Source organism: Kribbella sp. NPDC006257 (assembly GCF_040613535.1).
Classification (GTDB): Bacteria; Actinomycetota; Actinomycetes; order Propionibacteriales; family Kribbellaceae; genus Kribbella.
Genome location: NZ_JBEXSJ010000053.1, coordinates 1 through 51,256, shown reverse-complemented (window position 1 = coordinate 51,256; position 51,256 = coordinate 1). Strand labels below are relative to the sequence as shown.

At 67.1% G+C, this 51,256-nt stretch carries 46 protein-coding genes; 20 read left to right on the top strand and 26 right to left on the bottom strand.

The genetic code is table 11. From position 1 onward, the window contains the following. From ABZ004_RS38140 to ABZ004_RS38130, 3 genes are all read right to left on the bottom strand, one after another. The coding region (locus ABZ004_RS38140) for a DUF2264 domain-containing protein (protein ID WP_355686821.1) at positions 1–1,619 on the bottom strand (1,619 nt) is incomplete at its 3' end. Then, positions 1,616–3,451, bottom strand: a complete 1,836-nt coding sequence (locus ABZ004_RS38135) for a heparinase II/III family protein (RefSeq protein WP_355686819.1) — start codon at positions 3,449–3,451, stop codon at positions 1,616–1,618. The genes ABZ004_RS38140 and ABZ004_RS38135, both read right to left, overlap by 4 nt. Next, on the bottom strand, positions 3,448–4,470 hold the full coding sequence (locus ABZ004_RS38130; RefSeq protein ID WP_355686817.1) for a LacI family DNA-binding transcriptional regulator: 1,023 nt from the start codon (positions 4,468–4,470) through the stop codon (positions 3,448–3,450). The genes ABZ004_RS38135 and ABZ004_RS38130 overlap by 4 nt, the downstream gene beginning before the upstream one ends. Positions 4,471–4,585: 115 nt before the next feature. Here ABZ004_RS38130 and ABZ004_RS38125 point away from each other — a divergent pair, with 115 nt between their 5' ends. Genes ABZ004_RS38125 through ABZ004_RS38105 form a run of 5 tightly spaced genes read left to right on the top strand, consistent with a single transcriptional unit; the run spans position 4,586 to position 10,931 of the window. After that, positions 4,586–5,512 (top strand): sugar ABC transporter permease, encoded by a 927-nt coding sequence (locus tag ABZ004_RS38125; RefSeq protein WP_355686815.1) that lies wholly within the window; start codon positions 4,586–4,588, stop codon positions 5,510–5,512. Next, positions 5,509–6,354, top strand: a complete 846-nt coding sequence (locus ABZ004_RS38120) for a carbohydrate ABC transporter permease (RefSeq protein WP_355686813.1) — start codon at positions 5,509–5,511, stop codon at positions 6,352–6,354. Before ABZ004_RS38125 ends, ABZ004_RS38120 begins: the two co-directional genes overlap by 4 nt. A gap of 23 nt (positions 6,355–6,377) precedes the next feature. Further along, on the top strand, positions 6,378–7,799 hold the full coding sequence (locus ABZ004_RS38115; protein WP_355686811.1) for a ricin-type beta-trefoil lectin domain protein: 1,422 nt from the start codon (positions 6,378–6,380) through the stop codon (positions 7,797–7,799). Positions 7,800–7,810: 11 nt separating this feature from the next. Further along, positions 7,811–9,160: an extracellular solute-binding protein gene (locus ABZ004_RS38110; protein WP_355686809.1), complete on the top strand. Its 1,350-nt coding sequence runs from the start codon at positions 7,811–7,813 to the stop codon at positions 9,158–9,160. Between the two features lie 28 nt (positions 9,161–9,188). After that, complete coding sequence (locus ABZ004_RS38105) at positions 9,189–10,931, top strand: beta-galactosidase family protein (RefSeq protein ID WP_355686807.1); 1,743 nt, start codon at positions 9,189–9,191, stop codon at positions 10,929–10,931. A 41-nt stretch (positions 10,932–10,972) separates the two neighbouring features. Here ABZ004_RS38105 and ABZ004_RS38100 read toward each other — a convergent pair whose 3' ends face one another. Further along, positions 10,973–13,810, bottom strand: coding sequence for a family 43 glycosylhydrolase (locus ABZ004_RS38100; protein WP_355686805.1), 2,838 nt, complete (start codon positions 13,808–13,810; stop codon positions 10,973–10,975). A 286-nt stretch (positions 13,811–14,096) separates the two neighbouring features. Here ABZ004_RS38100 and ABZ004_RS38095 point away from each other — a divergent pair, with 286 nt between their 5' ends. From ABZ004_RS38095 to ABZ004_RS38070, 6 genes are all read left to right on the top strand, one after another. Next, the gene (locus ABZ004_RS38095; protein WP_355686803.1) at positions 14,097–14,738 is read left to right on the top strand and encodes an extracellular solute-binding protein; all 642 of its coding nucleotides are present in this window, start codon (positions 14,097–14,099) and stop codon (positions 14,736–14,738) included. Continuing rightward, positions 14,701–15,375 (top strand): extracellular solute-binding protein, encoded by a 675-nt coding sequence (locus ABZ004_RS38090; RefSeq protein WP_355686822.1) that lies wholly within the window; start codon positions 14,701–14,703, stop codon positions 15,373–15,375. The genes ABZ004_RS38095 and ABZ004_RS38090 overlap by 38 nt, the downstream gene beginning before the upstream one ends. A 4-nt stretch (positions 15,376–15,379) precedes the next feature. Beyond that, a complete protein-coding gene (locus tag ABZ004_RS38085; protein WP_355686801.1) occupies positions 15,380–16,273 on the top strand; it encodes a sugar ABC transporter permease in 894 nt (297 codons plus the stop codon). Between the two features lies 1 nt (position 16,274). After that, positions 16,275–17,111: a carbohydrate ABC transporter permease gene (locus ABZ004_RS38080; protein ID WP_355686799.1), complete on the top strand. Its 837-nt coding sequence runs from the start codon at positions 16,275–16,277 to the stop codon at positions 17,109–17,111. 126 nt (positions 17,112–17,237) lie between these two features. Continuing rightward, positions 17,238–17,705, top strand: coding sequence for a lamin tail domain-containing protein (locus ABZ004_RS38075; protein WP_355686797.1), 468 nt, complete (start codon positions 17,238–17,240; stop codon positions 17,703–17,705). A 64-nt stretch (positions 17,706–17,769) separates the two neighbouring features. Further along, entirely contained in the window at positions 17,770–18,510 is a 741-nt protein-coding gene (locus ABZ004_RS38070) for a sulfite exporter TauE/SafE family protein (protein WP_355686795.1), read from the top strand. Here the strand turns inward: ABZ004_RS38070 and ABZ004_RS38065 are convergent. The 8 genes from ABZ004_RS38065 to ABZ004_RS38030 form a co-directional block, all read right to left on the bottom strand. Then, a complete protein-coding gene (locus tag ABZ004_RS38065) occupies positions 18,499–19,425 on the bottom strand; it encodes an N-acetylmuramoyl-L-alanine amidase (protein WP_355686793.1) in 927 nt (308 codons plus the stop codon). The two genes, ABZ004_RS38070 and ABZ004_RS38065, sit on opposite strands and share 12 nt — an antisense overlap. A gap of 146 nt (positions 19,426–19,571) precedes the next feature. Next, a complete protein-coding gene (locus ABZ004_RS38060; RefSeq protein WP_355686791.1) occupies positions 19,572–21,899 on the bottom strand; it encodes a discoidin domain-containing protein in 2,328 nt (775 codons plus the stop codon). Between the two features lie 136 nt (positions 21,900–22,035). Continuing rightward, the gene (locus tag ABZ004_RS38055) at positions 22,036–23,097 is read right to left on the bottom strand and encodes an LLM class flavin-dependent oxidoreductase (RefSeq protein WP_355686789.1); all 1,062 of its coding nucleotides are present in this window, start codon (positions 23,095–23,097) and stop codon (positions 22,036–22,038) included. Between the two features lie 62 nt (positions 23,098–23,159). Next, on the bottom strand, positions 23,160–23,519 hold the full coding sequence (locus ABZ004_RS38050) for a YciI family protein (RefSeq protein ID WP_355686788.1): 360 nt from the start codon (positions 23,517–23,519) through the stop codon (positions 23,160–23,162). Between the two features lie 122 nt (positions 23,520–23,641). Beyond that, positions 23,642–24,499, bottom strand: a complete 858-nt coding sequence (locus ABZ004_RS38045) for a carbohydrate ABC transporter permease (protein WP_355686786.1) — start codon at positions 24,497–24,499, stop codon at positions 23,642–23,644. Next, on the bottom strand, positions 24,496–25,449 hold the full coding sequence (locus tag ABZ004_RS38040) for a sugar ABC transporter permease (protein WP_355686784.1): 954 nt from the start codon (positions 25,447–25,449) through the stop codon (positions 24,496–24,498). Before ABZ004_RS38040 ends, ABZ004_RS38045 begins: the two co-directional genes overlap by 4 nt. Before the next feature lie 2 nt (positions 25,450–25,451). Continuing rightward, complete coding sequence (locus ABZ004_RS38035) at positions 25,452–26,726, bottom strand: sugar ABC transporter substrate-binding protein (RefSeq protein WP_355686783.1); 1,275 nt, start codon at positions 26,724–26,726, stop codon at positions 25,452–25,454. A 42-nt stretch (positions 26,727–26,768) separates the two neighbouring features. Then, the gene (locus ABZ004_RS38030; protein ID WP_355686781.1) at positions 26,769–28,661 is read right to left on the bottom strand and encodes a beta-L-arabinofuranosidase domain-containing protein; all 1,893 of its coding nucleotides are present in this window, start codon (positions 28,659–28,661) and stop codon (positions 26,769–26,771) included. A gap of 187 nt (positions 28,662–28,848) precedes the next feature. Here ABZ004_RS38030 and ABZ004_RS38025 point away from each other — a divergent pair, with 187 nt between their 5' ends. From ABZ004_RS38025 to ABZ004_RS38015, 3 genes are all read left to right on the top strand, one after another. Beyond that, entirely contained in the window at positions 28,849–29,868 is a 1,020-nt protein-coding gene (locus ABZ004_RS38025) for a LacI family DNA-binding transcriptional regulator (protein ID WP_355686779.1), read from the top strand. Positions 29,869–30,039: 171 nt separating this feature from the next. Continuing rightward, positions 30,040–32,277: an RICIN domain-containing protein gene (locus ABZ004_RS38020; RefSeq protein WP_355686777.1), complete on the top strand. Its 2,238-nt coding sequence runs from the start codon at positions 30,040–30,042 to the stop codon at positions 32,275–32,277. 226 nt (positions 32,278–32,503) lie between these two features. After that, positions 32,504–32,812 carry a pyrophosphatase gene (locus ABZ004_RS38015; RefSeq protein WP_355686776.1) on the top strand — a complete coding sequence of 103 codons (309 nt, stop codon included), beginning with the start codon at positions 32,504–32,506 and terminating at the stop codon, positions 32,810–32,812. On the opposite strand, the gene ABZ004_RS38010 is transcribed toward ABZ004_RS38015, so the two are convergent. The 5 genes from ABZ004_RS38010 to ABZ004_RS37990 all read right to left on the bottom strand — a co-directional run bounded on the left by ABZ004_RS38010 (position 32,809) and on the right by ABZ004_RS37990 (position 36,584). Beyond that, positions 32,809–33,363, bottom strand: a complete 555-nt coding sequence (locus ABZ004_RS38010; RefSeq protein WP_355686775.1) for a hypothetical protein — start codon at positions 33,361–33,363, stop codon at positions 32,809–32,811. The genes ABZ004_RS38015 and ABZ004_RS38010 overlap by 4 nt on opposite strands. Beyond that, a complete protein-coding gene (locus tag ABZ004_RS38005) occupies positions 33,360–33,701 on the bottom strand; it encodes a PadR family transcriptional regulator (protein WP_355686773.1) in 342 nt (113 codons plus the stop codon). The genes ABZ004_RS38010 and ABZ004_RS38005 overlap by 4 nt, the downstream gene beginning before the upstream one ends. Positions 33,702–33,775: 74 nt before the next feature. Further along, the gene (locus ABZ004_RS38000) at positions 33,776–35,308 is read right to left on the bottom strand and encodes a DUF6297 family protein (RefSeq protein WP_355686771.1); all 1,533 of its coding nucleotides are present in this window, start codon (positions 35,306–35,308) and stop codon (positions 33,776–33,778) included. Further along, the gene (ccmA, locus tag ABZ004_RS37995; protein ID WP_355686769.1) at positions 35,305–35,946 is read right to left on the bottom strand and encodes a heme ABC exporter ATP-binding protein CcmA; all 642 of its coding nucleotides are present in this window, start codon (positions 35,944–35,946) and stop codon (positions 35,305–35,307) included. The genes ABZ004_RS38000 and ccmA overlap by 4 nt, the downstream gene beginning before the upstream one ends. Next, complete coding sequence (locus tag ABZ004_RS37990; protein WP_355686767.1) at positions 35,943–36,584, bottom strand: class I SAM-dependent methyltransferase; 642 nt, start codon at positions 36,582–36,584, stop codon at positions 35,943–35,945. The genes ccmA and ABZ004_RS37990 overlap by 4 nt, the downstream gene beginning before the upstream one ends. Before the next feature lie 96 nt (positions 36,585–36,680). Here ABZ004_RS37990 and ABZ004_RS37985 point away from each other — a divergent pair, with 96 nt between their 5' ends. Beyond that, positions 36,681–37,661 (top strand): carbohydrate kinase family protein, encoded by a 981-nt coding sequence (locus ABZ004_RS37985; RefSeq protein WP_355686765.1) that lies wholly within the window; start codon positions 36,681–36,683, stop codon positions 37,659–37,661. Positions 37,662–37,664: 3 nt separating this feature from the next. On the opposite strand, the gene ABZ004_RS37980 is transcribed toward ABZ004_RS37985, so the two are convergent. Continuing rightward, positions 37,665–38,117, bottom strand: coding sequence for an ester cyclase (locus ABZ004_RS37980; protein WP_355686763.1), 453 nt, complete (start codon positions 38,115–38,117; stop codon positions 37,665–37,667). A gap of 82 nt (positions 38,118–38,199) precedes the next feature. Here ABZ004_RS37980 and ABZ004_RS37975 point away from each other — a divergent pair, with 82 nt between their 5' ends. Genes ABZ004_RS37975 through ABZ004_RS37960 form a run of 4 tightly spaced genes read left to right on the top strand, consistent with a single transcriptional unit; the run spans position 38,200 to position 41,120 of the window. Beyond that, positions 38,200–38,796, top strand: a complete 597-nt coding sequence (locus ABZ004_RS37975; protein ID WP_355686762.1) for a helix-turn-helix domain-containing protein — start codon at positions 38,200–38,202, stop codon at positions 38,794–38,796. 53 nt (positions 38,797–38,849) lie between these two features. Further along, positions 38,850–39,713, top strand: coding sequence for an aldo/keto reductase (locus tag ABZ004_RS37970; protein ID WP_355686760.1), 864 nt, complete (start codon positions 38,850–38,852; stop codon positions 39,711–39,713). Beyond that, on the top strand, positions 39,713–40,531 hold the full coding sequence (locus tag ABZ004_RS37965) for an oxidoreductase (protein WP_355686759.1): 819 nt from the start codon (positions 39,713–39,715) through the stop codon (positions 40,529–40,531). The genes ABZ004_RS37970 and ABZ004_RS37965 overlap by 1 nt, the downstream gene beginning before the upstream one ends. Then, positions 40,524–41,120: a TetR/AcrR family transcriptional regulator gene (locus tag ABZ004_RS37960; RefSeq protein ID WP_355686758.1), complete on the top strand. Its 597-nt coding sequence runs from the start codon at positions 40,524–40,526 to the stop codon at positions 41,118–41,120. The genes ABZ004_RS37965 and ABZ004_RS37960 overlap by 8 nt, the downstream gene beginning before the upstream one ends. On the opposite strand, the gene ABZ004_RS37955 is transcribed toward ABZ004_RS37960, so the two are convergent. From ABZ004_RS37955 to ABZ004_RS37920, 8 genes are all read right to left on the bottom strand, one after another. Next, positions 41,114–41,785: a GntR family transcriptional regulator gene (locus ABZ004_RS37955; protein ID WP_355686756.1), complete on the bottom strand. Its 672-nt coding sequence runs from the start codon at positions 41,783–41,785 to the stop codon at positions 41,114–41,116. The genes ABZ004_RS37960 and ABZ004_RS37955 overlap by 7 nt on opposite strands. 83 nt (positions 41,786–41,868) lie before the next feature. Next, positions 41,869–43,155: an alpha/beta fold hydrolase gene (locus ABZ004_RS37950; protein WP_355686754.1), complete on the bottom strand. Its 1,287-nt coding sequence runs from the start codon at positions 43,153–43,155 to the stop codon at positions 41,869–41,871. Beyond that, positions 43,152–43,994 carry an ATP-binding cassette domain-containing protein gene (locus ABZ004_RS37945; RefSeq protein WP_355686753.1) on the bottom strand — a complete coding sequence of 281 codons (843 nt, stop codon included), beginning with the start codon at positions 43,992–43,994 and terminating at the stop codon, positions 43,152–43,154. The genes ABZ004_RS37950 and ABZ004_RS37945 overlap by 4 nt, the downstream gene beginning before the upstream one ends. Beyond that, complete coding sequence (locus tag ABZ004_RS37940; RefSeq protein ID WP_355686751.1) at positions 43,991–44,794, bottom strand: ABC transporter ATP-binding protein; 804 nt, start codon at positions 44,792–44,794, stop codon at positions 43,991–43,993. Before ABZ004_RS37940 ends, ABZ004_RS37945 begins: the two co-directional genes overlap by 4 nt. Next, complete coding sequence (locus ABZ004_RS37935) at positions 44,791–45,774, bottom strand: ABC transporter permease (RefSeq protein ID WP_355686749.1); 984 nt, start codon at positions 45,772–45,774, stop codon at positions 44,791–44,793. Before ABZ004_RS37935 ends, ABZ004_RS37940 begins: the two co-directional genes overlap by 4 nt. Then, entirely contained in the window at positions 45,774–46,721 is a 948-nt protein-coding gene (locus tag ABZ004_RS37930) for an ABC transporter permease (RefSeq protein ID WP_355686747.1), read from the bottom strand. Before ABZ004_RS37930 ends, ABZ004_RS37935 begins: the two co-directional genes overlap by 1 nt. A 3-nt stretch (positions 46,722–46,724) precedes the next feature. Then, a complete protein-coding gene (locus ABZ004_RS37925; protein ID WP_355686745.1) occupies positions 46,725–48,419 on the bottom strand; it encodes an ABC transporter substrate-binding protein in 1,695 nt (564 codons plus the stop codon). Between the two features lie 47 nt (positions 48,420–48,466). Next, on the bottom strand, positions 48,467–50,398 hold the full coding sequence (locus ABZ004_RS37920; RefSeq protein WP_355686744.1) for a beta-L-arabinofuranosidase domain-containing protein: 1,932 nt from the start codon (positions 50,396–50,398) through the stop codon (positions 48,467–48,469). A gap of 107 nt (positions 50,399–50,505) precedes the next feature. On the opposite strand from ABZ004_RS37920, the gene ABZ004_RS37915 reads away from it, so the two are divergent. After that, the gene (locus ABZ004_RS37915; RefSeq protein ID WP_355686742.1) at positions 50,506–50,874 is read left to right on the top strand and encodes a hypothetical protein; all 369 of its coding nucleotides are present in this window, start codon (positions 50,506–50,508) and stop codon (positions 50,872–50,874) included. Positions 50,875–51,256: the final 382 nt, after the last annotated feature.

Genomic DNA, 51,256 nt, shown 5'->3' with positions numbered 1-51,256 from the left:
GGCGCGGCGGCCGCGGCGGGCGCGGCGGGCGTCGCGGAGGGGGGTTGGTCGGCGGTGTTGGGCCAGCCGGAGATCTCCAGCAAGTGGGCTGGGCCGACCTTGGCGTCGGGGTGGATGTGGGCGGCTCGGACCTCGTGGCTTCCGCGGAGTGCTGATGCCATCGCGACTACGGGGCCGGGGACGACATCGCCGCCGCGGCCGGAGCCGTGTTCGGGGCCTTTGTCGTCGGAGGTCCGTACCCAGTGCATGGTGGCGATCGATGTCGTGGTGCTCACCGTGGTGAAGCCGTTGCGATGCGACAACCCGAGTTCGGGATGCACGATGCTGATGCTGTTCTCGAGCGGCTGGGCCCAGAACTCCTGGCGCAACGGCGGCATCGTGTGGGTCGAGTACCCCAGCCGGGCATAGAGCGGCGAGTCGGCACGCTCGTCCCCGGCGACCGAATGATCAGTGCCGTGGTTGGCGATCCGCACGATCCCGTCAGCTCGGGTGCCGCTGACCAACCAGCCTGGCTCTGCGAGCGCCATCGTGAAGTCGGAACGCTCGACCGGCAAGGGTTCCTCCGACGCCGTCCAGACCGGGTGGTCGGCTGGAAGCATCAGTCCGAGCATCCCCTTCACCGCCCAGTACGGCGATCCGAACCCGGAGTACGACTGCGCGATCGCCGGCCATTCGGCGTACCAGCCGAGGTTGAGCAGGCCGTTGCGGTCCGGGACGCCGCGGTCGAGGAAGTGGCCGAGCATGCCTGACGTGGTACGCCGGAGCAGGCCTGGTGCGAGGTCGGTGGCGCCGGTGATCGCGCCCATCCAGAAAGGCGCGGCGGCGGCGAACCGATAGGTCAGGCTGCGGCCCTGGACCAGGGGTGAGCCGTTGCCGCCGACGAGGTGGACCGCGGCCGACAAGAATTCCGCAAGCCGCTCTCGCCAGGCAGTTTCCAGTGCCGGGCCGCACAGCCCGCGATCCATCATTGCCCAGAGCAACGGATAGACCTGGAGCGCCCAGCCGTTGTAGTGGTCGTAGGCGCGCTCCTGACCGTCGGCGTACCAGCCGTGACCGCGGTACAGCGACTCGTGCACCGCGACACCGCTCTCGATGTCCGCCGGCGACCACGGTCCGCCGACGGACTTGAGGAACGTCTCGACGACGATCTGGAACCAGACCCAGTTGATCGGCGGGTACTGCTCACCGACCACGGTCGCCAGCCAGGCGACGATCCGCTCGCGGTCCAGGTCGCTCAGCCGGTCCCACAACCAAGGCTTGGACAGATGCAGGCCGAGCGCGATCGAGCAGGCCTCCACCTTCGCCTGGCCGAGCTGATCCGGCCGCGGCCACGCGTGCGGCGACGCGGGATCCGTCCCCGCCCGCAGCCCGTCGGCGTACCACTCGGCGAGGTTGTGCGGATCGTTGCCGTCCTCCCCTTTCAGCCGGATCGCCAGCAATAGGAAGGATCTGGCGAACGCCTCGAGGGAATCGCTGTCGCGGCCGTAGGCGCTGCGCGGCCCCGGCAGCTCGATCCGGGCATGGTCGGGCGATGCCCAGGGCTGCAGCGACAGCAGCAGCCGGTCGGCGACCGCACCCCAGGAATCGCGGGTCAGGCCGGTGAAGGAAGCGTCGGTCACGGGCGGGTTCCTCGGGTCAGAGTCAGCTGGAAATCGGGCTTTGCATCGATGATCAAGCGGTGCACCGAAGGTCCCCAGACGGCCGACAGCAGTTCGTCGTCGACCACGCGCGTCTCGAGCCGTCCGCTACCGAGGTCAGCATCCCAGCTCAGCTGGGCCAGAGCGCCACTCAAGGTCTCGACCACCAACCGCCCGGCCTCGTGATCGACAGGCCGTCCCGCGATCACGAAGTGTTCGGCGACCTCGTCGCCCGACGCCCAGGCGTCGACGATCCGGATCGCTTCGTCGCCGCGATCCAGCGTCGCCGTCCGACGAAGCTTCCCGCTCGGATACGCCCCGGACAGATCGAGCTCGGCCACAACACCGTCCCGTACGACGAAGTCGCCGGCTCGCCACTGCGGCCCGGCCTCCTGCTGCCGGCCGTTGACGACAGGGACGTTGTGCCACTCGCTCCGGACCACCCATTGCTCGTATCGGCGATCGGAGAACGAGATCGCCGTGTAGGTCGGCTGCCCGAGGTCGATCAGTACCGGCGTTCCGTCAAGCGCGGCGATCACCGAGCCGACGTCGTTGTGATTGTGGTTCTCGTCGTTGTGCCCGCCCTTGACCGCGAGCGTCCAGCCCTCGGCCGAGCCTTCCTTCTGGCGGGCTACCAGCAGCTGCACGTCCGGAAGCCAGCTCGACTTCGGTAGCGGCAGCTGCGTCGGAGTGCTACCCCACCATTCGTCGTCGGCAAGGGCGACGAGCGCTCGCCCCAGGCCGCTCTCGGCGATCGGCTGTTCGCGATGGGCGGCGGCCTGCGCCATGACCGTCGCGTCACCGATCCTTCTACCCCACCGGTGCAGCAGATCCCAGGGCTGCTGGGGATCCGGTCTCGCCGGTCCGTCGCCGACATTCACATACCAACCGTCGCCGAGCGCCATCCGCTGCGGATAGCGAGCGAGTTCCTCCAGAGGTGCACAACGCCAAGGGTCCAAAGCGCCCAGGGTGATCCGGTCGAGCAGTTCCAGTGCCGTGGCAAGTCGGGCCGGCCCGTTCCACCAGTACGCATAGCCTTCATCGCATCCACCGTCGGCCGGCAGGGCCTGCAGATAGCGGTCGAGACCTTCGACGACCAGGTCCACCACGTGCGTACGGCGTACCGGGTCTGTCTCCAGGAACAGCGCTGCCACCAGGACATGCCCGTGGATCCAGGGATTCCAGTTGTGGAGATGCCCGTCGAGGCCGAGCCAATGCCAGCGACGGTCGTCGACGAACGGACGCAGTACGCGTTGCTCTGTCTCGACCCGCAAACGCCGGCGCAGCCCTGGGACCCGCTCGTCCAAGGCTGGACCGAGCACGAGATCGGCCCAGGCCAGGATCTCCACGGTCTCGGCGGCGCCCAGATCGAGATAGGGCTCGGCCGGATCCGCGAGCACCTCTCCCCGGTCCGTCGCGAACGACTCGTGCGCCGCCCAGCACCACGTCGTCTGCTCACACAGCAGAAGCAGCCCGTCGGCCGCCTCGTCGACGTACCGCTGCTCCGCAGTCAGCACCGCCGCGAGCACGGCACTCCTCGTCCTGCGCCGCAACTCCCCCGCCGGATTCTCGTACGCCGTCCGTACGCCGTCTCGCCAATAGCGGGCGAAGTCGGACAGCAACAACCGAGGCCACGGCTGGGCCCGGTCTGTCTCTGCCCGGGCCAGAATCGCCGCCGAGACCGACGTCGGACGGGACTCCCACAGATCGCGCTGCCGTAGATCAGGAACACCGGTTCGGTCCCTAGCCGACTCCACCGCAGCGTGCCGGATCGCCGGGCTCAGAGCGGCCCAGCGTTGAGCGAGCGACGTCATGACCGGGGCGGCGCCGTGCTCGCGCGGATGACCAGTTCGGTGGGGACGCTGACCGGCTGGTGATGGTGTTCGTGCGAGTCGAGCTCGACGATCAGGGCCTCGACGGCACGCCGGCCGACGTCGCCGAAGAACTGGCGGACCGTGGTCAGCGGTGGCCAGAAATGGGCGGCGCTCTCCTGGTCGTCGAAACCCACCACGCTCACGTCGCCGGGGATCGCGCGCTGCTCCTCATGGAGTGCGCGGAGCAGGCCGAGCGCCATCGCGTCGTTCGCAGCGAACACGGCCGTGACCTCCGGATCAGCAGCCAATTGACGGCCGACCTCGTACCCCGAGGTGGCGGACCAGTCCCCGACCAGCACCGGCGGCACGACTCGCCCGCGCGAGAGCAAGGTCTGTTCCCAGGAACGACGGCGCCGGCTCGCGGCGAACGACGACTCCGGCCCGCCGAGATGCCAGACCGTCTCATGGCCCAGGTCCAGCAGGTGCTCGGTAGCGAGCCGGGCGCCCTGCGCCTGGTCGGTGTCGACGATCGGATAGTCGTAGTGCGCACTGGAGTCGACGACCACGACCGGAAGCCCTTCCGGCAGGTGGATCTCGGCCTCGTCGAGCTGATGCGCCTCGATCAGGATGATCACGCCGTCGACCGCCTGCTCCTGGAGCCGGCTGAACGCTCCGGTCACCTTGCCCTGGTCGGCGTCGAGCAGCGGCAGCAGGTTGATCCCGTAGCCGGCCGCGGTCGCGGCCGTCCCGATCGCATCGAGCGTGCGGGTGTTGCCGAAGCTGGACAGCTCGAAGACGATCAGGCCGATACTGCGGAACTGCCCGTTCCGCAGCGCCCGGGCCGCGCCGTTCGGCCGGTAGCCGACCTCGCGCATCGCGGCCAGCACCCGGTCCCGGGTACCGGCGTCGACGTTCGGCCGGTCGTTCGCGACCCGCGACACGGTCTGGCCCGATACTCCGGCCAGCCGGGCCACGTCGGCTATCGAGGGTCCTCGCTGACGCAACTTACCCACCTCCATCGACGGCAGTCTAGTTACCCACCTCCATCGACCGCAGTCTAGACATGTTGACGTCAACAAGCTACCGTCCCGATCGTCGGTGTTAACGTCAACACACTCCGGAGGAGGCTTCGCAATGTCGTCGTCCATCGTCGGCCGGAACGCCGCGGGCCGAAGTCCCGCCGCCCGCAGCCGACGGCGCCTCGAGGCGAAAGGCTGGCTGTTCGTCGGCCCCTTCCTGGCCGTCTTCGCAGTCACCTTCCTGGCCCCGATCGGGTACGCGATCTACCTGAGCCTGTTCCGCGACCAGGCGTTCTTCGGCGGCACCGTCTTCGTCGGCCTCGACAACTACGCCGACGCACTCAAGGACGCCAAGTTCTGGGAGGCCGCCGGCCGGGTGCTGGCGTTCCTCGTCGTCCAGGTCCCGGTGATGCTCCTGCTCGCGCTCGGCGCTGCCCTCGCGATCGACAGCGCCCGGCTGCGCGGCGCGAGCTTCTTCCGGATCGTGATCTTCCTGCCGTACGCCGTACCGGGTGTGGTCGCCGTCCTGATGTGGGGCTTCCTGTACGGCGACTCGTTCGGCCTCGCCGCGGATCTCAACGACCTGCTCGGCACGACCGCGATCCAGCCGCTCAGCGGCACCTGGATGCTGCCGTCGATCGCCAACATCGTCACCTGGGAGTTCGTCGGATACAACATGCTGATCTTCTACTCCGCCCTGCGCACCGTCCCCGGCGAGCTCTACGAGGCCGCCGCGATCGACGGTGCCGGCGCGCTCCGAACGGTCCGGGCGATCAAACTGCCCGCGCTGCGTGGTGCGATCGTGATCGCCACCATCTTCTCGATCATCGGCAGCTTCCAGCTGTTCAACGAGCCCAACATCCTGCGCACGCTGGCGCCGAACGTGATCACCACCTACTACACGCCGAACATGTACGCCTACAACCTCTCGTTCGCCGGCCAGCAGTTCAACTACTCGGCCACCGTCGCGATCGTGATGGGCGTCTTCACCGCGATCATCGCGTACGTCGTTCAGCTCCGCGGCTCGCGGGAGGCACTGTGACCAGGTCCAAACCGTCCCGGGTGCTGACCGGTGTGATGGTGCTCTACCTCATCTACACGCTGGTTCCCCTGATCTGGCTGGTGATCAGCGCGACCAAGACCCAGTCCGATCTGGTCTCCACGTCAGGGCTGTGGTTCGGCCACAAGTTCGCGCTGTTCTCGAACATCAAGCAGACGCTGACCTACAACGACGGCATCTTCCTGCGCTGGCTCGGCAACACCGTCCTGTACGTCGTGGTCGGCGCAGGTGGTGCGACCCTGCTCGCCACCGCCGCGGGGTACGGGCTGGCGAAGTACAAGTTCAGTGGCCGGCGCGCGGTCTTCGCGATCCTGCTCGGTGCGGTCGCGGTGCCCGGTACGGCGCTCGCCGTACCGACGTTCCTGCTGTTCTCCAAGGTCGGCCTCACCAACACGGTGTGGGCGATCATCATCCCGTCCCTGATCAGTCCGTTCGGGCTGTATCTGATGTGGGTCTACGCCACCGAGGCGATCCCGGCCGAGCTGCTCGAAGCGGCCCGGATCGACGGCGCCGGCGAAGTACGGATCTTCTGGACCGTGGCGCTGCGGCTGCTCGCGCCCGGTGTGGTGACCGTGCTCCTCTTCGCGGTGGTGGCGACCTGGAACAACTACTTCCTGCCACTGATCATGCTCAGCAAGCCGAGTCTGTACCCGCTGACGGTCGGACTCACGCAGTGGAACAACCAGGCCACCGGCGTCGGGGCGAACCCGATCTACAACCTGGTGATCACCGGGTCGGTGCTGACCATCGTGCCGCTCGTCGTGGCGTTCCTTCTGCTCCAGCGTTTCTGGCAGTCCGGCCTGAGCGCCGGAAGCATCAAGTGATTCCCACCGGTGAGAGGAGTTCGATGAAATCCGCACTCTGGCGGGTCACCGTGGCAGTCGCCACCGTGGCCACCGCCCTGACAGTCCCCGCGGCCGCCGCGCCGTACCAGACCGACCAGGTGACACACCAGGACACCGCCGCCTTCCGCGGCGTCAACTGGGCCGACCCGCGCGACAACTACGCCGACGACGAGGTGGTCCCGTCCGGCCTCAGTACGGCGGACAGCTACGCGACCACCTATCGCAAGGCGACCGGCATCCTCAGCGAGTTCCGCACCGAGCTGCGCGCCAACACGGTCCGCCTGCCGATCAACCCGGCCAGCGTGGGGACGAACTGGTGGTCGTCCTACCGCGGCGCGATCGATGCTGCGACGGACCAGGGCTTCAAGGTCATCCTGAGCTACTGGGAGGCCGACAACGCCAAGGACGGCCGGGTCGACGACACGGCCGCCTTCACCACGATGTGGGACACCGTCTTCCGGACCTACCGGAAGAACCCGAAGGTGTACTTCGAGCCGATGAACGAGCCGTTCGGCTACTCGCTCACCGACTGGGTCGCATTGACCTCGTCGTGGGTCAACCGGCACTCCGACGTACCGCGCAGCCGGCTGGTCATCTCGGGCACCGGCTACAACGACAACGTCACCGGCGTCGGCGCCGCCCCGGAGCTGAAGGGCACCCTGCTTTCCCTGCACTTCTACGGTTTCTGGGCGTCGTACACCACCGAGGCGGAGTGGCTGGCCAACCTACGGCCGCGGATCGGCGACTACGGCTGGCGCACGATCATCGACGAGGCCGGCTCACCGATGACGATCGGGCTGAACTACGGCAACCACGAGGGCAACGTCTCCACCGCGTACCTCGGCGCCTTGACCGACACGGCCCGGGCGCTCGGGATGGGCATCGTGTACTGGCCCGGCCTGCGCACCGGCGACTCTTACTCGATGACCACCCAGGTGAGCGAACGCGACCTGAAGGTCAACAGCGCAAGCGGTCTGGCCCAGCTGCAGTGGGGCTGGGGTCTGCTCAAGAAGGAGCCGGTGAACACCCTCCCGCCCGCGCCACCCGGCGAGCCGCTGCGAGGAGTCGACAGCAACCGCTGCGTCGACGTACCGGGATTCTCCACCACCAACGGCACGGCTCTTGATCTGTGGGACTGCAACGGTGGCGGCAACCAGACCTGGAACTGGACCGCGAGCAAGCAGCTCACCGTCTACGCGAACAAGTGCCTGACGATCGGCGGTGACGGCGCCGCCGGCAGCCCGGTGCTCATCACGGACTGCACCGGCGTACCGAGCCAGGCGTGGCAGCTCAACGAGGACAAGTCGATCTCCAGCATCGGCACCCCGGCCCTCTGCTTGCAGGCGGCCGGAACAGAGAACGGCACCGCGGTTCAGGTTCAGCCCTGCAACGGACAGCCGAACCAGCAATGGGCACGACAGTGAGAGGGAACACCATGAAGTCAACCCAACGACAGTCCCGTCGGCTGATGGCCGTCGGCGCGATCGCAGTGCTGTCGCTCGTCCTGGCCGCGTGCGGCTCCAACGACGACAGCAAGGCAGGCGACAGCAAGCAGCAGGGCTCCCCCGCCGCAGTGGACGAGGCGCTGCAGAAGGGCGGCACGATCACCTACTGGAGCTGGACACCGTCCGCCCAGGCGCAGGTCGCGGCCTTCGAAAAGGCCTACCCGAACGTCAAGGTGAACTACGTCAATGCCGGCACCGGCAACGACCACTACACGAAGCTGCAGAACACGATCAAGGCCGGCACCGGCGCTCCCGACGTCGCCCAGATCGAGTACCAGGCGCTGCCGCAGTTCGCGCTGCCCGGCTCGCTGGTCGACCTGCGTCAGTACGGCTTCGACCAGTTCCAGTCGGCGTACACCCCGTCGACCTGGGCGGCCGTGCACGCGGCGGACGGGCTGTTCGGGCTGCCGCAGGACTCGGGCCCGATGGCCCTGTTCTACAACAAGGAGGTCTTCGACAAGTACGGTCTGACCGTGCCCAAGACCTGGGACGAGTACATCGCGGCGGCGAAGAAGCTGCACCAGGCCGACCCGAAGAAGTACATCACCAGCGACACCGGCGACGCCGGATTCGCCACCAGCATGAGCTGGCAGGCCGGCGGCAAGCCGTTCAGCACCAACGGCAAGAACGTCACCATCAACCTGCAGGACGAGGGCACGAAGAAGTGGACCGCGAACTGGAACCAGTTGGTCCAGGGCGGACTCCTCTCGACGATTCCCAGCTGGTCCGACGCCTGGTTCAAGGCACTCGGTGACGGCACCATCGCCACCCTGCCGACCGGTGCTTGGATGCCCGGTGTCCTGGAGTCTTCGGTGAAGGCCGGCGCCGGCAAGTGGCGGGTCGCTCCGATGCCGACGTACGGCGGAGACGCAGTGACGGCCGAGAACGGTGGCAGCACCCAGTCCGTGCTCAAGCAGAGCAAGAACCCGGCGCTCGCCGCAGGCTTCGTCCGCTGGCTCAACAACGGCGACGGCGTCAAGACCTTCCTCGCCAGCGGCGGCTTCCCGGCCACCACTGCCGACCTGAAGGCTCCCACCTTCGTCGACAGCAAGAACGCGTACTTCGGCGGCCAGCAGATCAACCAGGTGCTGACCGCAGCCGCGAGCACCGTCGCGCCGGGCTGGAGCTACCTGCCGTACGAGCTGTACGCCAACAGCATCTTCGGCGACACCGTCGGCAAGGCCTACCTGGCCAAGACCGATCTCGACGCCGGGCTGAAGGCCTGGCAGGAAGCACTCGTGGCCTACGGCAACCAGCAGGGTTTCCAGGTCAACGGCTGACCGAACAACTGTCCAACCTGAGGGAGACATGCCAGACTTCGCGATCGGTGAGTCCGATTTCCTGCTCGACGGCCGGCCGTTCCGGATCCTGTCCGGTGCGCTGCACTACTTCCGGATCCATCCCGATCTGTGGACGGACCGGATCGAGAAGGCCCGGTTGATGGGACTCAACACCATCGAGACGTACGTGCCGTGGAACGCCCACTCGCCACGGCCGGGTGTCTTCGACACCAGCGGCATGCTCGACCTCGAGCGGTTCCTGCGCCGGGTGGCCGACGCCGGGCTGTACGCGATCGTCCGGCCCGGACCGTACATCTGTGCCGAATGGGACAACGGCGGCCTCCCCTCCTGGCTCTTCCAGCAGCCAGGGGTGGGAGTCCGCCGCTACGAGCCGCAGTACCTGGCCGCGGTAGGCGAGTACCTCGGCCAGGTACTGCGCATCGTGCGCCCGCTCCAGGTCGACCAGGGCGGATCGGTGCTGCTGCTCCAGGTCGAGAACGAATACGGTGCCTTTGGCAACGATTCGGCGTACCTGCAGTGGCTGACCGACCTGTTCCACCAGGCGGGCATCACGGTGCCGCTGGTCACGGTGGACCAGCCTGTCGACGAGATGCTGGCGGCCGGCGGCATCGACGGCGTACTGCGAACCGGTTCGTTCGGCTCGCGGTCCACCGAGCGGCTGGCGACGCTGCGGGCGCATCAGCCCACCGGGCCGCTGATGTGTATGGAGTTCTGGGACGGCTGGTTCGACCACTGGGGCGGTCCGCACCACACCACCTCCGCGGACGAGGCGGCCGCCGAGCTGGACACACTGCTGACCGCGGGCGCCTCGGTGAACATCTACATGTTCCACGGTGGGACCAACTTCGGGCTCACCAGCGGCGCCAACGACAAGGGCGTCTACCGGCCGACCATCACGTCGTACGACTACGACGCGCCGCTGGACGAGGCCGGCCGGCCTACCGCGAAGTACCACGCGTTCCGGGACGTGATCGCCAAGCACGCCGAGGTTCCGCCGCTGCCGGACTTCGAGGTCAGCTCCTCACCGGAGTTCGAGGTGGAGCTCGGCGAACCGATCCGGCTCCTCGACCGCCCGGAGGACTGGGGTGTCTGGCGGAGTCACGATCGGCTCCCAAGCCTGGACGACCTCGATGCCCGGCTGGCCGTCTACCGCACCGACCTCGACCTCGACGGTCCTGCCGTTCTCCAGCTGGCCGAGATCCGCGACCGGGCCCTGGTCTTCCTCGACGGCGACCCGGTCGGTGTCCTCAACCGCGAGGACCACGATCGCGCGATCACCTTGCCGCGTGGACGTGGCCGGCTCGACCTGGTCGTCGAGGACCAGGGCCGGGTCAACTACGGTTCGCGGATCGGTGAACCGAAGGGACCCATCGGTCCGCTACTGGTGGGCGGGATCGAGCCGGCTGCCTGGCAGACCCTCGTGATCGACCTCGACACCGTGCCGCAGCTCTGGCAGACAGCGAAGACCTCCGCACCGGGCGTCGGCCCCATCGCGTGGCGGGCCACCTTCTCGGTCGAAGAACCCACTGATCTGTTCCTGCGAACGGATGCCTGGGGCAAGGGACTCGCGTGGATCAACGGTTTCTGTCTCGGCCGCTACTGGCGCCGCGGCCCGCAGGAGACCCTCTACATCCCTGGTCCCGTCCTGCGCCCAGGACCCAACGACCTGGTCGTCCTAGAACTGGACACTCTCCAGCCCCCCACAGCCCGCTTGGTCCCCTCCCCCGCCCTAGGCCCCCCAGAGCTCTGATCCCCCGCTCATCGGTCCCTTGTTCCCCGGCGTGTCGGCGTTCATCGGTCCGAAGAGGCGGTCCGGAGCGGGGCGACACTGGTCAGGGTGGGCTTGACCTTCTTGATCGTGCCGTCCGCGGCGAAGTACAGGCGGTCGATCGTCGTCTCCCGGTGCTGCCCGTCGCCGCCGGGCAGGCCGAAGCGGTGGTACGCGATGTACCAGTCGTCCGTGCCGGGGACCTGGATGATCGACTGATGGCCGGTCGCGAGAATGCCCTGCGCGGGATCCTTCTCGAGGATGACGCCCCGGTACGTCCAGGGTCCGTTGACGCTCGGTGCCGTCGCGTAGCCCACCCGATAGTTGGGCGAACCGGTGTCGTCGATCGAGTACGTCAGGTAGTACGTCCCCTTGCGGTAGTTGACGAAGGAGCCCTCGCGGAAGTCGGTCAGCCCGCTGATCGGTTTCAGCGTCTCTGCCTTGATGCCGAGCATGTCGTCCGTCAGTTCGGCGTACACCGGTGAACCGTTGCCCCAGAAGAGGTAGTACTTCTTGGTCACCGGATCCCGGAACGCGGCCGGGTCGATCGCCTGACCGGACGTGACGGCCTCGTTGTTGAGGATCATCGCGGTCGGCTGCGCGGTGAAGGGGCCTTCCGGGCTGTTGGCGACCGCGACGCCGATCGTCTTGCGGTCGTACGTCGGGTTGTGACCCGAGAAGTAGAAGTAGTACTTGCCGTTGCGCTCGATGATCGTCGGCGCCCAGGCGTTGCCGGTGGCCCACGGAACGTTGCCGATGGCACCGTCGAGGGTCAGAAATGGTTTGGCCGATCGCTGCCAGTCGACCAGGTTCTTCGACTTCCAGACGTAGAAGTCCTTGCCACCCCAGCCGGCGTACCCGTCAGTGGTCACGTAGAGGTAGTAGGTGTCGCCGAAGTGGGCGATGTTGGGATCCGCGTTGTATCCCGGCAGCACGGGTGATCGCATCACGACAGCCTTGACCGTCCATTTCCGCTTGGTTCCGTCCTGAGCAGTCACCGTGTAGGTGCGCGGCTTCGAGAGGTCGACCCGCCCGGCCGGGGAGATCTTCGAGGTGGCGACGACCTTCAGCACCGGCGCCAGTTTCTTGAGGTCCGTGCCCGGTACGACGGGCAGCGTCACGCTCGACGAGGGGTCGTCGATGATCGCCGGCACCTTGAGACTCGGCAGCTCGACGCCGATGATCGCCCGCGGATCGGCGTCCTGGTTGGCGACCTCGGTCGACGACAGGGCCCGGTTGTACAGCCGGAAGTCGCGCACTTTTCCCTTCAGGTACTTGTCGGAGGTGTACATCGACCGCCCGATGTAGTTGGCCGTCGTCCGGCCGCCGCCGATGTCACCGGGGTCGATGGTGACGCCGGTCTTCCGGCCGACCTGGACGCCGTCCAAGTAGAGCGTGGCGATCCCGTCGGGCGTGAGGGTGTACGTCAGCGCCTTCCAGACGCCGCGTGGCACGGGGCTGCCCGACGTCGCGGTCTGCTCGGTCGACCAGTTGCCGGTGGCAATCGACGTACGGTAGGCGTCGCCGGTCATGAACAGGTAGCCGTTGCCGGTGTCGTTCGCGGTGTTGCCGAGGCCCCAGATGAAGTACGGCGTCGTCTGGCCGGTGTCGATCCAGACGTCGGCCGAGACGGTGATCGCGTCGAGCCCGGTCATCAGGTTGTCGGGCAGCTTCACGTGCCCGTTGGTGCCGCCGAGATTCAGCGCCCCGCCGGCCCAGCTCGCATCCCCGGCCAGCACGCCGTCGTACCCGTGCCCGGTCACGTCGGTCGCCGTACCACCGCTGGTCTGGTCCAACGGATAGCGGGCGACCAGCCCGTTCGCGTCGGCCTTGACCGGCGGCGGAAGCACCAGGCCGTCGCGCAGCCGGTCGAGTTCGGCCTGGGTAACCGGAAGGACGGTGCCGTGCCGTGGGCTGGCCGGCAGCGAGTACGCCGGTGGCACCTGCCAGTTCGGTGCCTCGAGGTCGTTCGTACCGAGCGGGATGTATCCGCGGCCGCCGTACTCGTCGACGAAGAGGTTGTACTTGGAGCCGGAAGTGTCACCTGGGTTGGATTTGAAGACCGTCGGTCCCTCGACCGCCGACGTCCCCGCGTCCCGGCCGATGCACGAGTCCTGCATCGCCCAGGCCGGCTTGCCAGGCAGGTCGACCGCGGTCAGCGAGGTGGACTTCTCCTGGATGATGTCCGAGCAACCGGTGCCGCCACCACCCTCGTCCTTGGTGAAGCGGTAGTACGCGCCGTTCTCCTTGATCACGGTCGAGTCGATCCGGGACTCGCCCCGGTCCTGCCAGATCTGCGGTGCGGTGAAGGTCCGGAAGTCACGGGTCGTTGCGTAGAGCATCCGGTTGTACGTCGAACCGGTGTGACCCGGATCGTCCTCGGCGTACAGCTTCGACGCCCAGAAGACGACGTACGACTGGAGTTCGTCGTCCCAGTAGGCCTCTGGAGCCCAGGTGTTGCCGGCCGTCTCCGGCGAGACGAGGACATGGCGCTGCTCGGACCAGGTCACCAGGTCGGTCGATTCCCAGACCTCCAGATAGCGGCTGCCCTGGCGCTGCGCGGCATCCCAGTCACCGTTGCGGCCGATCGACAGATCGGTCGCGATCAGGAAGAACCGGTCCCCCTCGGGCGAACGGATCAGGAACGGGTCACGCAGGCCGAGAGTGCCCTTGGTGGACTCGATTTTGGGCTGGCCGTTGTTGAGCTCGTCCCACTTCAGCGCGGTGTTGCCACGGCTCGCGGCGAAGTAGATCTTCTCCCCCGCGATCGAGTTACCGGTGAAGTAGGCGAACACATAACCGGCGTAGGGCTCGGCCGCGTTTTCCTGGGCGGGCGCCGTGCCTCCGGCAGCTGCTGTCACCGGCAAGAGCCCTCCAAGAACGGCCAAGAGCGCTGTAACCACCACAACGGACGAGCGCATGCTGATCTGCATCCCAACCTCACCAGGGTTGTTAACGTTAACAGTCTCGGTAGTCTGGCCAAGCCCACTCGGTCCGTCAAGAGCCTGGCCCGTTTTGGACCCGACCCGTGTTAACGCAAACATATTTCGGTATCGATCGCCGACTTTGTCTTGACTTGGCAAGCGCTTGCCTCTTAGCGTCCGTCCGTCGCCTACAAGGGCTGCGAGGATCACAAGGAGACCAACGATGACCAGTTCTCTTCGACGGTGGCGGTGCCTGGCAGTAGTCGTGGCAGCCGCGATGACACTGGCCGCGTGTGGTTCGAGTTCCGACGATTCGGGCTCGGGTGACGCCAAGAAGATCACCTTCTGGCTGTCGACCGCCGCCCAGATCCAGGGGTACACCGACCTGGCCAAGGAGTTCCAGGCCAAGGAAGGCATCACCGTCGAGGTCGTCAACCAGCCGTACGACGGGTACCAGGACAAGCTGCGGCAGTCGGCCCAGGCCAAGTCGCTTCCGGACGTCGCCAGCGTGCCCTCCCTCGACACCCTGTGGCTCAACCAGCTCCAGGATCTGAGCTCGACAGCGAACAACGAGACGAACAAGATCCGTAAAGACCTGGTCACCGAGCAGGACGGCAAGGTGCTCGCCATCCCGTCCGACCTGACCGCGGCGGGACTGTTCATCAACAAGACCCTGTTCAAGAAGGCGGGCGTCGCCGTACCGACCGATCCGGCGAAGACCTGGACCTGGGACGAGTTCCTGGCGGCGGCCTCCAAGGTCCGGGACGCGACCGGCGCGAAGTACGACCTGGTCTACGACAACTCGGCCGCGCGGATTCCGGGCCTTCATCTACAACAACGGCGGCAAGGGCTTCCAGCTCGGTGACGACGGCAAGTACCAGGCGCCGGACGCCGCGACCATCGCCGCGCTGACCAAGTTCAAGGCGATGAACGACAACAAGGTGATGCCGAAGTCGGTCTGGACCTCCGGCGCCGACCCGAACGCGCTGTTCAAGAGCGGACAGGTGGTCGCGTACTTCTCCGGCGTCTGGCAGGTGCCCGACTTCGCCGAAGGCATCACCGGCTTCGAATGGGCCAGTGCGCCGACCCCGGGTCCCGTACACGCGACCGACATCAACCTCGGCGGCAAGGTGGTTGCCTTCAACAACAAGGACACCGCGGCGGCGGCCAAGAAGTGGGTCGACTTCCTGTTCCAGCGGGACAACTACACCAAGCTGGCACAGGCCAACGGCTATCTGCCGATCGAGACCGGCCTCACCCTGACCTACCCGTTCAAGTCCAAGGCAGCACTCGACGGCTTCGCGCTCTACACCAAGGAGATCGAGCTCGCCGACCCGATCTCTGCCTCGGGTCAGGCCGCCGGCACGAAGCTGCTGCTCGAGGGCAAGGCTGCCGCGGACGACCCGACCAAGCCCGAGCTGGCGAAGTTCATCAACGGCGAGCAGGATGTCCAGAAGACGGTCGACAACATCGTCAATGGCCTCAACTCGCAGCTGGGCTGAGCGGGTGCAAGGAATCTTGCCGCGCCGGCGCCGCCTGAACCATTACACGGCGGCGCCGCTGGTCCTCATCTCGGTCAACCTGCTGCTGTTCGTCACCTTCTTCGTCTGGCCTGCGGTGACCGGCCTGCTGTACTCGTTCACGAGCTACACCGGGATCGGCACCGCGCCGTACGTCGGACTCGACAACTACCAACGCCTGTTGCAGGACGACGCGTTCTATGCGGCACTCACCCGGACCCTGGTCTTTACGGCCGGCGTGGTGCCACTGACGCTCGTGCTCTCCCTGAGTACGGCGGTGCTGCTCGTCACCGACTACACCAAGGGCAAGGCCGTCGCGCGGATCATCTTCTTCCTGCCGTGGCTGATCTCACCGATCATCGCCGGTGTCATCTGGCGCTGGATGTTCGGCGAGAACTTCGGCCTCGTCAACTACATCATCAGCTCGCTCGGCGGCAGCGAGGTGCCCTGGCAGTCCAACGCGAACCTGTCGATGCTGGTGGTCGTGATCGCCGCGGCCTGGGGCGGCACCGCGTTCAACATGCTGCTGTTCGTCGCCGCGCTCAAGAACGTGCCGAGCGCGTACTACGAGGCGGCGTCGCTCGACGGCGCCGGCTCGTGGGCCAAGTTCCGGCACATCACCGTGCCCGCGATCGCGCCGACCACCTTCATCGTGGTGCTGCTCAGCGTGCTCGGCTCGATGAAGGAGTACGCGCTGATCCAGGCGATCAACGCGGGTGGTCCGGGGACGGCGAACAACCTGCTCGTCCAGTACATCTACACCAAGGGTTTCCAGCGGGCCCAGATCGGCTACGCGAGCGCCGCGTCGTTCGTGCTGATGCTGATCCTGATGGTGATCGCGCTCATCCAGCTCGCCCTGAACCGGCGGAAGGACTCCTGACATGGCCGCCAGCACCACCGGGGAACTCCCCAAGAAGATCTGGGCGACCGCCGTCATGTGGCTCATGGTCGCCGTCTATGGCATCCCGGTCCTCTGGTTCCTGCTCAGCTCGTTCAAGCCGGCCGGCGAACTGTTCTCGTATCCGCTGACGTTCTTCCCCAAGCACGCCACGATCAAGGGCTTCACGCAGGCGTGGACGAGCTTCGACGTCGCGCACTACTTCGTGAACACGCTGATCGTCGCCATCTCCGCCACGGTGCTCACCATCGTCGCGAGCGCGGCCTGTGGGTATGCGTTGGCGAAGTACAAGAACTGGTGGGTCAAGGCGTTCACCATCTGCATCCTGGCGACCACCATGCTGCCCGGCGAGGTCATCCTCGCACCACTGTTCCTGGTCGTGCGCAACCTCGGCCTCTACAACAGCCTGGCAGCCGTCGTCGTCCCGTCGGTCATCACGGCCACCGGCACCTTCATGTTCCGCCAGTTCTTCCTCACCGTCCCGAACGACCTCCTGGAGGCAGCCCGGATCGACGGCTCCGGCGAACTGTCCACCCTTTTCCGCATCATGCTGCCGCTCTCCCGGCCCATCATGCTGACCCTGGCCATCTTCTCGTTCCAATGGCGCTGGAACGACTACATCTGGCCCCTCGTCGTCCTGAACGACCCCAGCAAATACACCCTCCAGATCGGCGTAGCCACCATCGTCGGCGCCGAAAACGTCAACTGGTCCGTCCTCCTGGGCGCCTCGGTCCTCTCGATGATCCCCCTAGTAGCCCTCTACCTCGTCTTCCAGAAATACGTCATGAGCGCCGACATCGACGCCGGCCTGAAAGACTGACGAACGAGTGCTTGAACGCTTGACGGATACTGAGCGTCACCACTAGCGTATGCGGGGCCGGGGGGAACCGGCAGTCAGCAACATCATCGGGCCGGGGGGATCGGCCCACTGCCACAGGAGATACTCATGACTCGACGTCGCTTCAGCCTGCCCGCATGCGCTGCTCTGGTGGCCGTCACAGGTGCACTCGGAGTAGTCGCACCGCTGGAGGCATCAGCTGCCAGCCCGATCCTGCTGACCAGCGTTCAGTACGACCCGCCGGGCACCGACACGCGGACGAATGCACATCTCAACCAGGAGTACGTGACCTTCCGGAACATGACCGGTAAGGCGGTCAGCCTCGGGGGCTGGCGGATCCGGGACAACCAGAACCACACCTTCGTGTTCCCGTCGAGCTGGATCCTCAAGCCCGGCGCGACCGGCGTACTCCGCACCGGCAGGGGCACCGCCAGCGGCACCACCGTGTACTGGAACCAGAGCAACTACATCTGGAACAACACCGGCGACAGCGTCCGCCTGCAGTCCCCGTCGAACGCCGTGATGGACCGCTGCACCTACAGCAACTCCCCCGGCCGAGCCCGCGTCGCCTGCTGACCAACCATCCTTGCCCTCAGCAATTTTATGGAGCATGTCCCGCGGCTCGGGCTAAGCTGCGGGGATGTCCGCAGATCGGGTTGCCTGGTCTGCGGAGGTGTTGCTCGGTGGTGTGGTGATGCTGGGCGCATCGGTGCAATGGCTGACCGGGATGGGGTTCGCGCTGGTCGCCGTACCGGCTTTGATCCTGTTGCTCGGTCCCGGTGACGGCGTTGCCCTGGCCAACTGTGCGTCGGGTGCCATCTGCCTGATCGGACTGATGGGTGGCTGGGCGAACGTGCGGCTACGGGCGATGATCCCGCTGGTCTGCGCTGCCGCTTGCACGGTTCCGCTCGGAAGCTGGGTCACGAACCGGCTGCCCGAGCCGGTGCTGCTCGTCGGCTCGGGCGCACTGGTGACCGCTGCCGCCGTACTCGTGCTGAGTGGTTTGCGGGTGCAAGCTCTTGACGGCCTCGGCGGCGCGCTGACCGCCGGGGCGGCCGGTGGCTTCATGAACGCCGCGGCCGGCCTGGGTGGGCCGCCGATCTCCCTGTACGCCGTGAACGCGGGCTGGACGATTCGGGAGTTCGTCCCGAACGCGTTGTTCTACGGCGTCGTGGTGAACATCTTCTCGGTGCTCTCGAACGGGCTTCCCCACCTCGGCTCCGGCAGCTGGATCGCCGCGACCACCGGCCTGTCCGCCGGAGCCCTCATCGGCCGAGCCCTCGCCGGCCGCCTCCCGGACCGGTTCGCCCGCCTCCTCGTCCTCCTGCTCGCCCTAGCCGGCGGCCTCTCCGCCCTGACCAAAGGCCTGCTAGGCCTGTGACTGAGGCGGACTGTCCGGGTCGGCCGGGGTGCTGGGGTCGGCCGGAGTGCTCGGGTCGGTCGGGATGTCGGGGTCGGTCGGGGTGTCGGGGTCGGCTGGGTCGGTGGGGTCGGGGTCGAGGGTGGCGCCGGGGAGGGCCTTCATGATGGCTTCGAAGCGGCGGACGTAGTCCTGGTAGCGGCCGCGCTCGGCGACGATCAGGTCCTGCATCTTGTTCGCCAGGTCGGAGTACCGGGCCGTCTCGGCAGCCTCGAACCTCCTGAGCTCGGCCAGTACTTCGTCTGCGTTCGCCATGTCATCTCCAGGTCCGGCCTTCAGTACTGCGGCCAGGTCGGTACGGAACTTGTTCATCGGGCAACGGCCCGGGTCGTCCTTGCGGCGGGTGTGTTCCTTGTGCCCGATCACCGACAGCGCGGACCACCCGTAGAAGTCGCAGATCGCGGCTGCGTGCAACAGCGCCGTACGGTAGGCGGCCGCGCTCATCGGGTTGGCGCCGGTGTACCGGATCTCATTGCCGTAGTAGTAGTCGTTGCCGTCGATGTTGTCCGGGCCGGGCCGCAGCTCGCCGCCGTACCCGTTGTAGTCCTCGGCGGAAACGTGGTTCAGCGTCGTCAGCGACCCTGCCCCCGCGTGATTGGCGCGGCCGACGGCGCCCAGGTGCAGGTCGCCGTCCATGTCGGTCGACACGTTGCAGAGCGGTCCGGGGATGCCTTCCTCCGGCCGGCCGCGGACGAAGAGAAAGTTCAGGTAGTCGTCGGTCTGCGAACTGCTGCCGGTGTGGTGGATGACGATCCCGCGCGCGTCCTTGATCCCGCCGGGCCGCCCGCGGGTCCGCCAGCCGGGGTACTCCCGGACCTTCACATCCCATTTGCGCAACGCGGCAAGGGTCTGATCAGCCGTCATCGGCCTGGCCAAAACAACTCCTCACATCGGCGGTCCCGGCCATCCAGCAACATGGAGTGGGCGGCTCCCTACTCTGGGTGATATACCAGATCGGGCCGGGGCTAAACCTCTCGCCCGCGAGAACCTACCCACCCACGTCGGCCAAGTCGAGTGATTCGTCAGGAGCTGTACAGCTCGAATTCGAAAAGCGAATAGCCGTAGCCGGTGCCACGGGCCGTGCCGAGCACTCGGACGTAGCGCCCCGAGCCGGAGAGTCCGGTCAGGTCGTCGGTGCCGCCGTCGCCGGTTGTGGTGGTGTAGATCGTGGCCCAGTTGGCGGCGTCGTTGGAGACCTGGATCTGGTACCCCTTGCCGTAGGCGGTCTCCCACACCAGCTTGGCCCGTTTGATCGGCTGGGTGCTGCCGAGGTCGACCCGAAGCCACTGGCTGTCGGTGTAGAGACTCGACCACCGGGTCGCGAGGTTGCTGTCGACGGCGTACGCCGCCGGGAAGTTCGCCGTCTCGGTGCTCGACGCCGTCGCGGGTTTGCCGGCCGCGAGGTTGCCTGACGGCGCGTAGACCTCGAACTCGTACAGCGAGAAGCCCCATTGACTCGAGCGAGCCGTGCCCTGCATCCGGACGTAGCGCCCGGAGCCGGAGAGCCCGGGGAGGTCGTCGGTCCCACCGTCGCCGGTGGTCGTGGTGTAGATCGTCGTCCAGTTGGTGGCGTCGTTCGAGACCTGAATCTGGTACCCCTTGCCGTACGCGGTCTCCCAGTTCAGCTTGACCCGGCCGATCGGCTGGGTGGTGCCGAGGTCGACCTGGAGCCACTCGGTGTTGGTGTAGCCGCTGGACCAGCGGGTGGACGGATCGCTGTCCGTCGCGTTGACGGCGGGGAAGTCCGCGGTCTCGGTGCTCGATGCCGTCGTGGGCTTACCGGCCGCGAGGTTGCCCGGGACGACCGCGGACGGCCAGGCGGGGTTGCGGCCGATCGTGGTGATGATCGGGGTGAAGCTCGCCCAGGTCGCCACCAGCTTGGGGGAACCCCAGGTCTGCTGGGCCAGCATCCGCAGCCCGTTCTTGATGTCGGCGGCGATCCGGGTCTCGGTCGCCACGTCCGGGTTGTCGCACCAGATGTGCAGCTTCGATCCCAGGTTCTTCGACTTCGACGCCGCGGTGATGTTCTGGCTGCCCTGGAACAGATCGGGGTTCCAGGTGTCGTAGCCCCATTGCGACCCCGGCCCACCGGGACCGCCGCTGCCGAGCACGTAGTACGTCGGATCCCAGGACTCGTTGGAGATCAGGTGGCCGTTGTCGATGTGCTGCTGCGGCGAGAGGCCGTAGTTGTACCAGAACTCCAGGATGACGTTGGCGTTCACGGTGACCGCGGCACCGCCGCCGATGCCGTCGTTCCAGGCGCGCGTGGTCTTGCCGGCCGCGCGCACGATCCCGTTGGCCCAGTTGATGAAACCGAGGTAGATGTCCTTGGCGTTCGCGGTCGGACCGTACTTCGCGCGCGCCGCGGCCAGCAGTTGCGGATGAGTGTTGTAGTCCACTTGATACTCGTCGGCGCCGATGTGGAAGTACGGGCCGGGGAACAGCGGCAGGTACTCGTCGTAGATGTCCTTGATCAGCGTGTACGCCGCGTCCTTCGACAGGTCGATGTAGCCGTTGCTGACGACACCGGTGTTGCTGACCAGCTTCAAGTCCGCGTGCTTGGCCAGGATGGTGTCCATGTGACCGGGTGCGTCGAACTCAGGCACGATCGTGACCTTGTACTTCGCGGCGAGAGCGATCAGGTCGGTGACCTCCTGCTTGCTCAGATGATCGGCCGACACGTACTCCGGGTGCTTGGTGGACTCGATCCGGAAGCCCTTGTTGTCCGACAGGTGCAGGTGGAAGTAGTTCAGCTTGAGATACGCGAGTTCCTTCACGTGGTCCCGCAGCCATTGCGGTGTGAAGTACTTGCGGCCGTTGTCGACCATCAGGCCGCGCTCGGGCTTGAGCGCCCAGTCCCGCGCTGTTCCCTGCGGGATCGAGTTGCTCTGCTTGAGCAGTTGCAGGACAGTGCGGGTGCCGTAGAACGCGCCCTTGTCGTCCCGTGCGGTGATGCTGATCTTGTCGGTCACCGACAAGGCGTAGCCCTCCGCACCGAGGCCGGAGTCGGTCGAGCCGAGCGCCAGGTAGATGTCGCCCGCCCGTACGTCGGTGCTCGTGCCGCTCACCTGCGTCAGGGTCCGGCCGGTGAGCGCCTTGACGTCGTCGGCGAAGACCTGGCTGGTGGTGGCGAGGGTCGCCGCGTCCGTGGTGGCGCGCACGATCCGGGTGCCGCTGCCGAAGATGTAGGAGCCGGTACCGCCGGTCCACTCCTGCAGGGCGGGGATGGTCAGCGGCTTGGGGTTGGTGGCCGCCGGCGCGGCCGTCGCACCGCCGGCCACCGTGACGGTGGAGGCGAGCAGGACTGCCGCGGCGAACACGGCGTACGGGAGAGAGCGCAAAGATCGCATCGGAACCTCTGGAGTCTCGTCGGGACGAAGACCGCTGGGGCGGGGGTCTCGCTGACGTAGAGTGCAGCGGATTACCAAAGGATCTGTCAATAAGTGAGCGATGTAGTGATCTTGCGATCATCTATGTGCAGCTTGGTCAGGACAAAAGTGGCAGGAGCTGGTCGCCGACGCGGATGATCTCTTCGCGGTACGGCGTATCGGAGAGGATGAAGTGGGTGAGGCCGAGGTCCCGGTACTTGCGCAGCGACTTGGCGACGTCCTCGGCCGAGCCGACCAGCCAGGTGGTGCCGGCGCCGCCACCGCCGTACTTGCCGGGAGCGGTGTAGAGGTTGTCGTCGAGGACCTCGCCGCGCTCAGCCAGGTCGAGCAGGCGTTGCTGACCGACCGCCCGGAAGCGTCGCGGGTTGTGCCCGTGGGTGTCCTGGGCACCGGCCATCTGTTCGACCTTCGCTTCCGCGTCGGCCCACGCCTGCTCGGTGGTGTCGCGGATCAGCGTGGTGATCCGGAGCCCGAACTCGAGCGGCTGGTGCTCGCGGCCCAAGGATTCCTGCAGGTTCTTGAGCCGCTCGACGCGTTCGGCGATACCGTCGAGGGGTTCGCCCCAGAAGAGCTGTACGTCGGCGTCGGTCGCGGAAACCTTTTCGGCTGCAGGGGATGCGCCGCCGAAGTACAGGCGTGGGTGTGGCCGTCCCTCGCGGGCGACCGGGCGGGTCGCGACGGTCGAGTTCTCGACGGCGAAGTACTCACCGGTGAAGGTGACGTTCTCCTCGGTCCAGAGCCGGCGGACGAGCTGGAGGAACTCCTTGGTCCGCGCATAACGCTGCGCCTGGTCGCCTTCGGCATCGCCGTACGCCGCGAGGTTGTCCTGGCCGGACACGATGTTGACCAGCAACCGGCCACCCGAGAGTTCGTCCAGGGTGCTCGCGGCCGACGCGAAATGCGCCGGCCGCCAATAGCCCGGACGGATCGCGACGAGTGGCTGGAAGGTAGTGGTTCGCGCGGCGAGCGCCGTACCGACCGTGAACGTGTCCGGGCGTCCCCAGCCGGTTCCGAGCAGCGCGCCGCCCCAGCCGTGGTCCTCGGTCAGCCGGGCCAGTTCGGTGAGCCGGTCGAGGCTGTTGTGCCCCTCGACCGCGCTGTCGCCGCGATGCCCCGGCGCGACCTGGTTGGGGATGTACCAGAGGAATTCCAGACTCATACAAAGAATTCTATTCCAACTGATTTACTACCTATTCATCGTCTCATCGTTCGGTCCTGTGGCTACTGGGCCTTGCGGTTCTGCTTGAAGCGGCGGACCTCGTGCGGCCAACCACACGCCTCCGCCACCTTGCCGGCCCACATCTTGGCAGTGTCGTCATCGGGCACACTCACCAGCGCGAACCCACCGAGAAACTCCTTGGTCTCGACGTAGGGCCCGTCGGTGATCACCAGGTCGTCGCCGGTCGGGTCGGCGTGATAAACCGGCCCGTCCTCCTCTTCCAGCCCGCCGGCGAACACATACACCCCCGCGTCCTTCATCTCTTCCACAACCGCCTTGGCCAGCGGCCCCCTCCCGGCGAACCACTCCTCACTGTGGTCACCCACCCACTGCTGATTGAAGTAGATGAGGTACTCAGCCATGACAACTCCTCAAACTCCGGCAGACCCACTGTCCACCTCCACCAACCCTACGAACAGCATCACCCGAATCCGACAGGGCTCTCCGCAGCAATTTCCCTCAGTCCGAGGCCGGCGACGGCGGGCTACTTGACGGCGCCGGCTACCAGGCCCGCTACGTAGTACCGCTGGAGTAGGAGATAGAGGACGATGCACGGGATGGCCGTGACGGCTACGCCGGCTTGCATGAGGCCCCAGTTGAGGGTGCCCAGTTGGTTGGAGGCGAGCACGGTCAGGGTGACCGGCAAGGTGAACTTGGACTCGTCGGTGACCAGGATCAGGGCCGCGAAGAACTCGTTCCAGGAGGCGAAGAAGGTGAACAGCGCCGTACTGATCAGGCCCGGGATTGCCACCGGCAACAGAACGCGGGCCATCGCGCTGACCAGGCCGCAGCCGTCGACCAGAGCGGCTTCCTCGATGCTGGCCGGCACCGAGGCGAAGCTGTTGCGCATCAGGAAGATCCCGAACGGCAACTGGAACGTCGTGTAGACGAGGGTCAGTCCCAGCAGGGTGTCGCTCAGTCCCATGTCGTGCAGGATCGAGAACAGCGGCGTGATGATGGCCTGGAACGGGATCATGAACGTCGCCAGGATGATGAAGAACAGCACCCCGCTCCCCCGGAACCGCAGCTTCGCGAAGCCGTAGCCGGCCAGGGTCGCGAGCAGCATCGTCAACAGCGTCGTACCGGCGGCCACCAGCAGGCTGTTGCTGACGTGCTGCCAGATCCCGAACTGGCCGGTGTTGCCGAGCGCCCGGTAGTTGTCCAGCGAGACTCCGTGCGGGTAGAGCGTCGGCGGGTTCTCCGTTGCCTCGCTGGGCTTCTTCAGCGACTGCGAGACCATCACCGCCAGCGGATAGAGGACGAGGACGGAGACGCAGCCGCACGCGATCCACCAGGCAGCGCGGGGCAGCGTACGGCGTACGTCGGCAAGCGTCGTTTTCATGAGTGATCCGAATTCCGCAGGAGCAGCATCTGGACGGCACTGACCGCCGCCAGCGCAACCATCAGGATGGCCGACAGTGCAGCGCCGTAGCCGAGGTCGAAGTTGATGAACGAGGTTCGGTAGATCTGGTAGACGGCCGTGATCGTGCCGTTGGACGGACCGCCCGCGGTCATGATGTAGAACTGGTCGAACGCCAGCAGCGAACCGGCCACGGAGAACACCAGCACCAGGGCGAGCGTGGGGCGCAGCAGCGGCAAAGTGATGTGCAGGAAGGCTTTCCAGCGACTCGCGCCGTCGATCCGTGCCGCCTCTGTCAACTCCCCGGGGATCGCCTGCATCCCCGACAGCAGGAGCAGCATCTGCATGCCGGTGACCTTCCAGACGACCATCGCCGTCACCACCAGCAGGCCGCTGGTGGCGGTGGCGAACCAGTTCGTGTCGCGACTGACCAGTCCGAACCGGGCCGCCAGATCGGACAACGGGCCGAGGCCGGGCTGGGCGAGGTACAGCCAGAGGAAGGCGCCGGCCGCGAACCCGATCACGACCGGCAGGAAGAAGATCGACTGGAAGACCCGGGCCGCCCGGCCGCCGCGATGAACGAGGAACGCGACGGCGAGTCCGGCGAACAGCAGGATCGGCGTGATCAACGCCGTGTAGGTCAAGGTGAAGCGGACCGCGTGCAACCAGTCGGTGTCGTGAAGAGCCCGGCGATAGTTGGCCAGGCCGGTGAAGCTGTGCTCACCGAGCAACGGCCAGTCGTGCAGCGACATCCAGAACGTCATCACGAGCGGTACGAGGAAGAACACCGTGACGACCACCAGGGCCGGCGACACCATCGCCACGCCCGTCAGCTGACGACGTCGCCGGGGGGACAGCCAGGGCCGGCGGGCCTCGGCCGGCCTGGCGACCGGCCGGCTCCGCGGCACAGGTGGGCTGATGGTCTTGGTCATCGTCAGCCCTTGTCGATGATCTGCTGAGCGGCTGCCTGGGCAGCGGTCTGGGCCGCCTTGACGTCACCGTTGCCGAACACCGCCTGGTTGATCAACTTCGACCACGGGCCGTTGTTGTCGTTGATGATCGCGTTCTCGACCACGCTGTACGGCGTTTGCCCGATCGCCATCGCCTGACCGAGGACCTTGTACCGCGGATCGAGCGGCGCGTAGATCTTGTCGATCAGGTCCGTCCGGACCGGGACGATCGCGTTCTTCGCCAGGATGGTCTGGGCCTCTTCACTGGTGGCCCACTTGACGAAGTCGTACGCGACGGCCTTGTTCTTGGCGCCCTTGGTGACGGCGATCTCGTCACCGCCTGCGAACGAAGCCGAGCCGCCGTCCTTGCCGACGATCGGGGTGGCGCCGAAGTCGATCTTCTTGTCCGCGACCAACGTCTGGACGAAGAAGGCACCGAGGTTGACCATGCCGACCTTGCCGCTCTGGAACGAGGCCGGTTGCACGCTGCCGTTGTCGGTCTTCGCCAACGGCGGCATCAGGCCCTCGGTCCACAGCTGACGATAGAAGGTGAGCGCATCGGTGACCTCGGAACTGTCGAACGACGCGCTCTTCCCGTCGTCGGACAGCACCTTGCCGCCGCTGGCCCAGACATGCGGGGCGAACTCGAAGATGTTGCAGCCGCCGCACTGGCCGGCCATCGTGAAGCCGTAGTAGTCGGGGCCGAGTTTCCGGATCGCCCGCGCATCGGCGAGCATCTCGGCATAGTTCTTCGGCGGCTTGGCGGGGTCGAGGCCAGCCTTCTTGAAGAGATCCTTGTTGTAGAAGGTGACGGAGGCCTCGGCGGTGAACGGCAGCGCGTAGGTCTTGCCCTCGAAGACGGCCAGCTTCTTGTGCGCCGGGCTGAGTCCGTCCTTCCAGCTCAGCGAATCCAGTACTGGCGTCAGATCGTCGAGGACACCCTTGGACGCGAAGTACGGCAGGTAGACCAGGTCGATCGAGGCGATGTCGGGGCCGGAGCCCGAGGCTGCCGCCGTACCGAATTTCTGGACGAAGTTCCCGGATGGTACGACGGTGACCTTCACCTTGCCGTCATGGGTCTTGTTGTACTGCTCGGCCAGCAGGTTGATGAATCCCTTGGCACTGTCGCGCACCCACAGGGTCGCCGTACCGGTCGGTTTGTCGGTGGCTGCCGACGACTTCTGGTCTCCGCCACCGCACCCCGCGAGGACGAGCGCGAGAGCGGCAGCGACTACTGCCGCGAATCTCGTAGTTCTCATGGCGACTTCACTTTCTGCTCGCGTGACCGCGAGCGGAGATTCTCAGGCGAGCGGGAGCCAGACCCGCATGGCACCGGGGCCGCGATTGGCCCAGGTCTGGTACGGGACGGCGGTGACGGTGACCGGAGTGCCGGTCGACGGAGCCGGGTCGTAGGGCTGGTAGAGGTTCGCGTCGAGTGGGCTGACCAAGGCAGCAAGACGCAGCCGTACGCCGTTCTGGCCGGGCTCTTCGACGATGGTTGCCGAGGGCTCCAATCGGAGCTGCTCGACCAGGATGCCTTCGGGTAGATCGGCCTGCTCCACGCAGTACACGAGTGGTCCGCGTTCGATCGCCACGCAGCCGCGCACCGCGTCGACACGGTCGTCGGCCCGGACCAGGCGCGGGGTCATCGGGAGGGTGAGGCGCACCGTGGCGCCGTCGTCACACGAGATCCGCAAGTAGTCGCCGGGGACCGGTTCGGCGAGGACCTTGCCTGCGGTCACGTCGACTGTGGCGCCTGCGGCCCAGGCCGGTACGCGGATCGCCAGCTCGCCGCCGCCTCTGACGGTGACCATTACGTCGCCGTCCCACGGGTAGCCGGTCTCCACCACGGCGGTCAGGTTGTCCGCAGTAAAGGTGCCTGCGGCAACGAGATGCAGCTGCAGACCGGTTGCGTCCGACGTGGCGGCATAGCCGTGCAGGGAGGCGTACAACCGGGCGAGGTTCGGTGGGCAGCAGGCGCAGTCGTACCACGGGAGTCGCTCGCTGGGAGCGTCCTCGCTGGAGCCGTCGTGGCCGGTCCGCAGCTGCAGCGGGTTGGAGTAGAAGAACGCGGTGCCGGTGTGCGATGTCGAGGCCGCGATGGCATTGAGCAGCGCGCGCTCCATCTCCTCGGCGTACCGGGCGTTGCCGGTGGCCAGGAGCATCCGCCAGCACCACTGCAGGGCGGCGATCGAGGCGCAGGTCTCGGCGTACGCGCGGTCCGGCGGAAGCTCGTACGGATCGCCGTACGCCTCGTCACGATGGCGGGAACCGTGGCCTCCGGTGAGGTACATCTTGGTGCCGAACGCGCTGTCCCACAGCTGCTCCATCGCCTGCAGGAGCGTGGCGTCGCCGTTCTCGAGGTACAGGTCGGTGACTCCCGCGGCCAGATACAGCTGGCGCACCGAGTGGCCGATCGCCTCGGTCGCCTCCCGTACCGGAAGGTGGTCCTGGTAGTACTGCGCTCCGAATCGGCCGGCAGGCAGGCTGCCGTGGCCGCGCCGTTCGACCTGGAGCTCGGCGGCGCGCAGGTAGGACTCTTCCCCCGTTTCGCGGTAGAGCTCGATCAGTGCGGTCTCGACCTCGGGATGTCCGTCGATGATCGGCCGGCCGTCATCGCCGAACTCACCCACGATCAGGTCGGCGACCCGCCGTGCGATCGCCAGGAAGCGCTCGTCGCCACCACCACGGTGCAGCGCGACCGCGGCCTGCATGAGATGCCCGGCGCAGTAGAACTCGTGGGTGAAGTCGGGGTGGCTGAACGGCTCCTCGTCCGGCTTTCCTTGCACGTAGGTGTTGAGGTAACCGTCTGCCTGCTGCACCTGCTCCAGCAGGTCCGCCAGCTCGGACAGCATCGGCACCCACCGGTCGGTGCCCGAGCGGCCCATCTCCCAGCCGATCGCTTCCAGCGTCTTGTAGAGATCGGAGTCGGCGAACCATGGCCCGCGGAACGCCTGCTGCGGAGCTTCCTCGGTCAGTCGGCGGAAGTTCGCGATGACGCCGGTCCGGTCGATGTTGTCCAGGCAGTGCGGAATGGTGGCCGCTGCGTTGACCTCTTGCCAGCCGCCGAGCAGCGATGCGGGATCCAGCCGGACAGCGCTCAGTGCCAGCGGATCGAGCGGCGCCCGCTTTCGCGGCGCGGCCGGGCCGAGCGTCTGCGGACGGGTCGGGGCCGAGCGAATGTTAGCGTTCACATTTTGCCTCTCGAAGCAGAGTGCCCAAGCAGGAAGAGAATGGTTTGGAAAATTTGAGAAAATTGTTTCCCGCCGGTCAACCTAGAACTTGCGCCTGCTCTCGTCAAGAGCTCATCTCGTCGGTGTACGGTAAGGAAAATCTTTTCCCATTGACCGCTGCGGTCCACAGAGAGCAGGAACGGCACCCATGACGGATGAACCCGGGTCCCCGGCCGGCACCGCTCGCCGGGTCGGCATCGTCGACGTCGCAGCCCGGGCGGGCGTCTCGGTGGGGACCGTGTCGAAGGCGCTGAACGGCAGCGGGCGGCTCCGGGACGAGACCCGCGCCCGGGTCCGGGCGGCCGCCGACGAGCTCGGCTTCACCCCGCTGAGCGCCGCGCGCAATCTGCTCGCCGGGCGCACGTTCACGGTCGGGGTCATCACGACCGACAGTTACGGCCGCTTCGGCATCCCGGTCATGCGCGGCGCCGAGGACTCCCTCGCGGCCGGCGAGATGATCGCCTTCCTGTGCGACGGCCGGGACGATCCGCTGCGCGAGCAGCACCACCTGGGCAAGCTGCTCGAACGCCGGGTCGACGGCATCATCGTCGCGGGCCGCCGGACCGATCCGCGCCGGCCGATCGGTGCGGACCTGCCCGTTCCCGTCGTCTACGCGTTCGCGCCGAGCAGCGACCCCGCCGACTGCAGCGTCGTCAGCGACGAACGGGGCGCCGCGCGGCTCGCGGTGGAGCACCTCGTCAAGACCGGCCGGCGGCGCATCGCCCACATCACCGGGCCCCAGTCGCACGCCTCGGCCAACGAGCGAGCAGCCGGCTTGGCCGAGGCGCTTGCCGCACACGACCTGGAGCCGGTCGGCGAGCCGTACTTCGGGGGCTGGACCGAGGCGTGGGGACGGTTCGCAGCGGCGCAGTTGTTGCGGACCCACGAGGATGTCGACGGCGTGTTCTGCGGCAACGACGTGATCGCGCGCGGTGTCACCGACGGACTGCGCGAGGCCGGGATCTCGCTGCCTACCCAGGTCGGCGTCGTCGGGGTCGACAACTGGGGGCTGGTGGCGGAGGCGGCCCGACCGCCGTTGACGACGGTCGATCTCGGCCTGGAGGAGATCGGCCGGCGCTCGGCCGAGCTGCTCCTCGAGGCCATCAACGGGCACGCCCAGCCGGGCATCCACGTCGTCCCCGGCCATCTGGTCGTCCGCGAGTCCTGAGCCGCAGGGAACCCGCAGGAGCGGCCCGGCGCACCGGAAGCGGTTCCGAAACTTCGGCTGCCTCTTGAATTAAGTAAGGAAGTTAGCTTTCCTTACCTGGTCGCCCGAATGCGCATTCCGAGATGCACTTCGGCGGCACCCGCCCCACAGACAACTTCAGAGGAGAGTCAGATGACTCGAGGAGTCGCCCCACTCCGACCACCACCCGGTCGCGGCCGCGTGTTCGCAGTGACCGCCGCGGCTCTGGTGGCCGCGGTGACCGCCACCGCGCTCACCGTCGCATCATCGCCGGATGCGAGCGCCGCGATCTCGCCGACCGGCTGGAACACCGTGGTGAGCAAGAACAGCAGCAAGTGCGTCGACGCCCGAGCCGGCGCGAGCACCAACGGAACCGCAGTACAGCAGCAGGCCTGCAACAGCACTACTGCGCAGCAGTGGCAGTTCCAGCCGACCACTGACGGCTATGTCCGCGTCAACGCGTTCAACAACGCGGCCGAGTCGCTCGACGTCACCAACGTCTCCACTGCGGACAGCGCGCCGATCCAGCTCTGGTCGTACAGCAACGGGCTGAACCAGCAGTGGCTGCCGGTCGAGGAAGCCGACGGCGCCTACCACCTGGTCAACCGCAACAGCGGCAAGTGTCTCGACGTTCCCGGCGCCTCGACCGCCGACGGACTCCAGCTGCAGCAGTACACCTGCAACGGAACTGCTGCCCAATCCTTCAGGGTCAACCCAGTGGACGGCACTCCCCCGACCGACCCGCCGACCGGCCAGCCCGACCTCGGCCCGAACGTCTCGATCTTCGACCCGTCGATGCCGGCGAGCACGATCCAGAACAAGCTGAACTCGGTCTTCAGCCAGCAGGAACGCAACCAGTTCGGCGAGCAGCGGTTCGCGCTGCTGTTCAAGCCCGGCACCTACAACGTCAGCGCGAATGTCGGCTTCTACACCCAGGTCGCCGGTCTCGGACTCACGCCGGACAGCGTGAACATCAACGGCGCGGTGCACGTCGAGGCCGACTGGTTCCCACCCCAGAACGCGACCCAGAACTTCTGGCGAGGTGCCGAGGGGCTGACCATCAACCCGCCCGGTGGGCTGGACCGATGGGCGGTCTCGCAGGCTTCGTCGTACCGGCGGAACCACCTCAAGGGCAACCTCGCGCTGGACGACGGCGGCTGGTCGAGCGGCGGTTTCATGGCCGATACCGTGGTCGACGGCCAGGTGCGGTCCGGCAGCCAGCAGCAGTGGCTCTCCCGGAACACCAACTGGGGCAGCTGGACCGGGCAGAACTGGAACATGGTCTTCGTCGGCGCCCAGAACGCACCGGCCGGTACCTTCCCGAACCCGCCGTACACGAAGGTCGCGCAGACCCCGGTGGTCCGCGAGAAGCCGTACCTGTACGTCGATGCCGCGGGCAACTACCAGGTGTTCGTCCCGGCCCTGAAGACGAACTCGGCCGGTCCTGGCTGGGTCGGCGGTAACCCGGCCGGACAGTCGCTGCCGATCAGCCAGTTCTACATCGCCAAGCCGGGAGCGAGTGCGGCGACGATCAACGAACAGCTTGCTGCCGGCAAGAACCTGCTGTTCACACCAGGCGTCTACCGGCTCAGCGACACCCTGCGGATCAACCGCCCGGACACCGTCGTACTGGGCCTCGGGCTGGCCACGTTGATGCCGACCAGCGGGACCCAGTCGATCACCGTCGCGGACGTCGACGGAGTGAAGATCGCCGGCCTGCTGATCGACGCGGCACCGACCAATTCGCCGCTGCTGATGGAGATCGGGCCGTCCGGTTCCTCGGCGAACCATTCGGCGAACCCGACCTCGCTGAGCGACGTGTACTTCCGGATCGGCGGTGCGGCCGTCGGCAAGGCGACCGAGACGCTGCGGATCAACAGCAACAACGTGATCATCGACCACACCTGGTTGTGGCGCGGCGACCACAGCTTCGGGGTCGGCTGGAACTCGAACACGGCGGCGACCGGACTTGTTGTCAACGGCAACGACGTTACGGCGTACGGGCTGTTCGTGGAGCACTACCAGAAGTACCAGACGATCTGGAACGGCAACGGGGGGCGGACGTACTTCTACCAGAACGAGATGCCGTACGACCCGCCGAACCAGAGCGCCTGGATGAACGGATCCACCCGCGGCTACGCGGCGTACAAGGTGGCTGATTCGGTCACCACGCACGAGGCGTGGGGGCTGGGCAGCTACTGCGTCTTCAACGACGATCCGAGCATCGTGGCGGATCGCGCGTTCGAAGTGCCGAACAAGGCGGACGTGAAGTTCCACAGCATGGTGACCGTGTCGCTCGGTGGAAAGGGCACCATCGCGCACGTCATCAACAACACGGGCGGGCCGTCCAACTCGGGCACGAACGTCGCTCAGGTGACGAGCTTCCCGTAACCGGTCAAGGGTTCGGTCGGGATCTGCCCCCCGACCGAGCCCTTCTCCCCAACGTCCTGCGGCTGTCAGGGTCCGCAGGGCGTTGCGGGTGACCTAAATGGCAACGACTCGACTACGGGAACTGCGCGCTCTGCGAGCACCCGTGAAGACACCTACCCCCTGCCAGGCTCTTGCTCCCCAGCCGCCGCTGCCGTGACTGTCGGTACGACGTGGTTGGGTTGGGCCGGTGGAGATCGAGGAGTTGTCCGAGCGGCTGGAGAAGTTGTCGGCCAGGTACGGCGAGTATCTGGGATTCGAACGGGACGGCGACTGGTTCCTGCTGAAACTCCAGGAGGAGGTCGGCGAACTCACCCAGGCTTATCTGCAGGTGACCGGTCGCGCCCGCATGAAAGGCCAGTCGGCCGAGGAGATCCGTGATGCGTTCCAGCTCGAGTTCGCCGACGTCTTCTGCCAGCTCCTGCTGCTAGCGCGGCACTTCGACGTCGACGTACCGCGCGAGATCGAACGCAAGTGGCTCTCCCACGAGACGACCTAGGCGGTAGCGCGGCCTGGTTGGGCCTGCTTGAGGAGGAAGGCGAGGACCACGACCGGCGCCAGGAAGACCAGGGAGCCGACGATGATCTCCGGCGCGACCGGAAGGGACACCGGGATCCGGAGCAGGCTGATCGCGCCGATGAAGCCGAACGGCCAGACCAGGATGCCGATCAGCTTCTCCCGGAGATTCCAGCGGTCCGAGGTCCAGAGCAGGAAGACCCCGATGAACCAGCCGAAGATGAACAGGCCGCCGAACATCAACAGCAGCAGCGTGATGACTTCGCGCGTGCGGATCCGCGGCCGGTAGCGATCGACCAGCACCAGTCCGTCGGTCGCCGCGGCGACGATCTCGTCGGGATCTCCGAGCCGCGCCAGCATCGCGCGCACCTCCGCCTCGGTGGAGACACCGGCCGCCCGTTCCTCGCTGATGTGCGCGGTGACTTCCTCGACGAGTTCCGTACGCCGGTTCGCCGGCAGCGGCTCGGCAGCCTTCCGGAGATACTCCAGGTAGGCGTCGACCAGCCGGTCCGCGTCGTTCTGCACGTTCGTCATCCCTGTCTCCCTCGCCCCAGTACGGTGTCGACCGAGTTGCGGAACCTCTCCCAGTCCGCGGTGAACGCGGCCAGCGCCTTTCGTCCCTCGGCAGTGCTCCGGTAGTAGCGCCGAGGCGGCCCGGACCCGGACTCACGCCAGGTGGTCTCGACCAGCCCCTCCCGCCGCAGCCGTGCCAGCAACGGGTAGATCGTCCCCTCGGTGGTGACCAGTCCGTCCACCTCGCCGAGCGCCTTGACCAACTCGAAACCGTAGCGCTCCTCCCCCTGTAACAACGCGAGCACGCAGAACTCCAGCGTCCCCCGCCGCAACTGGGTGAAGACCTTCTCCGCTACCATGCGATACAAGGTACCTGTCCGAACCCACAACCACCAAACACCGATCCCGCGCCCGGATGAGCGAGGGATCTGTGTCAGGCCTGCTTGGGCCGGACCGCGAACATGACGGCGATGATGAAGGACGGGATGATCAGCGCCCACTTCGGGCTGAGGCCGAGCAGGACCGGGGCCAGGCAGATCAGTAGCAGGTCGAAGCCGCGGATCGGCTGGGAGAAGAGCCCGGGCGGGATCGCGCCCATCGGCGAGGCGACGAGCGGTCCGCTGTACGACGGGGGTCGCGCGGACGCCTGGCGTACGACGCCGGTCAGGATCCCCACCCCGACTGCGAAGGCAGCACTCGCATTGCCGATCGCCGGGTAAGCCAGCAAGACCCAGACCAGCACGAAACCACCTGGTACTACGGACATCGCGACTCGCAGTTCGCGGAGATCCATGCCGAGGGCACGCACCAACCCGATGGATCGGCAGACCGACCGCAGTCCGTCCATCAGCGGCCGGACAGCTCCGAAGCCGGCCAGTCCAGCCGCGATGGGCACCAGTACGTCGTACCCGGTCCCGGCAACGGCGTACGGAACCACCAGGAGCCCGAATCCGACGATCAGGCGCCGCGGCCACCGGAGAATGCGGAGGAACTCGCGATGGACGATCGCCTGCACGTGCGAGCCTCGCCCGCGCCGTGAGTGCACCCGCCCGACAAGCCGCCAGTGCCGCCCGGCAACAACATCCGCCAGCAGACTGACGTCCATGGTGATAGCGGCACCAGCCATCCCAGCCAGCAACTCACCACCAGCAATGACACTCGTCCGACTCAGCCGGTTGAGGGAGCGAGCAGTGACTACGACCAGCGCCACCGCAACAACCAAGGCAACTGCGCCGAGTGCCAGCAGCCTGGCTTGATTGCCTGTAAAGGATGACTGATTCCCGATCTGGCCGTAGGCCACCCACTCTTGTTGCGGCCTGAGCGCCAGGATGACGGCGGGGATTGCTGCGAGTACCAGGAAGCCGTCGGCTACTCGTAGCGTCCAGCGGGAGCGTCCAGCTGTTTGCTGCGCCCACACCGTCACGCAAGCTGTGCAGACCAGTAGCAGTGTCGTCAGCACGGCGGCCTCGCCTACTGCGGACCAGCCGGCACCGAACAGCGCGAAGCCGACCAGTGCCGCCACCGCACCCGCTACTGCGGACACCAGCATCACCAGCCGGTACGACGGGCGCAGTAGCGAAGCCCGGTCGACAGGTGTTGCCAGCAACCAGAAGCCGGTCGCACGCGAAGCGGATACCGGACCCACGCTGAGCAGAACGCGCAACAGGGTCGACACGAGCAACGGCACCAGGATCCACGGCACTGTGTCGAGCAACCACGAGCATGAGCCCGTAGTACAGGCTGCTGAACGGTCGTTGAGCTTCAACAGGACGTTGCCGCCGGTGGCGCCGAGCATGGCGAGCGCGAAGGCGACGACGTAGATGTCCTCGAGCTGCTGCCAGATCGTGCGATCCGCCTTGCCCCGGCGGACCTTGCGCATCCACTTCCGGAGCTCCTTGGAGCGCGGGATCGGACCGAAGTCCGCCGGGTCGAAGACGACCGGCCCGTCCGGAACCGCAGCGCTCATGGCAGCGGGGTGAGCGCGACGGTCTCGTCGGCGACGGCGTCCACCAGCGTCGTGTCGTGGCTCGCGAAGAGGATCGACGTACCGGCCTTCTTCTCTTCCTTCAACCGCTCCGCCAGCCACGCGACCCCGGCGGTGTCCAGCCGTTGCTCCGGTTCGTCCAGCACCAGCAGCTTGCGCGGCCGGACGAGCGCCGTCGCCAAGGCGAGGCGCCGGCGCTGACCCGACGACAGCGAGCCCGGCAGCTGGTCGGCCGCCGCGAGCAGGCCGACGTCGTCGAGCAACGTGTCGACGAGATCCTCCGGCTCGGGGTTGCCGTGCGCCCGGGCCAGCAGGTCCAGGTGCTCGGCGGCGCTCAGGTCCGGGAAGAAGTCGAGGTCGTCGAGCAGCGACGCGACGTCGCGGCGGACCACCTCGGCCCGTTCGTCGATCGGCCGCCCGTCCAGCAGGATCTTGCCGGCCTTCGGCTCGGCCGAACCGACGATGCACTTGAGCACCGTGGTCTTGCCCGCCCCGTTCGGGCCGACCAGAGCGATCGCCCGGCCGGCCGCGAGGGTGAACGTGAGGTCCTCGATCACCTGGCGTTCGCCGTACAGGTGCTGGAGGCCCTGGACGGCGAGCCGGGGCGCGGCTTTGCTCATCGCTTGCGGACCAGGGTCAGTCCGTCGCCGATGCCGAGCATGACCACGTCGACGCGGTCGTCGTTGGCGATGTGCGCGTTGAACTCCTTGCGGTCGACCGGGTCGTCGGCGTGCTGCCCGACGACGCGGCCGCCGGCCAGCGTGTTGTCGAACAGCAGCAGCCCGTTCGGCCGGATCCGCGGCACCAGGTGCTCGAAGTACTCGATGTACCCGGGCTTGTCGGCATCCACGAAGGCCAGGTCGAACTCGCCGTCGAGCTCACCGGCCGACTTGTGCGCGTCGCCGATCCGCAGCTCGATCTTGTCCGCCACGCCGGCCCGCTCCCAGTAACGCCGGCCGATCGAGGTCCACTCGTCGCTCACGTCCAGGCAGATCAGCTCGCCGTCGGCCGGCAGACCGCGGGCGATCGCGAGCGCCGAGAAGCCGGTGAAGGTGCCGATCTCCACCGCACGCCGGGCCGAGATCAGCCGGGTCAGGGTGGTCAGCAGGGCGGCCTGGTCGGCCGTCGTCAGCATCTCCGAGACCCCACCCAGAGCCTGCGTCTCGGTCACCAGTTCGGTCGCGATCTCGTCCAGCGGCATCCCGTGCGCGACCATGTAGTCATGCAGTTCATCGGTCACCTGTACCTGACTGCCCATCGAATCCCGCCGTCCTCTTCGTCGTGGTTCGTTCGCCTGTAGTCTCTACGGGTTGCCCGAGCGCTCGACACCGACCCCTTCGTAGGAGACACCCGCATGCAGATCGCCGTCGCCGGATCGATCGCGACCGACATCCTGATGACGTTCCCCGGACGCTTCAAGGATCAGTTCCTCGAAGAGCAGATGCACAAGGTGTCGCTGTCCTTCCTGGTCGACGAACTGGTCGTGCACCGCGGCGGGGTCGGCGCGAACATCTGCTACGGGATGGCCCAGCTCGGCCAGCGCTCGCTGCTGATCGGTTCGGTCGGCGCGGACTTCACCGACTACGGCGCGGCGCTCACCGAGGCCGGCGTGGACGTCTCGCACGTGCGCATCTGCGACAACGTGCACACCGCCCGGTTCACCTGTACGACGGACCTCGACGCGAACCAGATCGCCTCGTTCTACACCGGCGCGATGGCCGAGTCGCGCGAGATCGACCTCGGCGCGATCCACGCCGCGACCGGTGGCATCGACCTGGTGCTGATCGGCGCCGATGACCCGGACGGCATGCTCAAGCACACCGCGCTGGCGAAGGCGAACGGCATCGACGTCGCGGCGGACCCGTCGCAGCAGCTGGCCCGGATGGAGGGCGAGCAGATCCGCGAGCTGATCGACGGCGCGGCGTACCTGTTCAGCAACGAGTACGAGTCCGGCCTGATGGTGCAGAAGACCGGCTGGAGCCACGACGAGATTCTCAGCAAGGTCGGCGTCCGGGTCACCACGCACGGCGGCGACGGCGTGGTGATCGAGAACGCGGACGGCATCATCGCGAAGATCCCGGCCGTGCCGACCCCCGGCCTGGTCGACCCGACCGGTGGTGGCGACGCCTTCCGGGCCGGCTACCTGACCGGTCGCGCGGCCGGCCTCGACCACGAGGCGGCGGCCCAGGTGGGCTGCACGCTGGCGACGACCGTGCTCGAAACCGTCGGCACCCAGGAGTACACCCTGGACCGCCCGACCTTCCTGGCCCGCCTCGCCTCGGCGTACGGCGAGGAGGCGGCCGCCACCGCGGCCACCACCCTCAAGCTCGGCTAGTAGTCAGTTGCCCAGGCGGGCCAGTACGCCCGTCTGGGCCAGTAGTGCGAAGCGGTCCGGGCAGCCCCAGTGCTCGACGATTTTGCCGTCGACGACTCGGGCCTGCTCGAACAGCGGGATGTCGATCGGGGCCCCGCTCGGCGGTCCGAAGAAGGCGCCTGTCGCGGTCCCCCTCGCCCGGCCGCGCGCCCAGACGGTGTCGCCCACGGTGACGGAGTCCTCGACCGTGTAGACGATGTCCGGCATCATCGCGTACACATCGCGGATCGCCTGTTTCACGTGCGCGATCGCCGCCGGACCGCTGCCCGCGAGGCCGAACTGGTGCTCGACGAGGTCCGGCGCGCACACCTCGTCGACGATCGCGTCGTTCCCGGTCGCGAAGCCCTCCTGCAGGATCCGTTCGAGGACCAGGAACGGCTCCGAGCGACGGTCCGACAAAACCTTGAAAGCAGCCACAGCTTCCCCCTGAATGTCTCGATGCACTATCTGTGCATTCGTTGCAGTAGTACTGCAGTGAACACATTGATAGTGTGCCCACATGGCCGAAGCTGTCAAGACGTATCGCCAGGAGCAGGCCGAGGCGACCCGGATCCGCATCGCCCAGGCCGCCCGGCAGCTGTTCGCCGCGAACGGGTACGGCGCGACGAGCATCGACGCGATCGCCAAGGAGGCCGGCGTGGCGACCCGGACCGTCTACTCGGCCTTCGGAACCAAGCGCGAGATCCTCTCGCTGATCTGCGATCTCTGGCTCAAGGACGCCCAAGCGATCGAGCGTGCGGGCGAGGTGTTCGCCATGACTGAACCTGCTGCCCGGATTCGGGGAGCTGCGAACTGGCTGACCAATCTGTACTCGGCCGGCTTCGACGTGGTGCTGATCTTCGAAGCCGCGACCGATGAGAGCGCGGAGACGCGCGCTCTCCTGCGGTCGAAGCTGGCCGGCCGCAATCAGGTGATGGACGCGATCATCGCTTCGCTCGACGAGGATCTGCGGATCCCGGTGAAGCAGGCGCAGGCGGTCTATCGAGCGCTGGCGGCTCCGGGCGTTTACCAGGAACTCGTCGACGAGTCCGGGTGGACGCCGGCCGAGTTCGAGGACTGGGTCGCCGAGTCTCTCCAGCGTCAACTGCTTGCGTAACCGCGCACGAGGGCTAAAGTGAACTGTACGTTCAGTTCACTTAGGAGAGATTCATGACTGAAGCAGTCGCAGCGGCGTCCGGTGAGTTCACCATCGGCGGTGACCTCACCGTCCGGCGGCTCGGATACGGCACCATGCAGCTCACCGGCGACGGCGTCTGGGGCGACCCGCGCGACCCCGACGAGGCGGTCCGGGTGCTGCGCCGCGCGGTCGAGCTCGGGGTGAACTTCATCGACACCGCCGACGCCTACGGACCGTTCACGGCGGATCTGTTGCTGAAGAAGGCGTTGCACCCGTACGCCGATGATCTGGTGATCGCCACCAAGGCCGGGTTCGCCCGGACCGGGCCGAACGGGTGGACGCCGATCGGCCTCCCGGCGTACCTCCGCCAGCAGGTCGAACTCAGCCTCCGGCACCTCGGCCTGGAGCGGATCGACCTGCTGCAGCTGCACCGGATCGACTCGAACGTGCCGGTCGCCGACCAGATCGGTGAGCTCGCGCAGCTCCAGCAGGAAGGCAAGATCCGGCACATCGGCCTGTCCCAGGTCAGCATCGACCAGGTCGAGGAGGCGTCCAAGACCGCGACCATCGTCTCGGTGCAGAACCTCTACAACCTCAGCCAGCGCGACGACGAGGATCTACTCGGGTACGCCGAGAAGAACAACCTCGGCTTCATCCCCTGGTTCCCGCTGGCCACCGGTGAGCTCGCCAAGGCCGGTGGACCACTGGCCAAGATCGCGCAGAACCACGACGCCACGCCGTCGCAGCTCGCCCTCGCCTGGCTGCTCAGGCGGTCGCCGGTCATGCTGCCGATCCCGGGCACGTCTTCGGTCGCGCATGTCGAGGACAACGTCAACGCGGCGAAGGTCGAGCTGACCGACGACGAGTTCGCCCAGCTCACGGCGGCGGTCGGCTGATGAGCATCTGGTTCGTCACCGGCGCGTCCCGCGGTTTCGGCGCCGGGATCGTGGCGGAGGCGCTTGCCCGAGGCAACCAAGTGGTCGCCGCGGCGCGGCGGCCTGACGAGTTGCAGCGGAGCGAGAACCTGTTGCCGGTGGCCCTGGACGTGACCGATGAGGACCAGGCACAGGCCGCGGTAGCCGCCGCCGTCAAGGAATTCGGCCGGATCGACGTGGTCGTGAACAACGCGGGTCGTGGATTGCTCGGCGCGGTCGAGGAGGCTTCCGACCAGGCCGCGCGAGCGATCTTCGACACCAACGTCTTCGGCGTACTGAACGTCCAGCGGGCGGTTCTTCCCGTACTACGTGCGCAGCGCAGCGGCCGGTTGATCCAGCTCAGCTCGGTCGGCGGTTTCACCGGTACGCCGGGATGGGGCCTCTACTCGGCAACGAAATTCGCCGTCGAAGGGTTCTCCGAGGCACTGCACGGCGAACTGGCACCGCTCGGCATCCACGTGACCATCGTCGAACCGGGGCTGTTCCGGACCGACTTCCTGGACGAGTCGAGCCTTCACCGGGCAGGCGAGATCGCTGACTACTCCGACACGGTTGGTGCGATGCGGCAGTCGTTGGCCGACTTCAATCACGCCCAGCCGGGCGATCCGGTCAAGGCCGCGCGAGCGATCGCCGACCTGGCGGAGCTGCCGGATCCACCTCTCCGGATCCAGCTGGGCGCCGACGCGGTCACCCGGGTCGAGGCGAAACTCGACTTCGTCCGGACCGAGCTCGAGCGGTGGCGGAAGGTCTCGCCGTCGACGGATCACGACGATGCTTGAGCAGTCCTCGCACCCACGCAGCGTCCGGGCGAAGGAGTCGGTGCTGTGCGCAACAAAAGAGCTGCTCGACGAAGGCGGCCTCGGAGCGGCGACGGTCGACGCGATCAGCGCCCGCTCCGGGGTCAGCAAGGCCACGATCTACAAACACTGGCCCTGCCGTACGGCGATCGCCGCCGAAGCCTTCGGCCGCCGGATGGCCGACGCGATCCCGTTGCCGGATGAGGGCACCGCGATCGCCGACCTCACCGAACAGGTCCGCCGGGTCAGCAAGTTCTACGCCGGCCCGAACGGCAAGATTTTCGCTCAGCTCCTCGCAGCCAGCGTTACCGATGAGGCCGCAGCCCCTTATTTCCGGGAGTTCTTCCTCGACACCCGCCGCGCGAACGTCGCCGAACTCTGGAACCGCGCGCTCGCCCGCGGCGAAGTCAACAGCGCTGTATCCGCCGGCACAGCCACCGACCTCCTCTTCGGCCCGCTCATCTTCCGGCTGATGACCGGGCACGCCCCGCTGGCCGAGCAGGAGGCGGAGGCCATCGCCACCGCCGCCCTGCACGGCCTGCTCAAAGCCAACTCTGCAGAGGACTACTGATCCTGAGGGCGTGCCCAGAGGCCGCGGACGTGGCCGATGTGGCGGCGCATCAACCGCTCGGCCCCTTCGGCGTCGCGCGCCTCGACCAGGTCCATCAGCTCATGGTGCTCGGCGGCTGACTGGCCCAGGCGACCACTCTCCACCAGCGGGGTAAGGCCCAGCAGGCGGGTTTGCGAGCGGAGGTCCGACACGACGTCAACCAGGCGGCGGTTGCCGCTGTAGGCGAGCAGGGTGACGTGAAAGACCCGGTCGGCTTCGATGTAGTCGATCAGGTTGCCCGCTTCCGCAGCGACGACGATGTCCTGGGCCAGGGTGCGCAGGTGCGCGAAGTCGTCGGCCGGAATGACCGGTACGACGTCGCGAATCGTCGGTGGTTCGATCAGTTGCCGGAGGGCAGCCAGGTCGTCCAGGTCCTCGTCGGACATCTCGGTGACCCGGAACCCCTTGTTCCGCAGCGAGATGACCAGGCCTTCGCGGACCAGATCGAGCATCGCCTCGCGGACCGGGGTCGCGGAGACCCCGAACCGGGCACCGAGGGTCGGCGCGGAGTACACCTGTCCCGGTTCCAGCTCGCCGGAGATCACCGCTGCCCGCAGTGCGTTCGCCACACTGTCGCGGAGGCTTTCGCGCTGCTCCAACGGCCGCACGCTCGGCTGCGCCCCCATCCGGTCATCTCCCTCGCTGCAAAGTCGTCCGCCCGACCACATTGTGGTCCACCCTGCCGGCGAACCCGTCAACGCCCTGCCGGTCAGCCCGGGCGCACTCCGCCGCCGATCGAGCGGACGAGGTCGGTCAGGTGGGTGAAGACGCGGTCCGAGCCGATCCCGTCATGCTCGTATTCGTTGGTCACCCAGGCCTGCAGGTTGCCGACCCGGGCGGCCGTCTCCAACTGCAGACCCGAGTCGACGTACATGTCGTCGTAGTACACCGCCGCTGCCACCGGGACCTCGTTCGCCGCGAGCCGGTCCAGGTCATACAAGCGGCTCCACTGCGGGCGAGCAGCGAGCAACTCGACGGCAGCCCGGAACGGTCGCAGTACGCGGATCTCCTCGAACATCCACGGGTACATCATTTCGCCGGTGAACAGCAGCGGCCGGGCCGACTCCGCGAACTGCGGCCGCGCCGACCGTTCCCGCTCAGCTGCCCAATCAGTTGCGCCGTCGCCCCACCCGTAGCAGGCCTCCTGCAGAGCGGCGAACAACGGCCCGTCACTGTACGACGAACGCACCATCACCTGGCTGAGGAACGTCTCCGACAACTCGTCACCGGCGAACGCCTCGTCGACCAGCCAGTGCATCCGCTCGTAGCCCGGCTTCATCCCGAAGTCGATCCCGAGCGACTGCAACCGCCGTACGGTGAGCTGGTCGCCGTCCGGCAACCGTACGTCGCCCGCCGCCAGGCGGTCCGCGATCGCCGCTACGCGCTGCTCGTCGTGCGGATACCGCCGGTAGTACTCGCGGTTCTTCGCCTCGACCCGGGGATAGGTCCGCCGATAGACCTCGGCCGCGTCCGGCTCCACCGAAGGCAGGCCGCCCGTGACATAGCAGGCCGTCAAGCCTTCCGGAGCCTGCGACAAGTAGGTCAGCGTGATGAACCCACCGAAGCTCTGCCCGAGCGTCGACCACTTCACGCCGCCGAAAACCGTCTTCCTGAGATGCTCGGCGTCGGCGACGATCGAGTCGGCCCGGAAATGCGTGAGGTACTCCGCCGCCAGCGCGGGCTTGTCGAAGGACTGCATCCGGCGCCCGTTGACCGGCGTACTGCGACCCGTGCCGCGCTGGTCGAGCAGGATCACCCGATAGGTCTTCAACGCCTGCCCGATCCAGCCGTTGGCGTCGATCGGCCGGGGCGACTTGCCACCCGGTCCGCCTTGCAGGAACACCAGACACGGCAGGTCCTCGTCCCGGCGTACCGGATCGACCAGCTCCCGCGCGAACACGGTGATCCGCTCGGCGCTCCCCGGATCCGACCAGTCCAGCGGCACCGAGATCTCGTGCTCGCGGACGTGCATGCCGGGGATCGTGTACGTCGTCATACGCTCGCCTTCCGCTCCTGCTCGTGCTGCCGGCGGCGCCGGTCCCACTCCGGGTTGATCTGCGGGACCGCCGCCAGCAACGTCTTGGTGTAGTCGTCCCGCGGATGGTCGAAGATCTCGTCGCGGGTGCCCAGCTCCACGATTCTGCCCTTGTTCATCACCGCCACACGCTGAGCGATCTGCCGTACGACGGCCAGGTCGTGCGCGATGAAGATGTAGCTGAAGCCGCTTTCGCGCTGCAACCGCAGCAGCAGCTTGATCACCTGAGCCTGGATCGACACGTCGAGGGCGGACACCGCCTCGTCGCAGATCACCAGCTTCGGGTTCACCGCGAGCGCCCGGGCGATGCCGATCCGCTGCGCCTGGCCGCCGGAGAACTGCGCTGGGTACCGCTGCGAGTGGTCCGGGTTCAGACCGACCCGCTCCATCAGTTCGCGGGCGAAGGCACGTCGGCCGCCGGGCACGGCGATGCCCTGATAACGCAACGGCGCAGTGACGATCCGTTCGACCGTGTACCGCGGGTTCAGCGACGAGAAGGGATCTTGGAAGACCACCTGTACGTCGCTCCGAAAGCGGGCCAGATCCTTCCCGGCGGCCCGGGTGATGTCCTGCCCCTCGAACTCCACGGTGCCCTGCGTCGGATCCAGCAGCCGCGCGGCGATCCGCGCGGTGGTGGACTTACCGCTGCCCGACTCGCCCACGATGGCCAGGGTCTCGCCGAGCGAGACGTCGAAGCTCACCTGGTCCACCGCCGTGAAGGCAGCCTTCGGCGCCAGCAGTCCGCCCTGTCCCCTGGTGACGAACTCCTTCGTCACCTCACGCAGCTTCAGTAGAGTCACGAGAGCACCTCGTCATCGATCCTCGGTACGGAGTCCAGCAACGCGCGGGTGTAGTCGTCGCGCGGGTCGGAGAAGATCTGTTCGGCCGTGCCGTACTCCACCGGATCGCCGGCACACATCACCAGCACGCGCTTGGCGATCGAGCTGATCACCGCCAGGTCGTGCGTGATGAAGATCAGGCCGGTCCCGGTCTCCGCCTGCAGTTCGGCCAGGAGCTCGAGGATCTGCGCCTGGACCGTCACGTCGAGCGCGGTGGTCGGTTCGTCCGCGATCAGCAGCGCCGGCGAGCAGCACAGCGCCATCGCGATCATGATGCGCTGCCGCTGACCACCGGAGAACTGGTGCGGGTAGTGGTCGACCCGGCGAGCGGCGTCCGGGATCCGCACCTGCTCGAGCGCCTCGATCGCCACCCGGCGGGCGTTGCGCCGCGAGCCGCCCCGATGCGCGCGATAACCCTCCTCGATCTGCAGACCGACGGTGTAGTACGGATTGAGCGACGACAGCGGGTCCTGGAACACCATCGAGATCGCGTTGCCCCGCACCTGCCGCAGCTCCGCCTCCGACCGGCCGAGCAGCTCCTGGCCGTCGAGGCGGATGCTGCCGCTGGTCCGGGCGCCGGGTGGCAACAGGCCGAGCACGGCCAGCGCCGTCATCGACTTGCCCGAACCGGACTCGCCGACGATGCCGAGGGTGTCGTCCCGGCCGACCGTGAAGGACACGTCGCGGACGACGTCGACCGGCCCGCGGCTGGTGGGCAGGGTGACCGTGAGGTCCTCGACCACGAACAGTGCTTGCGTCATGTCGACGTGACCCTCACTCTCGGATCCAGTGCGGTGTAGACGAGATCGACCACAACGTTGCCGACGACAACGAAGAAGGCGGCCAGCAGGGTGACGGCCATGATCACCGGCTGGTCGTTCTTCGCGATCGAGTCGGCGGCCATCTTCCCGATCCCGTTCAGCCCGAAGACGGTCTCGGTGATCAGGGCGCCACCGAGCAAGCCGGCGAAGTCCATCCCGAAGATCGTCGTGATCGGGGTCAGGGCCGGTCGCAGCGCGTGCCGGCGCAGGATGAGTGATCGGCTGAGCCCCTTGGCCCGGGCCGTCCGGAGGAAGTTCTCCGCCAACGTGTCGATCACGTTCGCCCGGGTCAACCGTGCGTACAGGCAGGCATAACCGACCGCCAGGACGGTCCAAGGCATCAGGTACGACTCGAACCACAGCATCGGGTTCTCGCTCAGCGGCGGCGCCGACGGGAATGGCAGCACCTGCAGCTTGACCACCAGGACGTACTGCAGCACGAGCGCGAGGACGTAGTTCGGCACGCTCACGCCGGTGAGCGCGAGCGCCATCGCGCTCCGGTCCCACCAACTCCCCTGCTTGAGCGCGCTGATCAGGCCACCGATCACTCCAGCGAGGAGCCACAGCACGGCAGCTCCGACAGCGACGGTGATGCTGACCGGCAACCGGGTGGTGATCATCGACCAGACCGACTCGTTGGTCTGGAAGCTGTACCCGAGACAGGGCGCCGGACAGTGCACCGTGCCGTAGTCCCGGCCGGCGAGGATGCCCTGCAGGAAGTCCCAGAACTGGGTGAGCAACGGCTGGTTCAACCCGAGCATCGTGCGGATCGAGTCGATCCGGTCCGGCGTACAGGTCTTGCCACAGATCATCACCGCGGGATCGGGCGACAGCTTGAAGAAGATCACGTAGGTGAACAGGCAGACCGCCAGCAGGATGACCAGTACGCCGGCGAGCCGGCCGAGAACGTAGCGGACCATCAGGACGCCTCCCCCGCATCGATCACGGTGCGGATCTTGTCCCCGAGCACCGTCAGCGACAGCACGGTGAGGAACAGGGACGCACCGGGGATGGCGAAGAACATCGGGTCGACGGAGTACCAGCTCACCGAGCCGGAGATCATCTGCCCCCAGGACGCGGTCGGCGGTGAGACGCCGACGCCGAGGAACGACAGTCCTGCCTCGGTGCCGATGTAGCCGGGAATGGCCAGCGTCGTCATCACGATGATCGAGCCGCGCAGGTTGGGCAGGATCTCGCGGAACACCACCGCGGTGTTCTTCGCCCCCGACGCCCGCGCGGCCTCGACGAACTCCCGGTTCGCCAGTGTCATCGTCTGGCCGCGGATCACCCGGGCCAGATACGGCCAGCCGAACGCGCTGATCACCGCGACCAGCAGCACCGGGCGGTTCCCGGCCGGCAGCGACGACAGGATCGCGATCATGAAGATCAGCGCCGGGAACGCCATCAGGAAGTCCATCAGCCGGGAGATCACCTGGTCCACCCAGCCGCGGTAGAACCCCGCCAGCATCCCGAAGACCACGCCCAGAACACCGGTCAGCACGGTGGCGGACAACGCGATCGTGATCGACACCCGCGCGCCGTAGACGACCCGGGCGAACAGGTCCCGGCCGTTCTGCGGCTCGACGCCGAACCAGTGCCGGCCACTGATCCCGCCGAGCGCACCGTGCGGCACCCCGCCCAGATCGGAGTTGATCGCGGCCGAGTCGAACTCGTACGGTCCCCAGCCGCTGATCTTCGTGATCAGCGGCGCGAACACGGCCATCGCAACCACCAGCAGCAGGAACGCGACGCAGCACAGCGCGGCCTTGTCCCTGCCGAGCCTGGTGAGGATCCGCCGGGTCGAGGTCGGCGGGCCTACCGGCTGCCCCGCCTCCTCGACCTCGAGTAGCGTCGGGGTCGTTGTCATCGGCTACTTCCCGGCGTCCGTCAGGCCCACCGAAACCAGGTCGATACCGCCGGAGAAGCCGTCGTGCAGGTAGGCGCCGGCGATGTTGCTGCCGACGACGGTGACGACCTTCTCGTAGAGCAGCGGAACGACCGGGGCCAGCTTCATGATCTGCTTGTCCAGCTCGCCGTAGGCAGCGTTGGCCTGCTGGAGATCCGTCATCGCCGCGATCTCGTCGATCCGGCTGTCGACGCCCTTGTCCTGCAGCTGGGCCAGGTTGGAGTTGCCCTTGGCAACGATGTGGCGACCGTCGAACAACGGCGGCAGGAAGGTCGCCCCGGACGGCCAGTCCGGGCACCAGCCGGTGATCGCGGCCTCGTGCTGCTGCGACGGCGTACCGATCACCTCGTAGTAGGTCGAGCTGTCGATCGGGTTGACCTTGACGGTGATGTTCAACGGTTTCAGGGCCTGCTGAATCGCGACTGCCATCGCCACCATCTTCGGCTGGGCTCTGGTGTCGAGCATCATCCTGAATCCGCCCTCCAGACCTGCCCCGGCCAGTAGCTTGCGCGCTGCCTCCAGGTCGCCCTTCCCGTCCTGGCTCGGGTACGGGTCGTAGTCCACCCGGCCGACCACCGTCGGCGGCTGGATGCTCGTCGCCAGTTCGGCGAGCGTCGAACCACCGACGGCATCGCGGACGGTCTGCTTGTTCACGGCGAAGTTGATCGCCTGCCGCACCCGGACGTCACCCAGTGGCTTCTTGGTGGTGTTCAGGCCCATGTACGTCGTGCAGCCGCCGAGGCCGGACAGTGTGCGCTGCTTGAGCTGCGGCGTCTGGACACGGGCGACCGTGGCGGCCTGGATGGTGCCGGCGATCGCGTCCGCGTCGGTGCCCTGACCGGCGATCATCCGCTCGTCGATGGTGGCGCCGTCGAGTCCGAACGTCCACTGGAACCCGTCCGGCTTCGCGGCCCGGACGCTGTCGGTCTTCGCGTCCCACTTGTCGTTGCGGACCAGCTTCAGCGACGCACCCGGCTTGTACTGCGCGACCTTGTACGGCCCGGACGCGATCGGCTTGGAGTCCAGCTCGTTCCCCGCCCCCTTGCCGGCCGGCACCGGGACAAACGTGTTCTGCGCGACCACGCTGCCGAAGTCGGCGTACGGCTTCTTGAGGTGGAAGACGACGGTCTTGGCATCGGGCGTCGCGATCGTCGCGAGGGCGCCTGACTTGTAGGGACCCTGATAGCTCGCCGGAGCGTCGATGATCTGCTTCGCGTACGGCGAGCCGATCCCCAGCTCGGGATCCCAGGCCCGGGAGACGCCGAACTTCACGTCGGCGCTGGTGATCGGTGCGCCGGTCTCGAAGAACAACCCGCTCTTCAGCGTGAAGGTCCAGGTCTTGCCGCCGTCTGTCGGCTTGCCGGTGTCGGTCGCCAGGTCGGGGACGATCTTGGTGCCCTCGGCGCCTGGTGCCGCACCTTGCGTCGTCAGGGTCCGGTAGATCAACCGGTAGAAGTTGTTCACACCGCCGTCGAATCCGCGGGCGGGGTCGAGGTGCGAGAAGCCCGCGTTCGCGAGCACCTGGACGACGCCGCCCTGAGCGGGCTTGCCGCCCGGGCCGGCAGTGGTCTGCCCTGAGCCGCTCGCAGCACCCGAACAGGCACTGAGCACCAGCGTGCCGGACAGCGCGAGCCCCACCAGCATGGTCGATCTCTTCATCTGCCTTCTCTCCGTTCGTGGGCTTCGACGAGCCCCAGATGGTGATGTCACGACTGCCGCAACCAGACCCGCATCGCCGCCGCCTCGCGGTTGCCCCAGAGGAAGTAGGGAACGAGCCTTGCCTGCACCGATTCGGCCGGGCTGACGTCGGCCGGTTGGCCGGTCAGCACCGGATAGAGCTCTGGCGCCGGCGGCTGCGCGCGACCGGCCGTCACGTCGAGAACGACCTGACCCGGCGTACCGTCGACGACTTCGGCCTGTACTGCGTGCGCCTGCGCCACCTCGGCCGGCCCGACCACGAGGTCATCGACGGCGACCGCGACGTCTTGTTGCTCGAGGCAATAGATGAGTGGACCGCGCGCCACCGCCAGAGCGCCGCGGGTCGCGTCGAGGTACGGATGCGAACCGTGCGCGCGCGGTGTCATCGGCAACACCAAGCGCACCTGGTCCCCCGCGGCGAACCGGCGGCTGATGGTCAGCCAGCCCTGGTCAGATCGGTTGCTGATGGCAACGCCGTTCACGCTCACCTCTGCCTCCGTCGCCCAGCCGGGGATCCGCAGAGCGAGGGCTGACTCGTCGTCGGTCGCGCGGTCGACGGTGATCGTGACGTCGCCGTTCCACGGGTACGCCGTACGGACGGTGACGGCGAGGTCGTCGGTCGCGATCCGCGCGTCGGCGTACTGGCAGAGGAAGAGCGTGCCCTTCTGCTCGGCGGCCAGGTAGTCCTGCAATTGCGCCATCCAGCGGATGATGTTGGGCGGACAGCACGGGCAACCGAACCATGACCGGCGCAACGGTTCGCCGCCGCTCTCGGCTCCGCTGCGCTGCTCGTGATCGGGACGGCGCTGCAACGGATTGTCGTAGAAGAAGCTGGTCCCGGTCGCGGAAAGCCCTACTGCATAAGCGTTGTAAAGCACGGTTTCGAACACGTCCATGTACTTCGAACCGCCGCTGGCCAGGAACATCCGCCAGGCCCACTGCATGGTCGCGATCGCCGCGCAGGTCTCGCTGTAGGCGCGCTCGGAGGGCAGCTCGTACCGATCGCCGATCGCCTCGTCGGAGTGACGGCTGCCGAGACCGCCGGTGAGGTAGAGCTTCGTCGCCACCATGTCGTCCCAGAGCCGTTCCAGCGCGGTGAACAGCGACGCGTCGCCGGTCTCGAGGTGCACGTCAGCAGCGCCGGCGGCGAGATAGGCCATCCGTACGGCGTGACCGGTAACGGCCGGCAGCTCCCGGAACGGCGCGTAGTCCTGGAAGTACTCGGCCGGGAACGTACTGCGTTCCAGGTTGCCCCGGCCGCGCCGCTCGACGAACAACTGTGCCTGGACGAGGTAGTCCTCGACACCGGTCTCGCGGTAGAGCTCGACCAGGGCCATCTCGACCTCCGGGTGACCGCAGACCACCGGCTCCCCCGTTGCGCCGAACTTCCGGACGACGAGGTCCGCGAACCGGCGCGCCACCCCGAGTAGTCGCGCGTCGCCGAGCTGACGATTCGCGGCGACCGCAGCCTGGATCAGATGGCCGAGGTTGTAGAGCTCATGTCCCCAGGCAAGGTCTTCCCAGGGCTTCTTCGTCGATCCCGGGTCCTGGAAGAACGAGTTCAGGTAGCCGTCCGGCGCTTGGACTTGCTCCAGAAGTCCGACCACTTCGTCGAAGAAGTCCTGTGCGGCGGGCGGCGTTTCGTCGTTCCCGAGTTCATAGGCCAGCCCTTCGAGCGTCTTGTAGAGATCGGTATCGAGAAACGGGTAGCGCCCGCGGTAGGCGCCCCGGGTGGGATCGATCAGCCGACGCAAATTGTCGACGTTGCCCGCTGCCCGCAACTCGCCCAACGCATGCGGCACAGTCGCCTCCCGATTACGCCGCTGCCAGTCCCGCAACACCCCACCCGTGAGCTCGACCTCATCCGTGCGCAGCGGCCTCAGCGCACCCGCGCCAGTACGCACCGCACCTGCGCGCTCGGCCGGGCGGCTGGGACTCATCGGACCTTCAGTACCGTGTGACATTGCACTGACCCTAGGTCGCTCGCACGGTTACCGCTAGCCATTACCGAAAATTGTCCGAAGGGTGACCGTGGAAAGATCCCGCCATGACGAGACGAACCCGTTGGTGGGCGGCCGGCGTACTGGTCGTGGGTCTAGGCCTCATGACCTGGCTACTCGCCGTCGGCTCGACGCATCACTATCGCGACGACGACACCGACCGCTACGCGTGCAACGCCGTCCTCGGCCCGGTGCGGAACGGTTCGGACTACCCCGCGTACTACAAGAGCATCGACGGGCGCACGGACAAGCTCGACTTCGAGGACGACCTCCGCCTTCGCGACGCCCACGCCGAACTCACCGCGAGTTGCGATCGCCACCGCCAACGCCGAATCGGCCTGAGCCTGCTACTGCTCATCCCAACAGCAGTAGCCGCCAGCTACCTCCTCACAACCCGCCGCCCACCCGCCCAATAACCACCGTCACAGCCGCCGCCGTACGAACGGACATGAGGTATCCCCCAAAAACCACCGTCACCCCACCCACCCCAAGCGCAACCCCCGCCCCTCAACCAGACACCTCATGTCCGTCGGCACACCCCCGCCCCCCCGCCCGCGTAGATGCGCCTCCGGCTATCCGAGCGGCTCAGCTCCTCTTGTGATGCTCAACCCCCTCCCATAGCAGGGTGCGAACCCCAACACCGAGAGCGAGGCACCTCTTCGCAGAAGAATCGGGGTAGGTCGGCCCCGAATCGACCGGCCCGGGCGACCCGACCCCACCCGGCCCACCCCCCCCACGCCCCCCCACCCACCCACAGAAACGGGCACACCACCACCCACACCCACGACGAAGAGGAGA

What these genes read in the sequence shown, in the direction of transcription:
- ABZ004_RS38025 (WP_355686779.1), top strand. Translation starts at nt 28,849, where the DNA reads ATGACGGATGAACCCGGGTCCCCGGCCGGCACCGCTCGCCGGGTCGGC.
- ABZ004_RS38020 (WP_355686777.1), top strand. Translation starts at nt 30,040, where the DNA reads ATGACTCGAGGAGTCGCCCCACTCCGACCACCACCCGGTCGCGGCCGC.
- ABZ004_RS38035 (WP_355686783.1), bottom strand. Translation starts at nt 26,726, where the DNA reads ATGAGAACTACGAGATTCGCGGCAGTAGTCGCTGCCGCTCTCGCGCTC.
- ABZ004_RS38050 (WP_355686788.1), bottom strand. Translation starts at nt 23,519, where the DNA reads ATGGCTGAGTACCTCATCTACTTCAATCAGCAGTGGGTGGGTGACCAC.
- ABZ004_RS38070 (WP_355686795.1), top strand. Translation starts at nt 17,770, where the DNA reads ATGTCCGCAGATCGGGTTGCCTGGTCTGCGGAGGTGTTGCTCGGTGGT.
- ABZ004_RS37920 (WP_355686744.1), bottom strand. Translation starts at nt 50,398, where the DNA reads ATGAGTCCCAGCCGCCCGGCCGAGCGCGCAGGTGCGGTGCGTACTGGC.
- ABZ004_RS38060 (WP_355686791.1), bottom strand. Translation starts at nt 21,899, where the DNA reads ATGCGATCTTTGCGCTCTCTCCCGTACGCCGTGTTCGCCGCGGCAGTC.
- ABZ004_RS37960 (WP_355686758.1), top strand. Translation starts at nt 40,524, where the DNA reads ATGCTTGAGCAGTCCTCGCACCCACGCAGCGTCCGGGCGAAGGAGTCG.
- ABZ004_RS38040 (WP_355686784.1), bottom strand. Translation starts at nt 25,449, where the DNA reads ATGACCAAGACCATCAGCCCACCTGTGCCGCGGAGCCGGCCGGTCGCC.
- ccmA (WP_355686769.1), bottom strand. Translation starts at nt 35,946, where the DNA reads ATGAGCAAAGCCGCGCCCCGGCTCGCCGTCCAGGGCCTCCAGCACCTG.
- ABZ004_RS37985 (WP_355686765.1), top strand. Translation starts at nt 36,681, where the DNA reads ATGCAGATCGCCGTCGCCGGATCGATCGCGACCGACATCCTGATGACG.
- ABZ004_RS38000 (WP_355686771.1), bottom strand. Translation starts at nt 35,308, where the DNA reads ATGAGCGCTGCGGTTCCGGACGGGCCGGTCGTCTTCGACCCGGCGGAC.
- ABZ004_RS37965 (WP_355686759.1), top strand. Translation starts at nt 39,713, where the DNA reads ATGAGCATCTGGTTCGTCACCGGCGCGTCCCGCGGTTTCGGCGCCGGG.
- ABZ004_RS38115 (WP_355686811.1), top strand. Translation starts at nt 6,378, where the DNA reads ATGAAATCCGCACTCTGGCGGGTCACCGTGGCAGTCGCCACCGTGGCC.
- ABZ004_RS38010 (WP_355686775.1), bottom strand. Translation starts at nt 33,363, where the DNA reads ATGACGAACGTGCAGAACGACGCGGACCGGCTGGTCGACGCCTACCTG.
- ABZ004_RS37970 (WP_355686760.1), top strand. Translation starts at nt 38,850, where the DNA reads ATGACTGAAGCAGTCGCAGCGGCGTCCGGTGAGTTCACCATCGGCGGT.
- ABZ004_RS38080 (WP_355686799.1), top strand. Translation starts at nt 16,275, where the DNA reads ATGGCCGCCAGCACCACCGGGGAACTCCCCAAGAAGATCTGGGCGACC.
- ABZ004_RS37925 (WP_355686745.1), bottom strand. Translation starts at nt 48,419, where the DNA reads ATGAAGAGATCGACCATGCTGGTGGGGCTCGCGCTGTCCGGCACGCTG.
- ABZ004_RS38105 (WP_355686807.1), top strand. Translation starts at nt 9,189, where the DNA reads ATGCCAGACTTCGCGATCGGTGAGTCCGATTTCCTGCTCGACGGCCGG.
- ABZ004_RS38135 (WP_355686819.1), bottom strand. Translation starts at nt 3,451, where the DNA reads ATGACGTCGCTCGCTCAACGCTGGGCCGCTCTGAGCCCGGCGATCCGG.
- ABZ004_RS37915 (WP_355686742.1), top strand. Translation starts at nt 50,506, where the DNA reads ATGACGAGACGAACCCGTTGGTGGGCGGCCGGCGTACTGGTCGTGGGT.
- ABZ004_RS37930 (WP_355686747.1), bottom strand. Translation starts at nt 46,721, where the DNA reads ATGACAACGACCCCGACGCTACTCGAGGTCGAGGAGGCGGGGCAGCCG.
- ABZ004_RS38125 (WP_355686815.1), top strand. Translation starts at nt 4,586, where the DNA reads ATGTCGTCGTCCATCGTCGGCCGGAACGCCGCGGGCCGAAGTCCCGCC.
- ABZ004_RS38110 (WP_355686809.1), top strand. Translation starts at nt 7,811, where the DNA reads ATGAAGTCAACCCAACGACAGTCCCGTCGGCTGATGGCCGTCGGCGCG.
- ABZ004_RS37950 (WP_355686754.1), bottom strand. Translation starts at nt 43,155, where the DNA reads ATGACGACGTACACGATCCCCGGCATGCACGTCCGCGAGCACGAGATC.
- ABZ004_RS38075 (WP_355686797.1), top strand. Translation starts at nt 17,238, where the DNA reads ATGACTCGACGTCGCTTCAGCCTGCCCGCATGCGCTGCTCTGGTGGCC.
- ABZ004_RS37975 (WP_355686762.1), top strand. Translation starts at nt 38,200, where the DNA reads ATGGCCGAAGCTGTCAAGACGTATCGCCAGGAGCAGGCCGAGGCGACC.
- ABZ004_RS37935 (WP_355686749.1), bottom strand. Translation starts at nt 45,774, where the DNA reads ATGGTCCGCTACGTTCTCGGCCGGCTCGCCGGCGTACTGGTCATCCTG.
- ABZ004_RS38045 (WP_355686786.1), bottom strand. Translation starts at nt 24,499, where the DNA reads ATGAAAACGACGCTTGCCGACGTACGCCGTACGCTGCCCCGCGCTGCC.
- ABZ004_RS38005 (WP_355686773.1), bottom strand. Translation starts at nt 33,701, where the DNA reads ATGGTAGCGGAGAAGGTCTTCACCCAGTTGCGGCGGGGGACGCTGGAG.
- ABZ004_RS38130 (WP_355686817.1), bottom strand. Translation starts at nt 4,470, where the DNA reads ATGGAGGTGGGTAAGTTGCGTCAGCGAGGACCCTCGATAGCCGACGTG.
- ABZ004_RS37990 (WP_355686767.1), bottom strand. Translation starts at nt 36,584, where the DNA reads ATGGGCAGTCAGGTACAGGTGACCGATGAACTGCATGACTACATGGTC.
- ABZ004_RS38055 (WP_355686789.1), bottom strand. Translation starts at nt 23,097, where the DNA reads ATGAGTCTGGAATTCCTCTGGTACATCCCCAACCAGGTCGCGCCGGGG.
- ABZ004_RS38095 (WP_355686803.1), top strand. Translation starts at nt 14,097, where the DNA reads ATGACCAGTTCTCTTCGACGGTGGCGGTGCCTGGCAGTAGTCGTGGCA.
- ABZ004_RS37955 (WP_355686756.1), bottom strand. Translation starts at nt 41,785, where the DNA reads ATGGGGGCGCAGCCGAGCGTGCGGCCGTTGGAGCAGCGCGAAAGCCTC.
- ABZ004_RS37940 (WP_355686751.1), bottom strand. Translation starts at nt 44,794, where the DNA reads ATGACGCAAGCACTGTTCGTGGTCGAGGACCTCACGGTCACCCTGCCC.